The 49,852-nt window shown below is 38.1% G+C and carries 46 protein-coding genes and 3 tRNA genes; 24 read left to right on the plus strand and 25 right to left on the minus strand.

Going from position 1 to position 49,852, the window contains the following annotated elements:
• Window positions 1-355 precede the first annotated feature (355 nt).
• Complete coding sequence (locus H3R28_RS08295; RefSeq protein ID WP_198210661.1) at window positions 356-2,632, plus strand: Hint domain-containing protein; 2,277 nt, start codon at window positions 356-358, stop codon at window positions 2,630-2,632.
• 52 nt (window positions 2,633-2,684) lie between these two features.
• Here the strand turns inward: H3R28_RS08295 and H3R28_RS08300 are convergent, their stop codons facing one another.
• Entirely contained in the window at window positions 2,685-3,644 is a 960-nt protein-coding gene (locus H3R28_RS08300) for an SDR family NAD(P)-dependent oxidoreductase (protein ID WP_198194095.1), read from the minus strand.
• Window positions 3,645-3,878: 234 nt separating this feature from the next.
• Between H3R28_RS08300 and dps the strand changes: the two genes are divergently transcribed.
• Window positions 3,879-4,397 carry a DNA starvation/stationary phase protection protein Dps gene (dps, locus tag H3R28_RS08305; protein WP_155568816.1) on the plus strand — a complete coding sequence of 173 codons (519 nt, stop codon included), beginning with the start codon at window positions 3,879-3,881 and terminating at the stop codon, window positions 4,395-4,397.
• Window positions 4,398-4,484: 87 nt separating this feature from the next.
• Here dps and H3R28_RS08310 read toward each other — a convergent pair whose 3' ends face one another.
• Window positions 4,485-4,964, minus strand: coding sequence for a DUF192 domain-containing protein (locus H3R28_RS08310; protein ID WP_155568821.1), 480 nt, complete (start codon window positions 4,962-4,964; stop codon window positions 4,485-4,487).
• Between the two features lie 81 nt (window positions 4,965-5,045).
• Window positions 5,046-5,708, minus strand: a complete 663-nt coding sequence (locus tag H3R28_RS08315) for an MBL fold metallo-hydrolase (RefSeq protein ID WP_155564928.1) — start codon at window positions 5,706-5,708, stop codon at window positions 5,046-5,048.
• Between the two features lie 263 nt (window positions 5,709-5,971).
• Between H3R28_RS08315 and H3R28_RS08320 the strand changes: the two genes are divergently transcribed.
• Window positions 5,972-6,733 (plus strand): CHAP domain-containing protein, encoded by a 762-nt coding sequence (locus H3R28_RS08320; RefSeq protein ID WP_155564927.1) that lies wholly within the window; start codon window positions 5,972-5,974, stop codon window positions 6,731-6,733.
• 1 nt (window position 6,734) lies between these two features.
• Here the strand turns inward: H3R28_RS08320 and H3R28_RS08325 are convergent, their stop codons facing one another.
• Genes H3R28_RS08325 through H3R28_RS08355 form a run of 7 tightly spaced genes read right to left on the minus strand, consistent with a single transcriptional unit; the run spans window position 6,735 to window position 11,931 of the window.
• Window positions 6,735-7,193 carry a 23S rRNA (pseudouridine(1915)-N(3))-methyltransferase RlmH gene (locus tag H3R28_RS08325; protein ID WP_155566298.1) on the minus strand — a complete coding sequence of 153 codons (459 nt, stop codon included), beginning with the start codon at window positions 7,191-7,193 and terminating at the stop codon, window positions 6,735-6,737.
• Between the two features lie 7 nt (window positions 7,194-7,200).
• On the minus strand, window positions 7,201-7,629 hold the full coding sequence (gene rsfS / locus H3R28_RS08330; RefSeq protein ID WP_155568814.1) for a ribosome silencing factor: 429 nt from the start codon (window positions 7,627-7,629) through the stop codon (window positions 7,201-7,203).
• Window positions 7,630-7,670: 41 nt separating this feature from the next.
• Window positions 7,671-8,279 carry a nicotinate-nucleotide adenylyltransferase gene (locus H3R28_RS08335; protein ID WP_155571593.1) on the minus strand — a complete coding sequence of 203 codons (609 nt, stop codon included), beginning with the start codon at window positions 8,277-8,279 and terminating at the stop codon, window positions 7,671-7,673.
• Entirely contained in the window at window positions 8,276-9,544 is a 1,269-nt protein-coding gene (locus tag H3R28_RS08340) for a glutamate-5-semialdehyde dehydrogenase (RefSeq protein WP_198210660.1), read from the minus strand. The genes H3R28_RS08335 and H3R28_RS08340 overlap by 4 nt, the downstream gene beginning before the upstream one ends.
• A gap of 44 nt (window positions 9,545-9,588) precedes the next feature.
• Window positions 9,589-10,683 (minus strand): redox-regulated ATPase YchF, encoded by a 1,095-nt coding sequence (gene ychF / locus H3R28_RS08345; RefSeq protein ID WP_198210659.1) that lies wholly within the window; start codon window positions 10,681-10,683, stop codon window positions 9,589-9,591.
• A gap of 8 nt (window positions 10,684-10,691) precedes the next feature.
• Window positions 10,692-11,264: an aminoacyl-tRNA hydrolase gene (gene pth / locus H3R28_RS08350; RefSeq protein WP_110439578.1), complete on the minus strand. Its 573-nt coding sequence runs from the start codon at window positions 11,262-11,264 to the stop codon at window positions 10,692-10,694.
• A 19-nt stretch (window positions 11,265-11,283) separates the two neighbouring features.
• Entirely contained in the window at window positions 11,284-11,931 is a 648-nt protein-coding gene (locus H3R28_RS08355) for a 50S ribosomal protein L25/general stress protein Ctc (protein ID WP_255412384.1), read from the minus strand.
• 204 nt (window positions 11,932-12,135) lie between these two features.
• On the opposite strand from H3R28_RS08355, the gene H3R28_RS08360 reads away from it, so the two are divergent.
• Together H3R28_RS08360 and H3R28_RS08365 are read left to right on the plus strand one after the other, a co-directional pair.
• Window positions 12,136-14,283, plus strand: a complete 2,148-nt coding sequence (locus H3R28_RS08360) for a TonB-dependent siderophore receptor (protein ID WP_198210658.1) — start codon at window positions 12,136-12,138, stop codon at window positions 14,281-14,283.
• A 42-nt stretch (window positions 14,284-14,325) separates the two neighbouring features.
• Window positions 14,326-15,270: an alpha/beta hydrolase gene (locus H3R28_RS08365; protein ID WP_110439575.1), complete on the plus strand. Its 945-nt coding sequence runs from the start codon at window positions 14,326-14,328 to the stop codon at window positions 15,268-15,270.
• 52 nt (window positions 15,271-15,322) lie between these two features.
• Here H3R28_RS08365 and H3R28_RS08370 read toward each other — a convergent pair whose 3' ends face one another.
• The 7 genes from H3R28_RS08370 to rfaD form a co-directional block, all read right to left on the minus strand.
• Entirely contained in the window at window positions 15,323-15,937 is a 615-nt protein-coding gene (locus tag H3R28_RS08370) for a histidine phosphatase family protein (RefSeq protein WP_198210657.1), read from the minus strand.
• Between the two features lie 21 nt (window positions 15,938-15,958).
• Entirely contained in the window at window positions 15,959-16,894 is a 936-nt protein-coding gene (locus H3R28_RS08375) for a ribose-phosphate pyrophosphokinase (protein WP_110439573.1), read from the minus strand.
• A gap of 55 nt (window positions 16,895-16,949) precedes the next feature.
• Window positions 16,950-17,924 carry a hypothetical protein gene (locus H3R28_RS08380; RefSeq protein ID WP_198210656.1) on the minus strand — a complete coding sequence of 325 codons (975 nt, stop codon included), beginning with the start codon at window positions 17,922-17,924 and terminating at the stop codon, window positions 16,950-16,952.
• Between the two features lie 23 nt (window positions 17,925-17,947).
• Window positions 17,948-18,715, minus strand: coding sequence for a peptidoglycan editing factor PgeF (pgeF, locus tag H3R28_RS08385; RefSeq protein ID WP_198194074.1), 768 nt, complete (start codon window positions 18,713-18,715; stop codon window positions 17,948-17,950).
• A 63-nt stretch (window positions 18,716-18,778) separates the two neighbouring features.
• A complete protein-coding gene (locus H3R28_RS08390) occupies window positions 18,779-19,792 on the minus strand; it encodes a class I SAM-dependent methyltransferase (protein WP_198210655.1) in 1,014 nt (337 codons plus the stop codon).
• An 8-nt stretch (window positions 19,793-19,800) separates the two neighbouring features.
• Window positions 19,801-20,628, minus strand: a complete 828-nt coding sequence (gene lgt, locus H3R28_RS08395; protein WP_155564916.1) for a prolipoprotein diacylglyceryl transferase — start codon at window positions 20,626-20,628, stop codon at window positions 19,801-19,803.
• A gap of 30 nt (window positions 20,629-20,658) precedes the next feature.
• Window positions 20,659-21,642, minus strand: coding sequence for an ADP-glyceromanno-heptose 6-epimerase (gene rfaD, locus H3R28_RS08400; RefSeq protein ID WP_198210654.1), 984 nt, complete (start codon window positions 21,640-21,642; stop codon window positions 20,659-20,661).
• 118 nt (window positions 21,643-21,760) lie between these two features.
• Between rfaD and H3R28_RS08405 the strand changes: the two genes are divergently transcribed.
• The 7 genes from H3R28_RS08405 to H3R28_RS08435 all read left to right on the plus strand — a co-directional run bounded on the left by H3R28_RS08405 (window position 21,761) and on the right by H3R28_RS08435 (window position 25,916).
• Window positions 21,761-22,030, plus strand: a complete 270-nt coding sequence (locus H3R28_RS08405) for an accessory factor UbiK family protein (RefSeq protein ID WP_122122936.1) — start codon at window positions 21,761-21,763, stop codon at window positions 22,028-22,030.
• Window positions 22,031-22,099: 69 nt separating this feature from the next.
• Window positions 22,100-22,432, plus strand: a complete 333-nt coding sequence (locus H3R28_RS08410; protein ID WP_110439566.1) for a tRNA-binding protein — start codon at window positions 22,100-22,102, stop codon at window positions 22,430-22,432.
• 81 nt (window positions 22,433-22,513) lie between these two features.
• Window positions 22,514-23,410 carry an arginase family protein gene (locus H3R28_RS08415; protein ID WP_198210653.1) on the plus strand — a complete coding sequence of 299 codons (897 nt, stop codon included), beginning with the start codon at window positions 22,514-22,516 and terminating at the stop codon, window positions 23,408-23,410.
• A gap of 166 nt (window positions 23,411-23,576) precedes the next feature.
• The gene (gene proC / locus H3R28_RS08420) at window positions 23,577-24,374 is read left to right on the plus strand and encodes a pyrroline-5-carboxylate reductase (RefSeq protein WP_198210652.1); all 798 of its coding nucleotides are present in this window, start codon (window positions 23,577-23,579) and stop codon (window positions 24,372-24,374) included.
• A gap of 26 nt (window positions 24,375-24,400) precedes the next feature.
• Window positions 24,401-25,045: a TetR/AcrR family transcriptional regulator gene (locus H3R28_RS08425; RefSeq protein WP_198210651.1), complete on the plus strand. Its 645-nt coding sequence runs from the start codon at window positions 24,401-24,403 to the stop codon at window positions 25,043-25,045.
• 72 nt (window positions 25,046-25,117) lie between these two features.
• Window positions 25,118-25,192 (plus strand) — tRNA-Gln (locus H3R28_RS08430).
• 184 nt (window positions 25,193-25,376) lie between these two features.
• On the plus strand, window positions 25,377-25,916 hold the full coding sequence (locus tag H3R28_RS08435; RefSeq protein WP_370552843.1) for a M48 family metallopeptidase: 540 nt from the start codon (window positions 25,377-25,379) through the stop codon (window positions 25,914-25,916).
• 76 nt (window positions 25,917-25,992) lie between these two features.
• Here the strand turns inward: H3R28_RS08435 and H3R28_RS08440 are convergent, their stop codons facing one another.
• Window positions 25,993-26,547 carry a DUF4385 domain-containing protein gene (locus tag H3R28_RS08440; RefSeq protein WP_198210650.1) on the minus strand — a complete coding sequence of 185 codons (555 nt, stop codon included), beginning with the start codon at window positions 26,545-26,547 and terminating at the stop codon, window positions 25,993-25,995.
• Window positions 26,548-26,696: 149 nt separating this feature from the next.
• Here H3R28_RS08440 and H3R28_RS08445 point away from each other — a divergent pair, with 149 nt between their 5' ends.
• Window positions 26,697-27,596 (plus strand): D-hexose-6-phosphate mutarotase, encoded by a 900-nt coding sequence (locus tag H3R28_RS08445; protein ID WP_198210649.1) that lies wholly within the window; start codon window positions 26,697-26,699, stop codon window positions 27,594-27,596.
• A gap of 289 nt (window positions 27,597-27,885) precedes the next feature.
• Here H3R28_RS08445 and H3R28_RS08450 read toward each other — a convergent pair.
• Window positions 27,886-27,961: transfer RNA gene (locus H3R28_RS08450), tRNA-Asn, on the minus strand.
• Between the two features lie 94 nt (window positions 27,962-28,055).
• Between H3R28_RS08450 and H3R28_RS08455 the strand changes: the two genes are divergently transcribed.
• Window positions 28,056-29,099, plus strand: coding sequence for an ABC transporter substrate-binding protein (locus tag H3R28_RS08455; RefSeq protein ID WP_198210648.1), 1,044 nt, complete (start codon window positions 28,056-28,058; stop codon window positions 29,097-29,099).
• A gap of 40 nt (window positions 29,100-29,139) precedes the next feature.
• Here H3R28_RS08455 and H3R28_RS08460 read toward each other — a convergent pair whose 3' ends face one another.
• Both H3R28_RS08460 and H3R28_RS08465 read right to left on the minus strand, forming a co-directional pair.
• Window positions 29,140-30,132 (minus strand): ferritin-like domain-containing protein, encoded by a 993-nt coding sequence (locus H3R28_RS08460; protein ID WP_122122925.1) that lies wholly within the window; start codon window positions 30,130-30,132, stop codon window positions 29,140-29,142.
• 43 nt (window positions 30,133-30,175) lie between these two features.
• Window positions 30,176-30,820 (minus strand): ATP-dependent Clp protease proteolytic subunit, encoded by a 645-nt coding sequence (locus tag H3R28_RS08465; RefSeq protein WP_110439590.1) that lies wholly within the window; start codon window positions 30,818-30,820, stop codon window positions 30,176-30,178.
• 326 nt (window positions 30,821-31,146) lie between these two features.
• Between H3R28_RS08465 and H3R28_RS08470 the strand changes: the two genes are divergently transcribed.
• The 7 genes from H3R28_RS08470 to H3R28_RS08500 all read left to right on the plus strand — a co-directional run bounded on the left by H3R28_RS08470 (window position 31,147) and on the right by H3R28_RS08500 (window position 38,773).
• Entirely contained in the window at window positions 31,147-32,160 is a 1,014-nt protein-coding gene (locus tag H3R28_RS08470; protein ID WP_198210647.1) for a hypothetical protein, read from the plus strand.
• Between the two features lie 48 nt (window positions 32,161-32,208).
• Window positions 32,209-33,393, plus strand: coding sequence for an LL-diaminopimelate aminotransferase (locus tag H3R28_RS08475; RefSeq protein WP_198210646.1), 1,185 nt, complete (start codon window positions 32,209-32,211; stop codon window positions 33,391-33,393).
• 51 nt (window positions 33,394-33,444) lie between these two features.
• Window positions 33,445-34,767 (plus strand): homoserine dehydrogenase, encoded by a 1,323-nt coding sequence (locus H3R28_RS08480; protein ID WP_198210645.1) that lies wholly within the window; start codon window positions 33,445-33,447, stop codon window positions 34,765-34,767.
• 27 nt (window positions 34,768-34,794) lie between these two features.
• Complete coding sequence (glpX, locus tag H3R28_RS08485) at window positions 34,795-35,790, plus strand: class II fructose-bisphosphatase (protein ID WP_110439552.1); 996 nt, start codon at window positions 34,795-34,797, stop codon at window positions 35,788-35,790.
• Between the two features lie 15 nt (window positions 35,791-35,805).
• Window positions 35,806-37,611, plus strand: a complete 1,806-nt coding sequence (gene recJ, locus H3R28_RS08490) for a single-stranded-DNA-specific exonuclease RecJ (protein ID WP_198210644.1) — start codon at window positions 35,806-35,808, stop codon at window positions 37,609-37,611.
• A 55-nt stretch (window positions 37,612-37,666) separates the two neighbouring features.
• Window positions 37,667-37,742: transfer RNA gene (locus H3R28_RS08495), tRNA-Glu, on the plus strand.
• A 140-nt stretch (window positions 37,743-37,882) separates the two neighbouring features.
• A complete protein-coding gene (locus tag H3R28_RS08500; RefSeq protein WP_198194051.1) occupies window positions 37,883-38,773 on the plus strand; it encodes a glycosyltransferase in 891 nt (296 codons plus the stop codon).
• A gap of 103 nt (window positions 38,774-38,876) precedes the next feature.
• On the opposite strand, the gene ilvD is transcribed toward H3R28_RS08500, so the two are convergent.
• Complete coding sequence (gene ilvD / locus H3R28_RS08505) at window positions 38,877-40,712, minus strand: dihydroxy-acid dehydratase (protein ID WP_198210643.1); 1,836 nt, start codon at window positions 40,710-40,712, stop codon at window positions 38,877-38,879.
• A gap of 271 nt (window positions 40,713-40,983) precedes the next feature.
• Here ilvD and H3R28_RS08510 point away from each other — a divergent pair, with 271 nt between their 5' ends.
• Entirely contained in the window at window positions 40,984-41,520 is a 537-nt protein-coding gene (locus H3R28_RS08510; RefSeq protein ID WP_198185532.1) for a D-glycero-beta-D-manno-heptose 1,7-bisphosphate 7-phosphatase, read from the plus strand.
• Window positions 41,521-41,810: 290 nt separating this feature from the next.
• Window positions 41,811-44,117, plus strand: a complete 2,307-nt coding sequence (locus H3R28_RS08515; protein WP_232351283.1) for a nitric-oxide reductase large subunit — start codon at window positions 41,811-41,813, stop codon at window positions 44,115-44,117.
• Between the two features lie 80 nt (window positions 44,118-44,197).
• Here H3R28_RS08515 and H3R28_RS08520 read toward each other — a convergent pair whose 3' ends face one another.
• The 3 genes from H3R28_RS08520 to H3R28_RS08530 all read right to left on the minus strand — a co-directional run bounded on the left by H3R28_RS08520 (window position 44,198) and on the right by H3R28_RS08530 (window position 48,910).
• On the minus strand, window positions 44,198-45,634 hold the full coding sequence (locus H3R28_RS08520; protein WP_230882814.1) for an FAD-binding oxidoreductase: 1,437 nt from the start codon (window positions 45,632-45,634) through the stop codon (window positions 44,198-44,200).
• A 16-nt stretch (window positions 45,635-45,650) separates the two neighbouring features.
• The gene (locus tag H3R28_RS08525) at window positions 45,651-47,027 is read right to left on the minus strand and encodes an APC family permease (protein ID WP_198210642.1); all 1,377 of its coding nucleotides are present in this window, start codon (window positions 47,025-47,027) and stop codon (window positions 45,651-45,653) included.
• A 665-nt stretch (window positions 47,028-47,692) separates the two neighbouring features.
• Window positions 47,693-48,910, minus strand: coding sequence for an MFS transporter (locus H3R28_RS08530; protein ID WP_198210641.1), 1,218 nt, complete (start codon window positions 48,908-48,910; stop codon window positions 47,693-47,695).
• A gap of 92 nt (window positions 48,911-49,002) precedes the next feature.
• On the opposite strand from H3R28_RS08530, the gene H3R28_RS08535 reads away from it, so the two are divergent.
• Window positions 49,003-49,671 carry a GntR family transcriptional regulator gene (locus tag H3R28_RS08535; protein ID WP_198210640.1) on the plus strand — a complete coding sequence of 223 codons (669 nt, stop codon included), beginning with the start codon at window positions 49,003-49,005 and terminating at the stop codon, window positions 49,669-49,671.
• The last annotated feature ends 181 nt before the right edge of the window (window positions 49,672-49,852 follow it).

Below are 49,852 nucleotides of genomic sequence, written 5' to 3' on the forward strand. Positions count from 1 at the left end.
CGCCAATAACAAAAATAACAGGTTATCAAGACCTTACACCTTAAATAACCATAACCCAGCCCAATATATCCAAATCTCCGATTCCATCACTCTCAATTTTGTTAAATTATTTTTTTTAAAATTTTATTAATATTCATAAGGTTATAAGAAACTACACTTACAGAATCAAATAAATGCCAAGCCTTTTATAAAGTAACCATGTTTTTTTAAATATATATGCCTTTAATAATTATTATTTTGTTTACAAAATGTTATAAATACGTAAATATTACTTATAAAGAATTATAAATATTAAATAAACTGCAACGATATTGCAGAAATTGTTTCGAAACATTTTAGAAAGAATTAATATATAATGGCAGACAATAATAAATCCTCAAAAATAGAGGAAGAAATTATACAAGATAGAAATTATCATATTACTCGTAGAATGGTAACCATTCATAACCAGAATACCACCTTCGTCAATGCGACAATTCATGCTTATTATGACCAGGCAAGCGGCAAAACAATGTACAAAGTCACCGGTGCTGATACTTGTTTTGGCGCACCTGATGGTATTTATGAAGGACCCATCAATATATCTGGAGGTAAATTAATTGTAGAGAATGGTGCGGTTGCCACTGATTTGATAGTAATTACCAGTGATGGACAATGGCCAACCGTTGACATTCAAAATGGTGGAATACTTCAAAATTCAAATGTTTATAACGCCTGGTTAAATATTGAAGATGGTGGTTTATCTCAAAACAACACGTATACATCAATAAATATGGCAGACATATGCAAGGGTATCCAAGGCATTTCAAAAAATGATACTTTTGGTGGATATAATAACGGGCAGATTTATGATTCACATCTTATCTCTGCGAATGGTGCCTATCATTTTACACCTGACAATGGCATTGTCAGTGGCTTCAATTTACTGAATAATGCCAAAATAATAAATCCTATTATCAAAGGTGAACCAACGGTTGGTAATTTCACATTAAATGGCGGTACAGAATTTGGTAACATAGATGTAAAAAATAATTATATAAATAATATAAACCAAACGTTGGTAAGATCGAATGAAAATCCTGTTTTTATCGGTGGAGACTGGGTTGCAAGCCTGGATCCGGATACTGGTAGAACAGTTTATACAAATAATATCACGAAAATTATCGTTGAAGGCCCTATCAATCTTGTGGACATTAATTCCTTGACCATCAATAAAGGAGCTGTTGTTGAACATCTCAGGGTAACAATAAATACAAGATCAGCTGATTCCACTATTAATAATTATGGGACTCTTAAGGATTCCATATTATCAAACAGCACCATTAATAATCACGTTGGCGCAGTAACAGAAAATAACACCTTTTATTCCATTAATTACAATGGCGCAAAAGGCTCTGTTACGAAGCATGATTTTTTCTATCAATCTGCCACCGCTCCTTTTTGCGCATCAGATTCGAGCGGTCAGAACCGAGTTGTCGATTTAACCCAAGGGGGTGTTTTTGATGGATCTTATGTTGGTGTTGACAAGGGTGCCGGAACATACCAGGTGTTGGTAAACGGTGGTATAATCAACAACCAGGACAATTCCGATCCTTGTTTCTTGGAAGGCACGATGATAGCCAGCCCCAAGGGTTTAATAGCCGTTGAACATATTAAAGAGGGGGACCAGATAATCACCTATCTTGACGGTAAAGAAAAACCGTCTCCTGTTATTTGGGTAGGTCATCGTACAATCAAAGTCAAAACAACCCTTCATGACGAGAATGCCGGATATCCTGTACGTATTATCAAAAATGCGATCACTGATGGTGTTCCTTTTAAGGATATGTTGATTACAGCCGAACATTGCATGTTCTTTAAGAATCATTTCATTCCGGTCCGCATGCTGGTTAATGGATCCACCATCTTTTATGATCATTCAGTTAAAGAATATACCTATTATCACATTGAAACTGAAAAACACGCGATCATCAAAGCTGATGGCGCTCTGACTGAAAGCTATCTAGATACAGGACATCGCTCCGTATTCAATCACGACCAAAAAGTGATCAGCATTATCAATCGGGGAAAAAGCTGGAATATTGATTCAGCAGCTCCCTTGGGAACAACAAAGGAATTGGTTGAGCCTATTTTCAGTCACTTAATGGATAGGGCTAAAGATTTAGGTTATAAAATTGAACTGCCTGAAAAAAGCATCACCAATGACAGTGCATTGCGCCTGGTAACCAATACTGGAACAACTTTGACCAAACTATATCAAAAAGAAGGATATGTTGCTTTTAAGATTCCACCAGACACCGTATATGTACGTTTAGTTTCTCGTGCGAGCTGCCCAAACCGGGTTATCGGTCCTTACATTGATGACCGTCGCATACTCGGTGTTTTAATTGGAAATGTGACGCTTTTGCGTAAAAACCAAGCATTCTCCCTAACAGAGCACCTCTCCTCTCATACCTTGGATGGCTGGCATACACGGGAAAATGCCAATGCTCGCTGGACTAATGGTAATGCTGTAATAAATATTGACAATAGCAAAGCTGACAAACCGGGCATATTGATAATCCAAGTACTATCCCATGATTATTATATTAATGAAAAATCAGAGTATCAACAACAATTACATATAGCCTGATTTATTTAGAATTTAAGATTTGGACAATAATCAGTCCAGATCTTAATCGATATTAAATATACCCCTTGAACCATCTGACAAAATATTCGACACCGTTTTTTAAGTTTGTTTTGGGTAACCAGCCCGTTTTTTGTTTGATTTTGCTGATATCTGAAAGTGTCGCCTCAATATCCGTATTAGGGCGAGTTACATAATTGATCAATGCTTTCTTACCGAGAAAATTTTCCAAATATACAATAAGTTTTTCAACCCGTTCCTGACAATTATTCCCGATATTATATACGTCATAATCCTCCAAGGTAGAACAATCAAATAAACTTGTTAATGCACCCACTACATCATCAATGTAGGTAAAATCACGTGAAAGATTATCCCCTGTATATAATGTGATTGGCTGTTGATGTTCAATTGCCCTTGCAAATATATAGTATGCCATATCAGGTCTACCCCATGGACCATATACTGTAAAAAACCGTAATCCCGTTTGTTTCAGGCCATAAACATGACTGTAACTATAGGACAATAATTCGGCAGACCTTTTGGAAGCCGCGTAAACCGAACCCGGTTTATCGACGCGATCTTTTTCACTAAAAGGAATCTTTTTATTCAACCCATAGACGGAAGAAGATGAAGCGTAAAAAATGCGCTCCAGTTTTTCCAATCTACGTGCTTCCTCTAATATAACCAACTGTCCTGTAACATTGGTCTGGATATAGGCAAAAGGATTTTTCAGGGAATATCTTACCCCCGCTTGTGCGGCTAAATGAACTATATAATTAATATTTCTATATTTATTGAATAATGAGGTTACCGCCTCTTGATCAGAAATATCAACTTGATGAAAAATAAAATTTTTATATTCTTTTAATCTGTCACATCGAGCATTTTTTAAATCGATGGAATAGTAATCATTAAGATTATCCAAACCAATAACCGTTTCACCACGTTCTAACAATTTTTTTGAAATATGAAAACCGATAAATCCTGCCGCACCCGTAATCAAAAAAATCACTTTTGAGCTCTTGTCACTTAAAATTATAAAAAACGGATTATAATCAGAATTATCCCAGATCTTCAAGTCTGAAGCCCTGCTTAATTATTTTCTAAAAACTTAACTTTACCATAAATAAATATTAATTAATTATTAAATAAAATCGACAACTCATAATTAAAAATAAACTATTATTGTATCATTACTTAAAATATTTTATAATTCTTACAAATAATTATTTTAGGAGATAGTCTAATGACCAAAATAAAATACCCGCTACATCCTACTCGTAATAATTTGCATTCCAATACTAAAACCGTTGTTATCCAACTATTAAATGCCCGTCTTGCGGATGGTCTTGATATCGCACTTATTACCAAACAGGCCCACTGGAATATGAAAGGACACAATTTTATAGGCGTTCATAAAATGATGGATGATTTCCGCAGTGAACAAAACGAGCTGAATGATAAAATGGCTGAAAGAATTGCCGCCATCGGTGGAACAGCCTTGGGAACAACTCAGGAAATCGCCAAGAATTCAAGCATTGCTGAATATCCAACAGATATCATCAGTGTCGATGACCATCTGACCGCACTTTCTGAACGATTTGCAATCTATGCCAATGCCCTTCGCAAAGCTATTGATGAAGCTGATGAGGCTGGTGATGCGGATACTTCTGACTTGTTTACCGAGGTGTCCCGTGCAATGGATCAACAGCTATGGTTCCTGGAGGCACATAAACCCTATCCATCCAAGTTACACGCCAAGTAGCTTTTGTCTGAAATTTTGTTTTACATAATTTGTTTTATAATCTGCTGGTATTTCTTCCAGCAGATTTTTTTATTTTCTAAACTGTTATTATTGATTTTGTACAGATTTTTTTTCATTTGATATGGAATTATCAAAAATTGCACTATCAACCACATCCCCTACCTTGATCCCCAATTTTTCTGTTATCCCACCTTTCAACTCCAAGGTGGCGATGACCGGACCCTGGCTACTGACAGGAGCCAAACTATATGGCACCGTATTTTCAGCAATTGCTTGAATATGATGATCCGCACCAATAAAAACCATATCCAGGGAAACAAGTGTATTTTTCATCCACATCATGCTACGTTGCGGGGCTGGCCACATAAACAACATTCCGCCATTTTCAAGAATTGAAGTTCTAAACATCTCCCCTACCTCTTGCTCTTTAGGGGTTTTCGCAACTTCTATTATAAAACTATGCTTTCTTCCATCTTTAGAGGAAATTGTCAGAGGTTCTTTTGCCAATTCAGCCTGCGCTTTATTTATTACATGATCGGGATTTTCTGCAACAACCTCCCGGCTCATTCCTGTAAATAATCCTACAATTCCTACTAATACTAAACTATAGCGGAAAAAAATTTTTTTCATTTTAGACATCCTGAATTTTTAAGTTAATAATGGATTAGTCTTTTTTTCAACACCAATGGTGCTACCCATTCCATGCCCGGGTATAAAGTAAATATCATCTCCCAATGTTAATAAACGCTCTTTGATGCTTTTGATCAGCAAAGCTCCATTACCATATTCCCAATCAGAACGTCCTATCGTGCCCTTGAAAAGAGTATCTCCGGTAATTAACAAACGTGCAGAAGGTTCAAAATAAACTATATGACCTGGCGTATGACCAGGAATATGAATAACTTCAAAATTTATTCCATCAAATGTCAAACGCTCTTTATCCTTTAAAAAACGCGATGGTTTAACATCTCGAATCTCTGAAGTGGGAAAACCAAAATGGTTACAGTTTTCAACAACTTTACTTAACAAGAACAAATCCTCTTTTGATGGACCAAGAAGAGGAACCGCCCTATTATATATTTGCCCAAGTTTTTCCTGTAACAACATAGCCCCACCAACATGATCAAAATGACCATGCGTTAACAAAATAGCCTGTATATCTATATGATTGGTTTGAATTGCAGAAAGAATCGTATCAACATATGCACCCGGATCTATTGCAACTCCAATATTATTATCCTTGTTCCAGACTAATGTACAATTTTGATAGATGGGTGTAACCGGAATAATTTCTATTTTCAAACTGGACATTTCTAAAAACAAAGCGTGTTCACCCTCAATATTTATAGCTTGTTACTTCAACAATATTCATTCTTTATACAAATATAAATAAATATTCAAATAATAACCTTAACCATACGATCGTTGCTATTTTGCACCATAACAAAACACATTTGGAGAAATTTTTCTAAAAAAATAAAAAACTCCCAAATTAATATTGCCCTTGATATACAGATCAGTATAAGTAAATTTTGTTCGTCGTAAAATCCAAGCCCTAACCTACCAGGATTCCAATGGAAAAGATTCAACCAGTTATTCCCAGAAGAATTAAAATTCTACTTTTTTCCCTTGTATCTTTTTACACTGTGTCAACAAATGTCGAGGCACGCTCCCCTGTTCATCATACACATAAAAGAATCCATAAAAAAGCAAATGTTCACAAGGTTTCTGCCACTCATCATACAAGAAATTCACATTTCAGAACCCGAACCTATAAATTCAAACACAAATCTTATGGTCATGTCATCCAGTGTGTCGCTTTTGCCCGATCCGCTTCTGACATTCAGCTGAAGGGAAATGCAAGGGACTGGTGGAATAATGCGGAAGGTGTCTATAAACGTGGAAACACTCCGGAAGCAAATAGTGTTTTGAGTTTTCGTCCAACCAGAAGAATGCCCCTGGGACATGTTGCCGTCGTAAAACAAGTGGTTGATTCGCGAACAATCATAATCGACCAATCTCATTGGGCGCAAAGAGGCATCAGTCATAATACACCTGTCATAGACGTATCCGCAAACAATGACTGGTCAGCCGTTCGTGTGGCTTTAAATGGCAATAAAAATGCCTTTGGAAGTATCTATCCTACTCATGGATTTATATATCCATCCACTCAGGAAACAACCCACCCTATTATTCGTGAAAATACAAAAGGAAATATACGGACGTGGACAGCTGATGCCGCTACAGCAAAAACAACAACTGAAGTTGCATTGGCGCCAAACATTTCTGACAGTGATCTCTTTGGATCTGATGCCCCTAACCGCTCTTTAAAATAGTCTACGGACGACCCTGTCGGTGATAGGGGTGTCTCGACAAGATCATTTGAGCCCTGTAGATTTGTTCAGTTAACAAGATTCTGGCGATCATATGAGGCCAGGTTAACTTTCCCAATGAAATAACAGAATGAGAGGTCTTGATTGCAGAAGCGTGCAATCCCTCTGCCCCACCAATTAAAAATGAAATTGATTTAGATAATTCCAAGCACTTTTGCATATGCATTGCAAAATCAAAACTGTTATAACTTTTTCCACCCTCATCCAAACTAATGATCAAGGATTTTTCTGGAACTGCCTTCAAAAGATTTTGAGCGTCCTTTATCTTGGTCTCAATAGGCTGACCTTTGCTTTCATTAATTTCGATTAGTTCCAAACTGGGACGAATACGTTTGGCATAACGATTGAATAAATCCAGTTCTGCCCTATCCCGCATTTTGCCAATGGCAATAATTGAAAACATAGAAAAATTAGACTTGATCAGGTTCAGAAAATTCAGGAATTTCAACCCCCCAAATACGTTCAATATTATAATATTCTCTTGCCTCTGCTCGAAACAAATGAACTATAATATCTCCTGTATCTAATAAAACCCAATCACTGCTTTTTTCTATTGCGATCTTTCTGATTCCCTGTTCATACAAAATCTTGTCAAGATGTTCAGCCATTGCCATGATCTGGCGATCCACCATACCTGTTGCAATAACCATACGATCTGCAAATGAAGCTTTTCCCACCAAATCAATGACAACAATATTCTCCGCCTTATCTCCTTCCAAAGATTCAATAATCAAATTGACGCATTTCTGCAATTTTTCGATATCTACAATCGTTTTGTCATTGATATCATGTTGTTGTCTGTTTTGTTGTAATATTTCCGATAAATTATTTTGATTCATTAATAACCCTATTTCTATTGTTTAATATTTACATGTAACCGTTATAAACCTGATCTTCCTTGAGCCCTTAAAGCTGTGGCTGAAATTTTGTTTTCTGGAGATGGAACAAATACCCAAGCTGGCGGCTTATAACTTGCCAAAACCGAAGCTTTCTGTGAGGACAACCGATATGAGCGGGCCCATTGTGCAGCCTTTCCGTTTAAAGCCTTATAAATATAAGGAGGGCGTGGAAAAATTGCTATAGGCACGAGCCGTAAAATCTTTTGCCATCTTGACCAGAATGCCATTTGTGACAATCCATCAGCACCCATCAGCCAAACAAATTTACAATTTGGGAAGCGCTGATATAATTTTTTCAACGTATCGTAACTATACCGTGTATGTAACCGGCTTTCTATATCTGTCGCAATGATATGCCGACCATCAACGCATTTTTGTACCCCTTGAAAACGTTCCGAAAAAGAAGCCATTTCTTTTCCGGTTTTCAAAGGATTTCCCGGAGATACCATCAACCATACCTGATCCAATTGTAAAATGGTAAAAGCCCGACGAGCAAGTTGTAAATGACCACTATGAACAGGATTAAAGGATCCGCCTAATAATCCAACCTTTATATTTCTCTGATCACCCCATGTCGGTATTGATATCATACAGGTCTCACCTGTCCATTTCCAATAACTTCATAACGATAACTTGTTAATTGTTCAACTCCAACAGGTCCTCGTGCATGTAAACGACCTGTAGCAATGCCAATTTCGGCTCCAAACCCAAATTCACCTCCATCACAAAATTGCGTGGAGGCATTCCACATAACAACAGCACTCTCAACATGATCCATAAAATAACGGGCAACCTCTTTATCCTCGGTTAAAATAGCCTCGGTATGTCCACTACCATATTTTAATATATGCTGAATTGCCTGATAAATATTTTTAACTACCTTAACTGATAACACCGAATCCAGCCATTCTGTGGCAAAATCATTTTCCTTTGCCACAGCGATACGGGAATCAATTTTCACTGCCATAGTGTCTCCGACCAGACGGCATCCCAACTCAATTAAATCATCGGCTAATTTGGGTAAATATTGTCTGGCTACCGCTTGATCAATCAATAAAGTTTCAGTGGCACCACAAATCCCTGTTCGACGCATTTTTGCATTTATTAAAACAGCACGTGATTTCTCGAAATCCGCTAATCCATGTATATAGGTGTGACATAATCCAGCTGCATGAGCCAAAACAGGTATACGGGCTTCTTTCTGAATGAATTCAACAAGGGATCGTCCCCCACGAGGGATTAAAACATCAATTAATCCAACGGCCTGCAACATGTCTTTCACATGTTGACGATTATTATCCGGTGCCATGGCTATTATATCAGGATCAAGGCCGGCCTCCTGAACACCCTTTTGCATGGCCTGATGGATTAGAATTGCCGTTTGATAGCATTCGGAACCACCTCGTAATATAACACCATTACCTGATTTGATACAAATACCTGCCGCATCTGCACCAACATTCGGACGACTTTCATAAATCATGCCAATAACACCCAGAGGAACGGTAACTCGTCTAATTTCCAGTCCATTTGGTCTTGTCCAGCAAGCCTGCTCTTTTCCTAAAGGATCAGGTAACGTCGCAATCGCCTCCAAGCCATGCGCCATTGCCTCCAACCGGTTTTCATTCAATGTCATACGATCCTTAAAGGCTTCACCAACTTCTGTTTTCTCCACTTCCTCGGAATTAACAGACAGGATGGCATTCATTGAAGCACGCAGCGCTTCTGCTGCACAAAGCAAAGCTTTGTTACGCTGTTGAAGTGAGCTGTGAGCCAATGAATAAGAAGCTTTTTTAACCTTTCTAGCCAATTGTTGGATCGAGTTCGATTGAGATAAGGTAGAATTACGATTCACTCCACCTACTCCTTAATAATTTTAAACAAATAAATTATTGCAGATTATACATTAAATCTGAACAATAAAATATCTCCATCATGAACGATATAGTCTTTTCCTTCAATTCGAACTTTACCGGCCTCTTTTGCTCCAGCTTCCCCCTTATATTTAACATAATCATCATAAGCGATCGTTTCACAGGCAATAAATCCCCGTTCAAAGTCATTGTGAATAACTGCCGCCGCTTGTGGGGCCTTGGTTCCTTCTGAAATTGTCCAAGCACGGGTTTCTTTTGGACCACATGTAAAATAGGTAATCAGATTTAACAATCTGTATCCTGCAGCAATAACACGATCGAGACCACTATTTTCCAAGCCCAGACCCGATAAAAATTCTGTCTGATCCTCTTTACCCAACTGACTGACCTCTGCCTCGATATCAGCAGAAACAATAACGACTTCAGCCCCCTGTTTTCTTGCCATTTCAATAACCTGCCGAGAATACCCATTTCCAGTTGCGGCGGCTTCTTCGTTAACATTACACACATATAAAACAGGTTTGCTCGTTAGAAGCTGTAATCGGGCGATGGTCTTCTCCTCGCCAACAGGAATGACATCCCTAACCGGCTTACCATCCTGCAGGGCCTTGATCAAAGGTTCAATTAATTCAAGAGTGGCCTGAGCCTCTTTATCATTTCCTCTGGCTTTTTTCTGTAAAGCAACCGTTCTTTTTTCTAAACTTTCCAAATCTGCAATCATCAACTCTGTCTCGATAATTTCAGCATCCCGAATAGGATTCACAGACCCTTCAACATGCGTGATATCATCGTTTTCAAAACAACGCAGAACATGGATAATTGCATCAACCTCTCGGATATTCGCCAAAAACTGGTTTCCGAGCCCTTCTCCACGTGAAGCTCCCTTAACCAGACCTGCAATATCAACAAATTCCAAGCTTGTGGGAATAATTTTTTGAGAATGCGTAATTTCTGATAAAATAGTCAAACGCGGGTCGGGGACAGCAACCCGTCCAACATTGGGTTCAATGGTGCAAAATGGATAATTCGCCGATTGAGCGGCAACCGTTGCCGTTAACGCATTAAATAATGTTGATTTTCCAACATTAGGCAATCCAACAATACCGCAATTAAACCCCATATCTTTTTTTATCCTTTTAACAATAAAGCCACTTTGGATAGATAAGCGTCCATTTTTCGTTCAGTTAACAATGATGCCTTTTCCGCAACTGCATCAATAAATGGATCAAGCCATTCCCTATCCTGTTTTGAAAAATCTCCCAAGACATAACGTACAACTTGAGATCTGTCTTCTGGATGCCCTATCCCCAAACGCACACGCCAATAGTCCTGACTGCCAAGCATTTTATCCGTAGAACGCAAACCATTATGACCAGCCGCCCCTCCCCCTTTTTTAATCCGTATCTTGGCAGGGACCAAATCCATTTCATCATGAAATACAAAAAGGTTATCAAGTGGAATTTTATAAAAAGCGATACAAGGCTGAATACTTTCACCAGAAAGATTCATATAGGTCATAGGTTTTAGTAAAAGGATTTTTTCACCCTTTATAACACCTTCGGCAATTTCGCCCTTAAACCGCTTACGCCATGGAGAAAATCCATGACGTTCAGCAATTCGATCTATCGCCATAAAACCGATATTATGACGATTTGCCTGCATCCCAGGCTCGGGATTTCCAAGCCCAGCCCACAGTAACATGATCTATTCTTTCATTAAATTATTCTTCAGTAGAAACTTCGGCCGTTTTTTCTTCTGATGTTTCTTCCGAAGTTTCTTCACTTGTTTCAACTGCAACGGTTGGCGGCGCAATAGTTGCAATTACAAAATCTTCTTCATGCTGATTTGTATGCGTAACTTTATCCGCACCTTTTAAATCAGACCAACGAATATTATCGTGAATATCCAATTTGGAAAGATCGGCAATAAAGGCTTCTGGAATATGTTCAACGTCACAGTTTACTTCAACAGAATGTTGAACGATATTTACAACACCGCCACGTTTTACACCAGGGGCGATTTCTTCACCTTCAAAAGTGACCGGTATTTCAACGCGAATATGCTGACCAGCAACCATACGTTGGAAATCCACATGTAATGGTCGATCGGTTACGGGATGTAATTGCACGGCACGCATCAAGGCAACTGTTCTCTTATCATCAACCATCAATTGATACAGTTGAGAGCGCCATCCTGATTTTCCCAATTCACGCATAACAAGACGCGGATCAAGGGCAATCATGGCTGGTTCTGATTTGCCACCATATACAACAGCAGGAACCAGTCCCTCACGACGGGTTGCGCGCGCTGCCCCCTTACCAGCCTTCGCACGCATCGATACTTTTAATTCAACAAAATTTCTTGCCACGTTATAACTCCTAGTAAATAAGGCAAAACTGAAACATCAACCTCCAGGGGTGTTGATGCACTATCCTCTTTACCTAATAAACTTGAAAAGTGCAAATATCTTTCTAAATTAATTGAAGATTTTAAGTAAAATACAAATTGATTTTCTTTCTTGTTGAAAATAATAATTACAATCATTCTCAAATTATGCAAGAAAATCTGATCTATGCGATTTAATCATTTTACCGTAACATTCTCTTTATTAATCGTTTCTACAACAATTTTTGCAGACCCAATAGCCTATTCCAAGGAAGATCAAGAAAACAAGGATAATGAAAAAATAACCGTCGTTGGCAAACGCAATTACAATCCATTCGTTGAAACCAATTCTGATGTTGCTACCAAGACAAACAGTCCATTAAGAAAAGTTCCCCAATCCATTACCGTCATCACCCGCAAACAGATGGATGACCAAAATGCCAGGACCGTTTCGGATGCACTTGCATATAGTGCGGGTATTTCTGCAGGAAGTCGGCCAGGCGGACGGTTTGATAGTATCTATTTAAGAGGGTTTGGAGGATTTGGGGGAAATGCCAATTATGTCCAGTTCCTTGATGGTCTTCGTCTTTTACGTGGCATGTCATATGCCGTTCCTTCCTTTGATGAATATTTAATGCAAAGCGTTGAAGTCCTGCGCGGACCCGCCTCCGTACTTTATGGACAGGCCAGCCCAGGCGGTTTTGTAAATATGACCATGAAACAAGCCCGTCCCGTAGACTCTTATGAAGTGAGGGCAAGTGGTGCCTCCTTTAATTATGGAGACATTATGGGTGATGCTGGCGGTTCTTTAAACAAAGACAAGACACTTTCCTATAGGGTAACAGCTGTGGGACGGTATGGAGATACACAGGTTGATTTTGCCAAGGAACGCCATATCGCCATTATGCCCCAGATCAGTTGGCAAGCCACTGATGATACTTCTGTATCCATGCGTTTCTTATATCAGTATGATCCAAATAGCCTTTATGGTATCGCACTTCCCGCGTCAGGTACAGTTCTGCCAAATCGACATGGAAAGATTTCAACACATCTTAACACCAGTGAACCTGGTTTTGATCAGTATCATCGTTCTCAATATATGTTTGAATACAATCTAACCCATGATTTTACGGATTTTATTCAATTCAATCAGAAGTTCAGATACCTGCATCTTGATTCAGATTTCCGATCCATTTCTATCAAGGGACTTGCCAGTGATCAGGCAAATGTATCAAGAATGGCGACAATATCAAATGAACATTTGAACAGTTATAATATCGACAGTAACCTTCAGTTTCATGTTGATACAGGGAATGTAAAACATATACTGATTACAGGAATTGATTATATGCTTGCAGATTCCAAACGTGCCTTGGGCAATACGGCCATTCCAAGCCTTGATTTGTTCAATCCTGTTTATGGCGCACGTTTTACACCCCTAATCACTTCATACGGAACACAATCCCAGAACCAGTTGGGTGTTTACATTCAAGATCAAGCAAATTACAAAAACTGGTCGTTTATTATGGGTGGGCGATATGACTGGGTCGGCACCTCGACCAATTTCAAATATGGCGGAAAATCAGCCTCTAATTTTGATCGAGCTGTAACCTATCGCGGCGGTATCGTTTACAATTTTCAAAATGGAATTTCACCCTATTTCTCCTATTCCACCTCTTTCATGCCTACACCCGGGACAACCTTTGCAGGTAAGGCTTTTAAACCTACTAAGGGAGATCAATATGAAGTCGGGATCAAATACCAGCCTAATAACAATATCATGGTGACAGGTTCTGCATATACCATTTCACAAGAGAATGTAACCACAACCGATCCGGAACATACAACCTACAATATTCAGACAGGCAGAACACGATCCCGCGGCTTTGAATTGGAAGCTCGTGCAATATTATTGCCGGGACTGAATCTTATCGCCAGCTATGCCTACAATGATATCCAGATCCGTGCGGACACAAATAAAAACAATATCGGTAACCGCCCCTTGGGAGCTCCTGCCAATCTGGTTTCTGGATGGATAACATATGATCTGCAACAGGGTATGTTCAAGGGTGTTGGAATTGGCGGTGGCATTCGTTACAATGGTTATACATTCGGGGATAATGCCAACAGTTTTAAGGTCCCAAGCTTTGTCATTGGTGATATGCAGGTACATTATGACCTTAAAAACAGCTTTCCCACAATTAACAGCACCTTATTACAACTGAATATAACCAATGTTGCTGATAAAAAATATGTTGTTGCTTGCGCATCAAAAGTTAACTGTTTTTATGGAACACGTCGCGTTATAATGGGACAGGTAAGAGCACAATGGTAATATGCTCTTTTCATTATCAAATAATATAATGGATATAATCTTATGATACGCCTCTGGTTCTATCTGACACTAGTCTGTCTGAATTTCCTGTTATTCAGTCCGGTAAAGGCAATTAACAGTAATTCTCCCCTTGCTGGCCTTTCCACCGAACCCTTAACAATCAACGATACTATCACTTTTAACCTGCAAAATAAAAAGACATCACAAATTTATAAGATTTTTGCCTCTATTCCAAAAGAACCACCCCCAGAAGATGGTTATCCAATCATTTATATCACAGATGCCAACAGTATTTTTGACACGGTTCGGGAAACAATAAGATCCTATGAAAAGCGTCCGGATAACATCCATAAAAATCATGCTGTTCTTGTTGGAATTGGCTATCCTCCAGATCAAAATATTCTTAAATTGCGAACTTATGATTTAACACCACCGCAAAATACCTTGATCCCCATTTTATACAAAACTGGAGGGGCTGATTACTTTTATCATTTCATCCAAGATGATCTGAAACCCCTACTGGATAAACATCTTAAAATTAATCACCATAAACAAGCCATCTTCGGTCACTCTTTTGGTGGATTATTTACAATATATAATCTTATCTATCATCCAGATTCCTATCAGATTTATATAGCCGCAAGTCCTTCTTTATGGCTTGATCCAAGCATTATTGACAAGCATACCCAATCTTTTAAATCCAGTCTTGACGTTCATAAACTACATCCAACCCTATCCCTATCCGTTGGAGAGTATGAACAGAAATTTCCTGATTATTGGCAATCAATTCCTCAAGTCGCAAAAATAAAACAACAGCTTCTTAGAAAACAGCAAGTTTCTCGTATTCTGGCAGCTTGTGAAACATTTAAAAAAATAGATGATCTTTCAACAACATGCACAAAATTTGAAAATGAAGATCATCAAAGTGTAATTCCCGCGTCAATCGGACGAGCCGTTGCAATCATCTTTCGATCATTTGCACAATAAATACCCTATCCAGGAAAGAAAAAATTGTATCACCCTTTCCAGTCCAACTCTATCAGGCTTCCAGAGAAACAGGATCCAAAGACCAGGACTTACCTCCCAGAAAGGGAGGACAAGCACATAAAGGTTGTGCATTGGCCAATCTTACATTAGGTTTTAATCCCATCATATAACGCAAGGAACGGAAAACACCTCCATGCGCAATAATCAAAACATGACCATCACCAGCTTTCAGTATAGAACGGTTTACAGCGTCGCTAATCCTTTTACATAAAACATGAAAAGGCTCGGCACCTTTTGGCGTAAACTCACCTGAAATCCATTTGTCATACCATGGTCCCATAGGTTTTTGCTCCTCTTCACCAAAACACACCTCCTTGAGCCCATCATCCAATTCCAATGGTAATTGGACACCAACTTTGTCATGAATGATTGATTTCACAATATCTGCTGTACGTCTTGCCCTTCCAAGAGGTGAACTTATAATCTGAGTAATGGATAATTCTAAATTGTTCCAGTTTCTAGCCAACGCATTCCCTGCGGTTATGGCCTGTTTAATGCCGGTATTATTCAAAGGTATATCTGTTCTACCCTGAGACAGATTTAATACATTCCAATCTGTTTGCCCATGACGAAGATACCAGTAGGGCCGATGCAGTAAAGGAGACATAACGATATACCTTTCAAATAATTAATCAAATAAAGAAGAAACGGAGCTTTCATCCGCTACGGCACGAATGGCCCGACCAATCAAATTATTCAAACTAATCTGACGAATTTTACGAACGGAACGCACTGCATCCGTCATTTTAATACTGTCGGTGATGACTAACTCTCCAATAACCGAATCTTCAACACGTTGTGCGGCACTGCCGGATAAAACCCCATGAGTCACATATGCGTCAATTCCAGTTGCCCCCGCATCCATCAAAGCTTGTGCCGCATTACAAAGTGAACCGCCACTATCGATAATGTCATCGACCAATAGACAGTGACGTCCCTTAACGCGACCAATAACATTCATAACCTCGGAAACACCGGCACGCTCACGTCTCTTATCAATAATTGCCAAATCAACATCAAGTCTTTTTGCCAATTGACGTGCTCTTACAACTCCGCCAACGTCAGGAGAAACAACCATTAAATTCGATTTACCAGCATGTTTGTGTTTAATATCACGTGTGAATAGAGGTGCCGCATATAAATTATCTACAGGAATATCAAAAAAACCCTGAATCTGTCCTGCATGCAAATCGAGTGTTAAAATACGATTCGCTCCTGCTTCAACCAAAAGATTGGCAACAAGCTTCGCGCTTATGGGCGTTCTTGGACCCGATTTGCGATCTTGCCGGGCATAGCCAAAATAGGGCATAACAGCTGTAATTCGTCGTGCAGACCCTCTACGCAAGGCATCCAACATAATCAATAATTCCATAAGATTATCATTGGTTGGATAACTCGTGCTTTGTACAGCAAAGATATCTTCACCCCTTACATTTTCGTAGATTTCCACAAAAACTTCCTTGTCCGAAAAACGTTGTACGGACGCATCACATAAAGGCATTTTCAACTCTGCCGCAATCGCCTCTGCCAATGGACGGTTACTATTCCCTGCAATAATTTTCATCAACGAACTCCAACACACAGAACCAGTTAAAACGATCTATACCATAAAAAACATATTATTTATGTTGCATCTGAATATTTTTCAATTCTGGTGCATTAGAAGAAGCGGACTCTTTTGCATTATTTGCAGGCAAAGGCTGATTATCACGACCAGAATAATTAGTGATGACCTGCCTAACCCCACCAGCAGCCTCTTCTCCAACCGCAGAGCCAATATCACCCCAATAGTGATCAAGACGATGCGCAGGAACATCATTGATTTGTGAAACTTTACCCGCCTCTTTTCCCTTGCTATCGGTCACCCGCCAAATAATTTCAACATGTTGTACCGGATTACCACGTGTCCCCTGCGCACCATCTGTTACACTGACATGACAATCCACAGTATAATCTGCCTGGTCAGGTTTATATTGAATAGCATTTGCCTTGTCCGCAAACGAAATAGCAAATTGCTGAGCAATAATTTTATTTCCGTCTCCAGGAGCCCCAAAAACACCCTTGAAATAAATTTTGGCTGCCCGATGTTTTAAACTATGTGGATCAGCCGCCATCTGCCGAGCTTGTAATCCTGTCAATACCTGATTGATTATTGGCGCAGATTGTTCTGAAACATCATGAAAAATGCTTTGCTGTCCACTTATCCAATCCTTTTTTGAAACGGGCATTCCTTTTCTCACCGCTTCGACTTTTCCATTAGGGGCAATAATTGTAAAAGAAGGAATAATCATATCTTCTTCTGATCTCACCTTGGTCAATAAAATCCAGTCCCCCTTTTGAGCAGGTCGTGCAACTGCGGGAACCGTCTGTTCCAACATTGCCTTTGCCATTTCCTCGGCAAATCCCTGGGCGTTTTTATCATTTAACATTGAATTAGAAGGTGGTGGAACAATTAACCTTGACGGAGGAGGTGTCGTCAATGATGTGGTTTTGTTTTTTTCAAATGGATGTGGAACCTGGATGCAACCTATTAAAGATAAAACACCTAAAAAACTGAATCCAATCTTAAAAGACTTTAAACTTTTAAATTGCATCTTTATGATTTCCCTTACGAATATTAACGACAGGCAATTGTTGAAATTTGATGTCCAAACACCGCTTTCCGTTCCATGACACGTCTACGATTACTAAAAAAATGAGTGGTATCCATAAATGTATCCCTTCCTGTTATAGCCGCAATACCCACATGTTTACGTCTTAACCGATCAATACAATAACGACCCAAATCAAACAAATAATATCCTTCACGAACGGGGGTAAAAAAAACTCTTCCATCTGGATCCTGTCTCAAAACCTCATTACGCATGTCTTCCCGCACTTCATAATGTGTCACGGCAATACAGGGTCCTACAACAGCAATGATATCCTGTCTATCCGCACCCAAAGCCTCCATTTGATCCACGACATTTTCTAAAATTCCACATGCTGCGCCCCGCCAGCCTGCATGGGCTGCCCCAACAATATCACCAGTTTTTGTACTAAATAATACAGGGGCACAGTCAGCTGTAACAACACTAATAGCAATATCAGGATCGGTCGTCACGGCTCCATCCCCCTCAACAGGTATACAATTCGATTTTGTAATCCATAAAACTTTATTGCTGTGAATCTGTACCCCCCCCCACAAATAATTCGAGGATACCTTCATATACTCAGCAACAATTTTACGGTTCTCCATAATTAAATGAGGGTTATCACCTGATTTCAAACCACAATTTAACGAAGTATATTCTCCTTGAGAAACCCCACCTATTCTTGTAAAAAAACCATGCCGAACAATATTCGACAATAAGGAATGCTGAATGGCCAATGGTTTACAGTTCATGAAATTTATAACCCTTTTAAATTAACCTTGTTTTTGAAATATAAAAAAGTATAGTGTGTTTTCCTAAAAACCCGGTGGAGCACATAACTCAGCGTTACAAATTGCCATAACTTTAAACAAATCCCCCATTTCTGTAGGGTCAATCAAACGTTGTACAGAAGACCGAATTTCATTTCGTTGTTCTATCGGTACATGATCCAATAAGATTTTTTCCCGTATCAGTATGCCAAGCTGCTTTAAAAAAGCACCTTGTGTTTGTATCCCGTAAACAGTCACATTCTGTTTTTCTGCAATTTCTTTCAAGGAAGGAAAATCTATATGAGCAGTTAAATCAGCCTCCCCGGGCGGAACAAAAGGAGAGACTTTTTCTCGGTTTGCAATTGCCTGTAAACTGTCTCCCCAAACCTGGGAAGAATACCCATAATCAATAAATAAAGCCGCCCCCCCATAATGACAGATATGTGCTGAAACATATTGTACAATATCCTGTCCAGCTTCATTTACCTCTACAGTGTCACCAACCTTTATAGGACGCTGGAATACAGGTGAAAAAGGCAATTGGGATATGGGTTTATGAAACATATTTCCTTGGGAAACATAATTCTCATCCCATTTTTTTCCGCCCCTGTAAATAAACTGACGAATGGGTAAAGCGTCAAGAAATTCATTCGCCACCATAATCAGGGGTAAAGTCGGGATATCATAAACAGAATCAAGCCATTGAATTTCAATTTCATAATTTTTCAATGTATTTTCTTGAATTTGACGTAAACGCGACGAGGTTTCAATCAGAAAAACCTTACAATATTGGCAGATATCAGGGGCCGAACGGAATAGAACTCTTAAAATATCCATCATGAGCGTCCCCCGGCCCGGCCCGGCCTCCACGATTGCCAATTTGTCTGGTTTGGACATGGACCGAATGACCGTAATGATCCAAACCGCGATCAATTCACCAAAAATCTGTGAAATTTCAGGTGCAGTAATAAAATCAGAAAATGGATCCCTTTTTTCATAATAGGCGGCATTTGCCTTTTCCATAAATTGATCCAATCGCATTTCTGGACAATTCTTCATTTCTGCCTTTACTTTTCAGAAACTGTCAAATTTTGCAATTTCGGCAATTGATAAGACTGCCAAATGAAATATATCCCGGCAATCGCCATTGGGATACATAAAATTTGCCCCATCGTCAAACCAAAAGCAAAGTAACCCAAAAAAGCATCTGGCTCACGAAACAACTCACAAACACTTCGTGCCATGGCATACCCCAATAGAAACACACCGGAAAGAAATCCTGGCCGCTCTCGAATGGCTTTACATTGAATCAAGCAAAGCATAATAAAAAATAGCAACACACCTTCTGAAAAACATTCATATAATTCAGATGGATGTCTTGCACCTTCAACACCGGGATAAATCATACGCCAGGGTAGCCAGTCTGGAGCTTCACGACCCACTAGCTCCCCATTAATAAAATTTGCCAATCTTCCAAATCCTAGTCCCATAGGCACTACGGTTGTGACACGATCAGAAAAACCAAGAAAACTTAAACGGTTATAACGGGTGAATATTATTAAGGCGAATATAACCCCCAAAGCACCACCATGAAAGGACATTCCTCCATGCCATACCTGAATGATCTGTAATGGATGCGTTAAATAATAAGCAGGCTGATAAAAGCAAACATATCCCAAACGTCCCCCCAAAATAACGCCCAACGTCGCCCAAGTTAAAAAATCATCAACTTGTGTAACAGTTGCAACCACGGGTTCCCTTTGAACCAATCGTCTTACCAAAAACCAACCGGCAAGCAATGCTGCTATATAGGCCATAGCGTACCAACGTATCGATAAGGGGCCGATATGCAACATAACAGGATCAAAATTAGGATAATACAAGGGAGATGACATAAAACCTGTCTTTCATTAAAAAATATGACCTTATAAATAAGGGTCTGGCCGTAAAAGATAACCCTGAATATATTTTGAAATACCTTCTTCCAATGAGGTAAATGCCCGTTGATATCCGGCAACTTTCAAACGTGTCATGTCAGCTTGGGTAAAATATTGATATTGTCCCTGCAAACTCTGGGGCATATCTATAAATTCAACCTCTCTTTTACAGCCAACCGCATCACAGACGGCATATGCCAAATCAAGATAGGTTCTAGCTTGTCCGGTACCACAATTATATATTCCATTTACATCGGGATTGTTTAAAAGCCATAAAATAATTTCAATAACATCCCCAACCCAAATAAAATCACGGGCCTGGGCACCGTCTGTCAAACCATCGCGATCAGACTTGAATAAACGGGGAACACCTCCCTTCTGAATATCATCAAATTTGACCTTTACAACTGAAATCATCTTGCCCTTGTGATATTCATTTGGTCCATATACATTAAAAAATTTTAATCCGGCCCATTGCGGGGGGACAGGTTGATGATTCCTAACCTGTTCCAATACAAATCGATCAAAAACCTGTTTGGACCACCCATACAAATTCAAAGGTTTTAAATCTGCAACATGGTTGGGTTCATCTGTAAATTCCTCCAGCTGATTGGCTCCCCCATAGGTTGCGGCAGATGAAGCATAAATAAATCTTACCTGATTCAAAGCGCACCAATTCCATAATTTTTTTGACAAATTGACATTGGTTTTCCAAACCAGATCCCCATCACGGGCCGTTGTTTCACTAATTGCACCCAAATGAATGACAGCCCTTATTACTTTGCAATGCTGCACCAGAAAATCATCAATATATTCAGGAAAAATTAAATCTGTTGGCACATGATTTGCAATATTGCGCCATTTTCCCTCATCCCCCAACCAGTCAATTACAACCGTCTTCTCTTTCAAATCATAGAGTCTGGCCTGTAAACAAGAACCGATAAACCCTGTTGCACCAGTGATAATAATCATATTGTTTTCATACACATAAATTATAAATTAAAAAAAACATGCTATATTATAACTTTGATAACGTATTAGATTAACTTATACTAATTTACTAATTTTGAAATAATAATAAGGAAAAATCATGCCTAATCCAAAAAAAATATTTGACGATGCCTCTCATGCTTCTGGCAGTGTATTTTCTGTTTTCAGTGGTATCAAGGAAGAGATTGCTGCCATTGTCAAGGGACGGGTTGATGAGGTTTTGTCAACCCTTCAACTGGTCAGACGTGATGAATTTGAAATTGTTACAGAAATTGCCAGCCGTACCCGTGCCGCTCAAGAAAAGTTAGAAGAACATGTCAAAAAACTTGAGGAAAAAATCGCAGAATTAGAAAAAAAAGCAAATATTTAATCGTAAATATTTTAACAGGGGGATATTTCAAACCCCTTTTATATTGATCAATCCAGGGAAATTTTATTGATGGATTTAATAGAATGGAAAGATTTTGAAAAAATTTTAATGGTAACTGGAACTATTATAAAAATAGAAAAATTTCCTGAAGCCCGTAAACCCGCCTATAAAATATGGGTTGATTTTGGACACTATGGCAAGCTTAAAACAAGCGCTCAACTGGTTAAACTCTACCAGCCCGAGGATTTGATTCATAAACAAATTATAGGAATTATTAATTTTCCTGAAAAACAAATTGGTCCTTTTCGTTCGCAATTCTTACTAACAGGTTTTGAAACAGAAGATGGAATCGTTATTACAACCGTGGAACGTCCCGTGCCTAACGGTACAAAAATAACTTGAATTCTACCTCTCTTGTTGATCCATAATTTCTTTTTGCTCAATAATTTAATTCCATTGAATTTTCAGACAAGAAAAATAATTATGATTTATAAAACTGAACGTTGCAAAACCCTAAGACTTCTAATTCCAGAATGGCAAAGTGGAGATTATGACAGTCAACCCTCCGGCGAGATCTACCCCCTGGGAGCTCGTCTGTTAGCTTTCTTAGCTCCCCAAAATAATACATCCCCGATTGTTGAAGTTCCCATTGAACCTTATCATCAACAACAAAGAACCAGGGAAAATGGTGTTGTTTGGCAAGATGTCATTATTCATCAATTAAAAGCAACGCAAAAAATTATAGATGAACACGAACCTGATCGGATTATTACATTCGGCGGTACTTGTATTGTTAGCCAGGCGCCTTTTGCCTATCTCAATAGACATTATAACGGAAAAATAGGGTTGTTATGGATTGATTCCCATCCTGATATTTCCACTCCCAAACATTTTGATCGAGAACATGCAATGGTTTTGGGAAATTTATTGGGAAAAGGTGATCCATATCTTGCAAATGAAGTCAGATTACCTTTTAAAGCCAACCAGGTTTTAATCATTGGCATTCATAATTATAACAATGCTTATGAAAAAAAAATTGTACATGATTTAGGATTGCAAACCATTGCCAGTCCCGATCTTACCCCAGATAATCAAGCCATTTTTGCATGGATTAGAAAAAACAATTTTGAGCATCTTGCAATACATGTGGACGTTGATGTCCTTAATCCCCGATCTTTTTATTCGCAATTTTCAAATAATCCCATCTCATCACAAACCTTTAATAACGTAAAAGGAGAAATGACCATTCCCCAATTAAGCAAAATCATCCAGGATGTTTCCCTCGTAACGAATATAGTCGGAATAACTTTTGCAGAACACATGCCTTGGGATGCACTTAACTTAAAAAAAATGATGGAACAATTTTCTTTCATGAAATAAAACATTAAAGTTTATACTAATTATTTAATACTAATTTTTGTTAAATACATATGGTTTTTCTGGCAATGTACAAATATTTTTATTTGGACGTTTTTATGTTAGAATTCTTACAATCATATACAAAGAAACAATCCTATTTTATTCACTATTGATCGAGGAATTCATTATGTCATCACTTCCCTCCCTTTTAATGATTGGCTGCGGGCATATGGGGAAAGCCATGTTAAAAGGCTGGATAAAAAAAGGCTTGAATCATTCTTTCATTGTTAATCGACATGATTTCGATCTAGTTACTCCACATCAATTGGCACGTACTATTCAGGATGTTCCAAAAACGTTTCAACCAGAAGCTGTTGTACTTGCCGTCAAACCGGATCAAGCTGCCGAACTTATCCCCCATTTAAAACCATGGTGTAAAAATATACCTGTTATTTCCGTTCTTGGCGGGAAAACGCTTGCCTGGTTACAACAACAATTCGGAGATCATCAGTCTATTATCAGAGTTATGCCTAATACCCCTTCAGAATTAGGATTAGGTATGACCAGCATGATTGCCAACTCCCAAACGCAATCGAATCAAAAACAAATTGCAGAACGATTGTTTAATGCCATTGGTAAAACCGCATGGCTTGATACAGAACAGGAAATTGACATCGCCACAGCAATTGCTGGATGTGGGCCCGCCTATATATTCCTATTAGCGGAATTGTTGCAAAAGATAGGACAAGAGAAAGGATTGTCAGAAGACTTGGCACGTCTTTTAGCCAGACAAACCGTAATTGGCTCTGCCGCATTATTGAATCATTCCCGGGAAGAGGCGGAAACACTAAGAAAAAATGTTGCGACCCCTAACGGGATAACAGAACAAGCTGTTAATGTTCTAATTCAACCCAATGCATGGCCCCATATTCTTTCTAAGGCCCTGCAGGCAGCTGCAGATCGTTCCAGGGCTTTATCTTCATAAAATAACAAAAGCAATATAGGAGATTGATGATGTCTGATGAAGAAATACGCCACCGTATTTTAAAAAATTCCATGGATCTGGCAGCAGAACAAGGATGGAACGCCATGTCATTAAGTGACGCGGCACGACGCTGTAATGTTTCGCTTGATATGGCACGAAAATTATTCCCTTGCAAATCCTCCCTTTTACTTTATCTGAACCGTCTCGCCGATCAGGCTGCATTGAAACAATCCTACCAGCATCAACCCGTTCCTGAATATTTATTCGATCTTTTTATGGAACGGTTTGATACGTTCCAACAATATCGACAAGGATTGATTTCTGCAATTCATTTCTTACCCCTTAACCCTCCATTAGCATTTCTTCTACAGATAGCCATTCAAAACAGTATGAAATGGCTAGCTGAAGCAGCGGAAATCAACACAAGCGGCCTACGTGGAATTGCTTGTATAAAGGGACTGACAGCCATTTGGGCGCTAAATATGCGTATCTGGTTAAAAGATGAAAGCTCAGATTTATCCCAAACCATGGCTTCATTAGATAAAAGCTTTAAAAAAGCTGGAAAATTTGCTCGTTATTGTGTTCAAAGAACTGTAACAGATCAAAATGGAAAAAAGAAGAATCAAGTGGATACTTCCTATTATTCAGATAAAGATGGAAACCAACAATAAATTTTAAAATTTTTTTTATTTTTCCTCTTTACGAAACCTAATAACTCCTTTAAAAGATGCTTTAACAAACCTTGGGGTGTAGCCAAGCGGTAAGGCAGCGGATTTTGATTCCGCCATGCGGAGGTTCGAATCCTCCCACCCCAGCCATCTTGTATTATGATATAATTGTCCCCTTCAAAATCTGTTTTATTTTGGATTATCCTGTCAAACATTTTGATTTTTCTTATAAAATCAAAAATTAACTGTCAGCTTCATTTAACTCATAATTAGGAACAGAATTACCCTTGAAATCACTACAGATAAAATTATCAAAATAAAGGCTCATCCATCTATTTCCCATCAGCGTGTTCATGAAATTCTGGATTATCATAAGAACTGGATTTTCTCCAATCCTATATTTCAAGAATCCCATTACCAGTATATCAATCATGAAAAACATCTTTATTTAGGACGCCTTTATCCTTTAGAAATTCTTAAAATAACCAATCAGGCACAAACTATCCAGTTAATTGATCATCATATTGCAATAACAGTTCGAGAGAATTTTCCGTCAAGAATCTATAGCATGCTTCAAAACTGGTATAAATTTGAGGCTTTAGAGGTTTTTTCTGAACGTCTTTCCCTTTTAAAATCAAGAATTTGTTGGATTGATTGGCAAAATCAACCACCTTTGTTACGAATTGAAAAATTGAAAAATCAATGGGGTAGTTATAATCAAAAAAATAATGGGATCATTACCTTAAATCAACATCTAACCAAGGCAAATCCCATCGCCATTGATTATGTTATCCTCCATGAGCTGTGCTATACAGCTGAATTTAACAACAGTAAAAAAATTTACCAAATAGTTACCATGATTATGCCAAATTGAAAAATATTGGCATACCTACTTAAAACAAAATGGTTATATACTTGGAAAAGAGCAAAAAACCTTTATAATGCCTTAATTATTGACCGCTGTTTTTTGAAACTTTTTTTACAAAATTCTCTTTCAAACTTTTATATTTTAAATGTTCTCTTGCCTGTTTCCATTTCTGTTTAAAAACTGATGCCGCTTTTGCCTTAATCGGATCCTCAAAACTTTTGGGTAACTCCTGTCTACCATGAGATCCACTCAAACCCTTTTTATCTTTGGGAACAAATCCATTATATTTTTTGCCACATTTATGATTAGCGTAACGTCGGGCACGCGTATAACCCATCTGCAGAAATTTACGCGCCATATCAGCCCCAACAAAATCTTCTTGTTTCAAATACTGCAAAAATAATTGATATATCCTTTCACTGCTTTCCCTTGCCTTTTCAACAGTCGCAAATTGCCAATACGGCAATATTTCTGACTTGTATGGCTCGACCAGCAATACTCCTTGCTCTCCCTTGCCAATGCGATAATATTCAGGATGTTTGCGAAAATCTATTTTTCCAAAATTCAAGGAGTAATCAAAACTGGACGAAACGACACGATTTTTACAACATGGAATCAAATCACTTCTTTTATTCATTTATTCCACCCAAATTCTGCATCATTAAAAAACAACCATTATATGTTTTGGCTTATAGATTTATTAGGACTATAAACCTAAATTGTCTTATTTGTTTTTTTATAGCAAGTAGGTCATTTTAATCATCAATATTATTTCAATGGAAGAAAATGAAAATTGAAAAAATTCAATATGGTCCCTATGAAGCCTTACGTTTACATTTTTTAAACAGATTTCTCGATTATATTCCTAAAAGAGCTCAGATTATACGTTATGGATCTCTTAAAAAGCCGGATATTTTATGGGGAAATTCAAAGGCTACCTATCAGGATGGCAAAGCCATAAGAAGTGGCATCCCGTTATGCTGGCCCTGGTTCGGTCATCTTAAAGCCAATCCTTCAATAGTCCAAAATATGCATAGCCTAACTCATCCCGCATTATCGCATGGCTTTGCACGTTGCATTGAATGGAAAAATCATCAGCTTGATGCATCAAAATCAGGAATCATTATCATTAATAGTCTACAAACCTCACCAACATTAACCCCGGAATGGCCACATGAAACGAAATTGAAATTCATTATATGTTTTAATGAGATTTTAAGCATACAACTTCATATTGAAAACAAAAGTAACCAGGATATTGTCATAACTCAGGCTTTACATAACTATTTCCATGTCAGTGATATCCGTAATATCCATATTCATGGATTGGAAAATCTAACCTATACAGAACAAAATGCATTGGGTCAGCAGAAATCAGGCATACAAAAATTCTTTCACCATTTAACTGGTCCCGTTGATCGAATTTACAGTGAGGTTCCCTCTGAAATAACTATTATTGATCCTATATGGAAAAGAAACATTATCATCCGAGCTCCTTTCTCACATTCTGCCGTGTTATGGACACCTTGGAAAGAACAAGCCAAAACCTTAGATCAATTTCCTGCATCATTATGGAATCAAGTGATGTGCCTTGAGGTTGGAACACTATTGAATCAAATGCAAATTATTAAACCCAAGACAAAAGACATGATAGAAATGTCTATACATGTTACAGAGCACCAATAACTTTCAATGATTCAATAAATGGGTATATATTTTAAATTTATGGTCTTCATTTAACATACATATATATCCATTAATGAATAATACAAATTCATGCCCACTGCATTCAATAACCCAATGATACTATTTAATAATAATATCATTATTAATTATCGGCTAACTTTTAAACAGATTTGACAATTGACTCTGCTACAAATTATTAACATCAAGAACAATAGCCAATTTTACAAGAATGATATTTATTAGGTGATATAATTTATCAACTTATTTTTTGCACATCTTTTAAATTAGATGGCTCCCGAAGTAGGACTCGAACCTACGACCGAGCGATTAACAGTCGCTTGCTCTACCAACTGAGCTATTCGGGATCATTTGGTAGACTTTGTATACCTAATTTAAAATTAATGGTAAAGTGTTTTTTTATATAAAATCCAATTTTTTTCATTTTCTAGAATTTGCTCTATGACCCCTTTTTCAAATAAAACAAAAAAATCTTTTAATCGCCGTAATTTACTGATTGGACTAGGGGCAATAGGCTCTTTAACAGGAATGGGATTATATCATTCCATTAACAAACATGATCCCGAGATAATGCCTCAGGATATCTCACCACAAATGATTCGTATTGCATACCTAAAGAATGAAGAAAACCAGCTTCTCACCATTGCCCAGACAAAAGGTTTTCTGAAACATTACAAAATAAACCTTGATCCCATTGCCAATATTAAAAATAAAACCCAGATTTTCGATCTACTCAAGACCAATCAGTGTGATACGGCTATTTTATCCATTCTGGACTGGCTGCCACAACTTCTTAAATCCCGCTCTGAAGGTGGAAAATTAATGATTGGTTTAAATGGTGGGGATTTTCGGTTATTGGTTACACATAAACAAAAAATCCAAAGATTGATGGATTTGGCAAATCTATCCATTGGAATTCAACCTCATTCCGAAAAAGAAAAACTATTCTTTTCTATTCTTCTAAGACGTAAAGGTATAAATCCGGATTTGAATGTTAAATGGGTTGAACTGGAAAAAGATGAATTACTTCCTGCTCTTTTATCAGGTCAAATACAGGCATTAATTGGTTCTGACCCTTTTATCTGGCGAATTCTTCATCATAACAATAAAAAATTGTTCCAACTTGCCGGGAGCCAGACAGGTAGCTGGAGTCAAAGAATCAATTATGTTTTGGGAATCTCAAATCATTTTCAACAATCCAATCCACTCGCACTCAAATATCTTGCCACAGCAATTCGAAATGCCTCCGTATGGCAATCACAGCATATTCAGGAAGCCAGTCAAATCCTAACTGATGAATGGCAGAAAATGAGACCTGAAGAAATATTAAAAATGTTTTTGAATGAAAACAGAAATATGGCCATAATAAATGATAACTTATGGGAGCAGGTTGCCCAATATATCGATGAATTCAAACTTTTGGGTCAAGTCCCCAACAGCCTGAAATCGGGTCATATCGCCAAGCAGTTTTGTGTAACACTTTAATGCCTCCTTAAAATAATGAGGCATTAACCCAGACCAACGTTCAGCCAACCAATTGTTTATTAAGCAGCTTTTTAGGAAGAAGCCAAAGAGCCATTTTTGTCAAAAAGGGTGCTGTTTCTGGACGTAATAAACGACGGTCATAACCAGAAAAACGACGATCATCTTCTGAAAGACATAAGCGAAGAAAATCAGCAAGGGTCGTTTTTTCATTACCCAGCTCAGCAACTCCGTTAATCGTGAAATTATTATCTTGGAAATGCTCTTCCCCCTCTGCATCCATCGTTTTAATCAAACCGATCCGTTCGTAAACTAAAAATGCATGAACTGCGATAACTTTTAGTTCAAACAAGATACGTTTTATCCAGGGCAAATTCGCACGATGCCAAGCCAACCAGTTTGCAAATAGAAGGATATGGCGACATTCTTCCTGCATAACAGGCTCAAAGGTTTCAATCAGTTCTTTCGTGAAAAATCCAGACTTTTCTGCAATTGCAAACAAACCGAAGGCATAAAAACTATCCCAACATTCACTAAATCCTGTTACCAAATAGGCCCATTCCGGATCTTTTGGGACCGAATAAGGGGACTCTGATGCAAGGGGGATACCATAAAACCTGACCAAATCAGAAAGAACTTCCTTATGACGATTTTCCTCCCAAGCATTCCGTGCAATGGCATCAGCCCATTCTGGATCCATAATTTCTTTGACATAGGCAGCCATCCTCAAACGGGCCTTGCCCTCTGTCTGCACAGCGATATCCCAAATAGGCAACGATTTTAAACGATCAATTTCCTGATCGGTAAGCTTTGGCCAGTCCATAAAAGTTGGTCTGTAAGGATTAAAAGTCTCACGGAACATCTGACATACCATTTGCCTATGCTCTTTACTACCGATTTTAATCGAGCCTGGAATATTACTCATCCAATGGCGCACTCGATAATTCATCTCCTCAAGCTCTTTATCTGATTTTGGCTGAGGCAAGGTATGTAAATCTTCAGGTAATTGCGTATAAATTGCTTCCAAGTCAGACATTTCCAAATCGACTCCTTACTTTTAAAATCATTAATTTTTTAAATCATTTCAGTTCTGATAATTTATGGATGATACGGTTAACCAGCCCATATTTGATGGCTTCCTGAGCAGACATCCAATAATTTCTATCGGTATCTTTGGCAATTTTATCATAAGAATGCCCAGTCTCTTTTGCAAAAATTGCATTCAAACGTTCACGCATTTTTATAATTTCCCTGGCCTCGATATCAATGTCCGTTGCCGGCCCTCTGACTCCACCCATTGGCTGATGCAATAAGAAACGTGTATTGGCTAAACAGAAACGTCGTTCTTTACGTCCTGCGGCATAAATCAGGGCCCCTGCCGATGCGACCCATCCTGTACCAATCATATTAATCGGTGCATGGCTGTCCACAAAACGGATCATATCATGAATTGTATCACCACTTTCCACATGACCGCCAGGTGAATTGACATAAATATTGATCGGCTTAGACGACTCATAAGCCAGGGCCAACAAACGCCCGCTTATTTCCCTTGCAAGCTTGTCATTCACTTCACCAAAAATTAAAATTGTACGTTCTTTGAAAAGTTTATTTTCCAATTCATTATTTGCACCAGCCTCAGGAAAATTTTTATCCTCCTTTTTCTCTTCATCATCTGGATCACTGTCACTGAAATGTTTTTGTCCACCATCTGAAAGCTGCATAAGCTTCACCAATATCTTCCTTTAAATTATCTTTTCAAAAAAACAATTTTTATTTTATTTACTCTATTTTTTATACACCCTACATTGATAAATGAAAATTTTTTTTATTCACTGATCAGTTTTTTATATATGCCTGTAAAATTATCATTTTTACAACAACAACACGTATTATGATCTGCAATTTATCTTATAAATCAGGGGGAAAAGATTATTTCTCTATATTATGGAAACAAAATAGCGTATTAAGAAAAAACCTATAAACACTATAAAATTCATCAAATATGTTTTTATTTTATAAATTAAGGGTATAGAAGGGTATAGATAGAGTGTCTTCCATCCAGCAGCCAATTTTACGATATTTCTTATTTTTCAATCTCTTCTGTCTGGGGGGATGCTCCCAATCTGTGTTTATTAAAGCCCCCGTAAACGCATATCATGATATAGAAGGCGGCATTGTATCTCAACCTAGGCTGCCTGTTCCGGGAAATGATCAAAAATATCCCTATGTAGGGTTGACACCAACAGCCTCCCCTCCTCTGCCCTCCCAAGATTTACGTAATGCAATCACAGATTCTCTCTCACAGGATAGAAATGAGACACAGTGGCAAAATGTAAAAAACCCAATTATTATTCCTGATATTCCTCCATTACCTGCACAGCAGAATAACCCACCTGCAAAATCGTCCGTTCAAACCAAACCTGTCAATAATCAACCTGGTCAGAACACCAACATGCAACCTGCGGAAAATCTCGCATCCTCTGCGAATTTTGATGCGGCAGGAGAGCCACCTCAACCAAACCAGAACTCGAATATTCACAACACGATCAATCAAAAAGAAAAATCGGTTAAACCAGTCGAGACTGTCGAATCCCATAAAACCGAACCCGTGGTTATGCCAGAACTTAGGGCAAAAATTGATGAACAAAATGTTGTAATTCCCTCTATTCCCGTCAATCCTCCCCCTCCATCCCACTTCCCTGATTTTGATGTCCCACCGGACATCAACCTTCCCCCTCCATCCCATCCTTCAGGTTTATCCTTTAAGGAACCAACAGGAACGCTTATACGTTTTCCGATTGATTCCGACACGCCTTATGCCAAACAAGAAGATATAATAAATAATATTGCCTGGCAAAGAAAAGGCAGAACCGTTTTTGTTCACGGGTATGGTGACACAACCTCTCTTGATCCCGATGCACAAACTGTGGCGGTTTCACTTGCCTTGCTACGTGCAAAAACAGTTGCAAAATTATTAATCGCCCATAATGTACCAGAATCCGCTATTGTAATCCGGGCCTATGCGTTTGGACACGGTGTTCGGATTCGTATGGACAATTAGTATTTTCTTTTTTAATTTTAATTTATTCTATTCAAACGAGCCTATGTCATGACAGAAGAATTCCATCGTATTCGTCGCCTGCCACCTTATGTATTTGCTGAAGTAAATGCCGCTAAAAAGGCCGCACGAGCACGTGGAGAAGATATTATAGATCTGGGTATGGGAAATCCAGATAGCCGTCCCCCTGAACATGTTATCCAAAAATTAATTGAAACAACCTCTGCCCCCCGTGTCCACGGTTATTCCGTCAGTCGTGGAATTGCCGGTCTACGCAAAGCCCTTGCAAATTATTATCAAAGACGTTTTAATGTCACCCTTGACCCTGAACATGAAACAATCGTGACTTTGGGATCAAAGGAAGGATTGGCAAACCTGGCTTCTGCAATCACCAGTCCTGGCGATACTATTCTTGTTCCCAATCCCTCCTATCCCATTCATCAATTTGGATTTATTATCGCTGGTGCTGCAATTCGCTCAATTCCTGCAAAACCAGATGAACATATGCTGGAGGCACTGCATCGTGCTGTTAAACATTCCATTCCGAAACCCACCGCCCTTATCGTCAATTTTCCTTCAAATCCCACCGCCTATTTGGCAAATCTGGATTTTTATCGTGAGCTCGTTCAGTTTGCAAAAAAAGAATCAATCTGGATTCTCTCTGATTTGGCTTATGCTGAAATTTATTTTGGTGAGAAAATTCCACCCTCCATTTTGGAAATACCAGGAGCAAAAGATATCGCTGTCGAATTTACTTCCATGTCTAAAACCTACTCAATGGCTGGCTGGCGTATCGGTTTTGCCGCCGGTAACAGAAAACTGATTGCTGCACTAACCCGAATCAAATCGTATTTAGATTATGGGGCCTTCACACCAGTTCAAGTTGCCGCAACAGCAGCCCTGAACAATCCCCAGGATTATGTAGAAAAAATTCGGACCCTATATAAAGAAAGAAGGGATACCATAATCAAAGGGTTGCATTCAGCTGGATGGAATGTTCCTTCCCCTGAAGCCTCCATGTTTGCATGGGCCCCCATTCCTGAACAGTTTAAATCAATGGGAAGTGTTGAATTTTCCAAACTTCTTCTCAAGGAAGCCCAGGTTGCTGTCGCCCCTGGTCTTGGTTTTGGTGAATATGGTGACGATCATGTTCGAATTGGTCTGGTGGAAAATACCCAAAGATTGAGACAAGCCTGCCGTTCAATAAAACATTTCATGCAGGCTTATTCTAAATAGCCCAACTATCTTTATTTAAGAAAAAATATATATCTTGTTCGGAGAAATTTTATGGATAATCCTTCGGTTAATAAACCCTTAAACCTTGGAATCGCTGGTCTTGGAACCGTAGGAATTGGCGTGTTACGATTATTGCAAAATAATCAAAAAACTATAACGAACCGTGCTGGACGCCCGATCCGCATCCATGCCGTGAATGCCAAAAACCGCCATAAAAATCGAAATATTGATTTAACAACTTTTAAATGGCACGAAGATCCGTTAGATCTTGCAACTGATCCTGATATAGATGTTGTTGTTGAATTGATCGGCGGTGCAAATGGAACGGCTTATGAACTTGTCTGTGAAGCAATAAAAAATAAAAAAGCTGTTGTTACAGCAAATAAGGCCCTGATTGCTCTGCACGGTAACGAACTTGCCAAAATGGCTGCCAGTCAAAATGTTCCATTACTTTTTGAAGCTGCCGTTGCAGGTGGAATTCCCATTATTAAAACCATCAAAGAAGCCTTGGCGGCAGATCGCCTGATTGAAATTGGCGGAATCTTAAACGGAACCTGTAACTACATGTTGACCACCATGACAAGAACTGGACGAGGTTTTGAAGACATCCTAAAGGAAACTCAGCAACTTGGATATGCCGAAGCTGATCCATCCACCGATATTGATGGACTTGATGCCGCCCATAAACTTGCCATTCTGGCAAGCCTTGGTTTTGGGTATACTTTCAATTTCAAAGATATTTTTGTTGAAGGAATTCGAAACATCTCTCCACATGATATCCATTATGCCCAAGAATTGGGTTACACGATTAAATTGGTGGGTATGGCACAATATCATTCAGAAAACAAACTGGAATTACGTGTTCATCCCGCACTTTTGCCTCAGTCCTCTCCCTTGGCCCGTGTTAATGGCGTAATTAATGCCATCAGAACAAAAGGCGAATTTTCAGGTTATCTGATGCTTGAAGGTGCCGGAGCTGGCGAAGGCCCAACCGCCACGGCTGTTTGCGCTGATATCATCGATATCGCCAGAGGCAATACAATACCCATGTGGGGAACGGACTGGAATGAACTCCGTCCCGCAACACTTGTCCCCAACTCGGATTTTAACAAAGCCTATTATATACGTCTTATTGTTGAGGATAAACCAGGTGTTGTGGCTGATATTGCAACCATTTTCAAAGAAAACAATGTTTCCCTACGAAGCCTGTTGCAACATAAAAATCATATGACTACTGATTCTGAAAATACAGTTCCTATCGTACTTGTGACTCATAAAAACAAGGAAAGTTCTTTATTAAAGTCATTAAAAGCAATTTATGACCTTCCTGCAATTCTGGAAAAACCCATCATGATCCGCATTGAAGAGCCATAATCATTACATACAAGGAAATTTTAAATCATGAATAAGCCTCCTTTTCAATCTGGTTATACCGTCTCTGATCGAAACTTGGCGCTTGAACTTGTACGCGTGACGGAAGCTGCAGCACTTAAGTCCTTTCACTGGGTTGGACTTGGCAAGAAAAACGAAGCTGATGCAGCAGCCGTTCAAGGCATGCGACAAGCTTTTGATACTGTTGCCATTTCAGGCACCGTCGTAATCGGTGAAGGTGAAATGGATGAGGCTCCCATGCTTTATATTGGTGAAAAAGTTGGGGCTGGCGGACCCGAAATGGATATTGCTGTCGATCCATTGGAAGGAACAAATCTCGTTGCCAAGAATCTGCCCAATGCGATCACTGTCGTTGCATTGGCGGAAAAGGGGAACTTTCTTCATGCCCCTGATATCTACATGGACAAAATTGCCATTGGTCCGGGCTACCCCGAAGGTGTCATTGACATAGATAATAATGTTAAAACTAATTTAATGAACCTTGCAAAAGCGAAAAAAGTTGATGTTTCTGATTTAACTCTCAGCATTTTGGAAAGAGAGCGTCATGAGGAAATTATTGCCAAAGCCCGTGAAGCCGGCGCTCATGTCAAACTAGTGTCTGATGGCGATGTTGCCAGCATTATCTCAACCTGTCTCCCAAAAAGTAATGTTGATATTGTCATAGGATCAGGTGGTGCCCCAGAAGGCGTTCTTGCTGCTGCGGCATTACGTTGTTTTGATGGGCAAATGCAGGGCAGACTGCTTTTTGAAAATAAAGAGCAGATTGATCGTGCCAGAAAGATGAATCCCCTTGATCCGCAACGCAAACTTTCCCTTCATGACATGGCCAATGGAAATGTCTTATTTTCGGCAACAGGGGTTACAAATGGTGATATCCTTAAAGGTGTACGCTGGAAAGGAAATCATGTATGGACAAATTCAATAGTTACGAGATCAGTATCAAAAACCATTCGTTTCATTAACGCTTGCCACGACCCGCGTAACAAACCTCAAACAACTATTTAAATTCCTCAAATCTCCATGTCGGAAACCTCTTCTCTAGTCCTTAATGTCAGTCAAAGTCTTTCAGGACGCCAATGGGTATGGCGTCATTCTTCTCTGGACCAGCATTTTCTGGATCGTCAGGCACAAGCGATTGCTCAGAAAGCTTCCCTTTTCGAGGTTGTTGGTCGCATGATGGCATTAAGAGGGGTTTCCGCGGAAAATTTGCCTTTTTTTTTATCGCCAACCCTTAAAGCATTACTCCCCAATCCCTCTTGTTTAAAAGATATGGACAAAGCGGCAGCACGTATTGCCGATGCCATAATTAACCATGAGAAAATTGCCATATTTGGCGATTACGATGTAGATGGTGGCTGTGCCACAGCCCTGTTTAGCGACTTTTTTTCCATGCTGGGAAATCAAGCTATTTCATACATTCCAGATCGCTTCAAGGAAGGTTATGGTCCAAATGTGCAAGCGCTGGAACAGCTTATTCAACAAGGGGCAACCCTTATCATCTGTGTCGATTGTGGAACCGCAGCTCATTCCGTTTTTGATCAGATTAATCAGGAAAAAACAGACCTTATCGTTTTTGACCACCATAAATCAGAGAACGTTCCCAATATTTATGCAACCGTCAATCCTAATCGTTTAGACTGCACATCCAGACTAGGCAATCTTTGTGCCGGTGGAGTAAGTTTTATTGCATCCATTGCAATTACCCGAAATCTGCGGGAAAAAAATTATTTTCAAACCAACCCTGAACCTAATCTTTTTAAATTAATGGATCTCGTCGCTTTATCGACAATTTGTGACGTTATGCCTTTGACAGGCTTAAATAGAGCCTTTGTCACGCAAGGCTTGAAAATCCTAGCAAAACGTGAACGTATAGGGTTGGCTGCCTTATTGGATGTTGCTGGAATTACGCAAGTACCCAACGCCTTTAGTTGCGGATTCGCATTAGGTCCGAGAATTAATGCTGGTGGACGTATTTCCGAAGCAAGTCTTGGATTACAGCTTTTAACGAACTCTAACCCCTTTGATGCAAGATTGATTGCCGAGCGTCTGGATACCATCAATAAACAACGGCAGAATATTGAAAAAGATGTATTGGATCAGGCCACCGAACAAGCAATGGAACAATATAGACAAGGTAATGCCGTCATTATGCTTAGCAATCCAAAATGGCATTCCGGTATCGTTGGCATTGTTGCAGGCCGCATCAAGGAACAAATCAACCGTCCAATTTTAATCGGGACAGAACTACAGGATGGCACCGTCAAAGGCTCTGGCCGGTCTGTTCCTGGCCTAGATTTGGGAGCCGCTATTATCGCAGCAAAACAGGCTGATTTATTAATCCAGGGAGGAGGTCATACAATGGCAGCCGGTTATTGCTATCATAAAGACAAAGGCCAGAAATTACACGATTTTCTTAATCATTATTTAAACCAGGCCACTCATTATCCGACTGTCGCAGATTTAGAAATTGAAACCGTCATCACTCCAGCAGGAGCCTCAGTTGAACTGGCCAAACAGATTGAAAATCTGGCTCCCTTTGGAAATGGAAATGAAGAACCCCTCATTGTCCTGTCTTATGTACACATTATCCGTACGGACAGGATAGGCAAAGATGGGAATACCTTACGGTTAATCGTTCAGGGAGAAGAAAGACAATCCTTAAAAGCCCTTCTCTTCCGTGCAGATCAGAATCCGATAACTGTATTCTTAGAAGATTCTCAAAACCGGCGACCTGTTCATTTAGCAGGATGGTTACGTAACAATCAATGGAATGGAAAGGAAAATACAACTTTTTTTATAAAAGATGCAAGTTTTATAAAAAATTAATATTTTTTACTTGACCAAGAGATCACACCCATGTATTAAAACCTTCATTGCCTCTGTCCCGTTCGTCTAGAGGCCTAGGACATCGCCCTTTCACGGCGGCAACACGGGTTCGACTCCCGTACGGGACGCCAATAATTTATTGCATAAATTATTTGCATCGAATATTATTCATATCTAGTCTGAAGTTAAATAACCATTTGTTATTTTAACTTATTCTATTGTTTTATGCTATATAAAGAAATATGTATTCTTTTAAATGGCTCTCCCATAAATGAAATGTGCTGCTCTCATTGTAACTTACAATCGGCTGAATAAATTACAATTATGTTTACGCGCAACTTTTGCCCTTAAATTTGATACAATAATAGTCATTGACAATGCATCCACAGATGGTACAGAACAATGGCTATCCTCTCTAAAAGAATCCCGCCTACAAATCTTGCGCATGAAAAATAATATTGGGGGTGCGGGTGGATTTAAATACGGTGCCCAATATATTGCGTCTTTAGACATAGACTGGATTTTTTTCTTTGATGATGATGCCTATCCAGCTGAGAATTTGCTTGATAATTTTATCCAGTTCAAAAAAGACAATTATCAAATTTTTTGCTGCAGGGTATTAACCCCTGATTATAAAATATGTTCCATGAACATACCCTTTAAAAAAATACCTTCAACTTTACTGGCCACAATACATTATAAAATAAACCCAAAACAGTTTTTACCGCAATCTGATGCAATCTGTGAGGTACAAACCTTTTCGTTTGTAGGAACCATTATTCATAAAAACATTTTAAAAAAATACGCCCATATAATAATAGATGATCTGTTTATTTATTTTGACGATTTGGCTTTTTCATATTACTTGTCACAAAAAAATAATAAAATTCTGTATGTTCCAGATTTTATTTTTGTACATGATGTTATTTTACATTCCCAAATTTTTTCAAATAAGAAATTATATTATCTTGTACGTAACCTGATCATTACCCATAAAATATACAGGAACAAACCTTTTTTTACTTTGCCTTCAACTTTATGCAGAATTATGACATGTTTTCTTTTATGCATGATTCAAAAAAATAGAGTCCAATCCTTAAGATATTTGTTTAATGGCATAAAAGATGGATTTAATTATAAAGTTAAAAATATTCTTATTTAAATAAAATCCTATATTGCATTTTCAAAACACATTTTTTTACGAAATAAAACGCTTTCAATAAAATAATGAAACAATTATCCCACTAAAAGCGTAGTTATTTTAATCAATCAAATAATTTTCTATTTCTAACCGCCCCCTTGTCCGCACTGGTTGCCATCATCGCATAAGATTTCAAGGCCATACTAATTTTACGTGCTCTTGCCCTGACAGGTTTCCAGCCCTTTTGATCCTGCTCATTTCGGCGCTGTTTCAGGATATCATCCGATACCTGCAAATGAATGGAGCGATTAGGAATATCAATCTTAATTGTATCCCCGTCTTTAACCAGGCCAATTGTTCCTTTGTCGGCAGCCTCTGGAGATACATGACCAATTGATAAACCGGATGTTCCACCTGAAAAGCGTCCATCTGTCAATAACGCACAAAGTTTCCCAAGATTTTTTGATTTCAAATAACTGGTTGGATAAAGCATTTCCTGCATTCCGGGACCTCCCTTAGGTCCTTCATAACGAATAACAACAATGTCCCCAGGTTCAATTTGGTCTGATAAAATGCTTTCAACTGCGCTATCCTGGCTTTCAAAAACACGTGCCTTGCCTTCAAATACCAAAATTGATTGATCAACACCGGCTGTTTTTACAACACACCCATCTTCGGCTAAATTACCATACAAAACAGCCAGTCCACCATCTTTGGAATATGCATGTTCAATATCACGGATACAGCCGCCAACACGATCCTGATCCAACGTTTTCCAACGCTGATTTTGACTAAAGGCCTGTTGAGAAGGGATACCACCGGGAGCGGCTTTAAAAAAATCCAAAACAGATTTTTCATGTGTTGAAATAATATCCCAATGAAGAATAGCATCCTTTAAACTATCTGAATGGACCGTGATCGTGTTGAGATGCAATAAATTCGCTTTAGCCAGTTCACCCAGAATTCCGTAAACACCTCCAGCCCGATGCACATCCTCAATATGATAGAGCTGAGTATTCGGGGCCACTTTACATAATTGTGGTATTTTACGAGATAGACGGTCAATATCCTGTAATGTAAAAGGAACTTCCCCTTCTTGTGCTATGGCCAAAAGATGTAAAATCGTATTCGTTGACCCCCCCATAGCAATATCCAGGGCCATCGCGTTTTCAAAGGCCTCTTTCGTTGCAATGGAACGTGGCAATATTTTATCATTACCATCCCTATAATAAGAATTACAAAGTTCAACAATTCTTTTGCCCGCCCTTCTGAATAAAAACTGGCGATCTTTGTGCGTAGCCAACAAAGTGCCATTACCAGGAAAGGAAAAACCCAAAACCTCGGTTAGACAATTCATGGAATTGGCCGTAAACATACCAGAACAGGAACCACAGGTTGGGCAGGCGTTTCGCTCATATTCCGTTACCTGACTATCTTGAATATTATCATCACCGGCGGCAATCATCGCATCAATCAGATCCAGTTTATGATTAGCCAGATGACTTTTACCCGCTTCCATTGGACCACCGGACACAAAAACAGCAGGGATGTTCAAACGCATTGCAGCCATTAGCATCCCAGGAGTTATCTTATCACAATTCGAAATACAAACCATTGCATCTGCACAATGCGCATTCACCATATATTCAACTGAATCAGCAATAATCTCTCGACTCGGTAAGGAATATAGCATTCCATCATGCCCCATCGCAATTCCGTCATCAATCGCAATTGTGTTAAATTCTTTTGCCACGCCACCGGCATTTTCAATTTCTTTTGCAACCATCTGGCCCAAATCCTTTAAATGAACATGGCCAGGAACAAATTGGGTAAAAGAATTAACCACAGCAATAATTGGTTTATGAAAATCATCATCTTTCATTCCAGTTGCACGCCATAAAGCACGTGCACCAGCCATATTACGACCATGAGTAGAAATGTATGAACGATATTGAGGCATCCGTTAACCCTTGCATGAAAAAATTAAAATAAATTATGATTAAAATTAATTCCTATTGAATTAGTTCACTATTCTGTAAAAGCAATTTTATACATGATTTTTTTAATAAATTATTATTATATCTTACAATCAACCGCTTTCTTTATTTGAAATCATCATAAATCTTTAAACGTGATAAGAAAACTTTTAAATTGATTTCTGTTTCATAACCGGTCAAAACGAATTAATTATTTTATTTAACAATCATCAATGAAATAGAAAATATTCTCGAATGTCCCGTTTTTTATCAAAATTTATAAAACCTGCAATCTTTTTTGACCGGGATGGTGTTATCAATATCGATACGAATTATCCTTATCGTCTGGAAGATTTAATTTTGGTTGAAGGGGTTGAAGAAGCTATTTGTCAAGCCAAGAAACTCGGTTTCCTTACCGTCGTAGTAACCAATCAATCTGGGGTTGCACGCGGTTTTTTCACAGAACGGGATGTCCAGAACTTTCATCGCTATATTCAAGAAAAACTAAAAAAATATAATACCGCTATTGATGCCTTTTATTATTGTCCCTACCATCCAGAAGCCAAGATTAAAAAGTATCGACAGGATCACCCTGATCGTAAACCGCATCCAGGAATGATTGAACATGCAATTCATGATTTATTCATTGATCGTCAGCATTCTTTTTTGATTGGTGATAAATCGACTGATTTACAGGCTGCAGAAAATGCAAATATTGCAGGATATCTTTTTAAAGAGAAAAATCTTGCATCTTTTTTGAATAAAATAATTAAAAAACAATTAAAATATTAATTTAAGTTCGTTATAAATTCTTTTTTACAATTGAAAATCAATTTTCTATATATATTAACATTATTACTAATCAATTAATATCTTTTAACATTTTTTCAATTACAATCAAACTTATTCGTCATTTTTATTATTAATTCGTAAAAATTAAAAAGATGTAATTAAAATACATCTTTATTGCCTTTTCATATTAAACGTTATATAAGATGTATTTGAAATAAATCTTTTACTTAAATATTAAGAATCCTTTTATTTCAAATAAATATATTTAAAAATACTGAATCGATAAGTCTATGAAAAGTAATTATCAAGATGGTGTTATCAGTACTCTAACATCAGAAATACTTACAAAGCTTAACAGGAACCCTGTTAACAGAAAATTGAAATGGCTACTTTTAATTTCAGCCTTTCTATGTTTTTTATTTATGGGATGGGCAACATTATTCACCTATCAGCAAAGCCCACCTATTCCAGTTCAATTCATTTCATCACAAGATCAGGTTTTATTCACAGACAAAGATGTTTTTCTTGGAAAACAGGGTTTTCAAAAAGCCGATCTGATTGATTACGGTGGATTATACGGTATGGGATCCATGTTTGGACCCGATTATACTGCCAAAACACTCGTGGATCTTGCCAAAGCAACTCGAGAATATCTAGCCCAAGAAAAATTTCATCAGTCTTTTCATTTATTAACTTCAGATCAACAATTCCTTATTCAAAGGAAAATGCAAATAATGTTACATAACGTTGATCTTACACAGAAATCTTTACGTTTTCCTACTGCGTTTAGTCAGGCAATCGTCGATGTCAGAAAAAATTTATCTCAAGAATTAGTACAGGATAATTTCAAGGCCGGTTACTCGCGGGCTCATGCATTAAATCAGGCGGATGCCAAAAGCACTTCTGAATTTATTATCTATACAGCCCTCACATCCGTAGGCCATCGCCCCAACAGCACCATATCCTGGACACAAAATTGGCCTTATGAACCCATTGCAGGAAACCAACCTACCAGCCAAACCTTTACCTGGACATGGGCTGGGTTCTGTTTTGCCTTTGCAGGCTTTGGTGCCGTGATCATGATCAATCGTATCTGGCTATCTGGTGAAGATAGGGAGGCGATGGACCAGGTTATCGACGGATTTAAGAATCTGACCCCAAGCCAGAAAAAAATCGGTAAATATTTTTTATTTGTTGCCGCTATTTTCCTCGTCCAGCTTCTAATGGGTGGATTAATGGCCCATTACTATTCTGAACGGACAAGTTTTTACGGATTTGAAATAGGAAAATATTTACCTTTTAATTTTCTACGAAGTATTCATTTGCAAACCCCGATTGTATGGATTGCATTTTCCTGGATTGGTTCAGCTCTGTTTTTAGGGCCAATTATCAGTGGAAAGGAAGCAAAATATCAGAATATACTTGTTGATCTTTTATTTTATGCATCAGTGATTGTTATTGCGGGTATTGTCATTGGCAACTATCTGGGCATCATGGGTTACCTGCCTCATTTATGGTTTTGGTTCGGCAACCAGGGCAATTCCTATCTGGAATTAGGCAGAGGTTGGCAATATGCTTTTTTTGCCGCTCTTTTGTTTTGGAGTTATTTAGTATTCCGCTCCTTCTGGCCCGATAAACATCACTGGCAAAAAGCCTTTAAATCATTCCGAATTGGAAATATACGTCTTGAACATTTATTCTGGTTATCGACCCTAAATATTGCCATTTTGTACATTTTTGGCATGATACCCATGTTTGAAATAGGCAAGTCCTATACCATGGACGATTTCTGGAGATGGTGGGTTGTTCATCTTTGGGTTGAGGAATCCTTTGAATTCTTCACGGCATGTGTTACCGCCTATCTTTTGATGGGGATAGGATTGATTTCCCGTTGTTTTGCTGAGCGGACAGTTTATTTTGAACTTATCCTGATCTTTCTTGGTGGGGTCATTGGCACAGGTCACCATATGTATTGGGCCGGTGAACCATCCATTTGGATCCCCATGGGAAGCATGTTCTCATTTATCGAGGTTTTACCCCTAATTCTATTGGTTATCGAATCTATTGACGAATATAAAATCATTACAGCCCATCAGACTTTCCAGTATAAATTGGGATATATGTATATTATCGCTGCTACAGTATGGAATTTTATCGGTGCGGGTGTCTTTGGTGGAGGTGTATTGAATGCACCACTTGTTAATTATTATGAACATGGGACATTTTTAACCTTGAATCATGCCCACACCTCTCTTTTTGGAGCCTTTGGTCTTTTGGGACTGGGGATGATTTATTTCTGTTTAAGATATATTGCCGGTGAAAAATATCCATTTATAGAAAAATGGGGATATATTGCCTTATTCCTCTATAATATCACACTTGTCCTATGGACTACATTAACCTTTTTCCCTGTCGGCTGGCCCCAACTCAACGCTGTTTACGAACACGGATTAACTTACGCCAGAAGCTTAAGCTTTTATGATACCAAAACATTTTGGCAATGGTTACGTATAATCGGGGATATTGTCTTTTCGATAGGCGCTTTAATTATGTGCTGGGATTTTATCGTAAAACTCAAACCTATTTTTAAAAAATAACATTTCTATTTCTTTTATGAAAAGCTCGTCAAAATTCAATAAATAAATAAATAAATAAATAATAATGACGAGCAATTTTATCAGAAAGAAATCATTTTACCGGGTGTAATTTTATTTCCAAGTCCCAACAGCGACTTGGCTAAAGGAATTGCAACAGGTGCAAGTTGTCTCCCCATTAAAATTGAACGGTGCTCGATAGAGGCCAGCATTTCAAAATCATCATTTAATTTTAAGAAATCATCTCGTATCGCTTTGCCTATACGAACCGTTTGGGCAATCCCATGACCACTCCATCCATGAACCGCATAAATAGGCGCTTTTTCTCCTAATTTACGACAATCTACCGCCCCATTTAGGGTTAAATCAGTTGTTCCACTCCACGCTAATTCTAAATGAATATCATCACGTTGAGGAAAAATGGTCTTAATTCGTGACATTAAATAATCAACAACTTTATCAGAATTCCATCGCATTCCTGTTCCTTGCCCTCCAAATAAGATACGCTCTTTACGGACCGGGCGATAATAATCTATTTGTAGCTGCGTATCATAAACAGCCATTTGTGTCGGAAGTAATGTTTTACTCCCCCCCTCAACCGGATTGGTAACACCAACATAAGTATAAAAAGGAATGGTTGAATTAACATCTGATAATAATTGAAAGGTCGTATGGTGAACGGCTAATACCACGCCTTTTTTAGCAAGAATTTTACCCTGTGCCGTTTCAATAGATACCCCTTCTGATACAGTTTCTATTTTTAGAACTTCACTATCCTCATAAACATGCCCACCATTTTTAACAAAACCATAAATCAAACCACGCGTTAAACCTAAAGAATGAATTTGCCCTCCAATCTTATCCAAAGCACCACCATAATAAAGTTCTGAATTGATATGATCACGAATTTCATAAGGCCCTAAAATGCGAACACTATCATCACCTAAATATCGACGTGCATCTGCCCCAACCGTCAAAGCATTAATATGACCAGGATGAATCGCCGCGGTTAAATGCCCACGACGCATATCTAAATCCAAGGCATAATGTTCTGTTATTTCTTGAATAAGATCAAACGATTCAATGGATGTAAATTTCCACAAACGACAAGCTTCGTCATAATCGAAATTCTCAATAATAGATTCTGCTTCCCATCGTGCTAATCCAGGTGTCAATTGTCCGCCATTTCTTCCCGAAGCAGCTGACCCCACCTTATTTTTTTCAAGAAGGATTGTTTCAACCCCAGATTCTGACAAATGTAAAGCCGTAGAAGCCCCAAGCAATCCGCCACCAACCACTACCATATCACATTCACAATCATGTTCTAAGGCTGGAAATGTTTTCCATGGGGATAAAGTCGCCTCATAATAATTGGCGGGTCTAGCTAATACATCCTCATCTTGTACTTGTCGCGAATCAACCCAGTTCCATTCTTCCTGTTTAGGACCTTCATCCGTTTTTCTAAAGGTAACATCTTCTGTTAAAATAGGTTTTTCAAGTTTTTGTTCTGTATTCATCATTCTCATCCGACCACACTTATAATGTTGATTTAGCTACATGAATATCTGCTCCAGACGTTAAAGACAAATCATGCCTTTTAAATAAAGGCCGTTTACGAACTTTACAGTATAAAATATAGGTTATTCCTAAAGCGGTCCAAAAGCCTCCCAATAAAAGTGCGTCTTCTTTTAAATTAGTCCACATCACAATTACGGAGAACATTCCCAAAGAAGGACAGATAATATTTTTTAAAATTTGTTTAAGCGTTGAAAACTCTTTTTTATAACATACAAACCATATAAACACAGAAATGTTAACCGCACTAAAAGCGACCATCGCACCAAAACTAATTAATGAAACGGCTGTATCTAACCGAAAGAAAATAGCATTTAAAGAAAGAATTCCCACCAACAGCACACAAACGATAGGAGAGCGATAGTGAGGATGAATATATTGCAATTTTTTCCATGGAATAACCCCATCAATCCCCATAATATAAATTAAGCGTGCTGCACTGGCATGCGATGCCAGAGCCGAAGCGAAAGTATTAATCAAGATAGCTAATAAAAAGATCGATTGGAACAATTTCCCCCCCACGTACAAAACAATTTCAGGCATTGCCTCAATAGGATCTTTGAAAAGGCTATTATTCGGATAGTAAAGCTGGATAAACCATGCCGATACAAAAAAGATAATACCACCCGTTAAAACCGTAGCAATAATCGCCCGCGGTATATTTTTTCTGGCATCAAAAGTTTCATTTGCAAGCGTGGTTACAGCATCAAATCCCAAAAAAGAAAAACATAAAATAGCAGCACCACTTACCAAGGGAATGAAAGAATTGTCCCCATTCATCAAAGGTTTTAACGTCATTACGTGCGATACATCATATTTAAAGACCAAAGCATGAATAACCAAATAGATGAAATAAACCATCAAAATTAGAGGAATACCAACGAACAAGGCATTAAGATTGGCAAGAAATTTAATATTTCGACAATTAATAAACGTAACTAATGCCGTATAAAGAATGATTAACATCCACGCGGGAATATCAGGGAATAAAGCTTTGAGATAAATTCCTGAAAGTAAACTATTAATCATTGGCAATAAGAGATAATCAAGCAGGGTTCCCCACCCGACAATAAAACCACTAATTTTACCGCAAACTTGATTGGTATAACTATAAGCAGAGCCTGATTTAGGAAAAATAACAGCGAGTCGACTGTAACTAAAAGCAGTCAATATGATGGCACCCAATGCCAATAAATAAGCCATAGGAACACGACCATTCGTTACACCTGATACGATACCAAATGTGTCAAAAACAGTCATGGGAGTCATGTAAGCTATCCCGATGATAATAACTCGCCAAAGAGATAACTGAGCTTGGTGCGGTGCTAACTCATTCATATGCCTGCCTTTATTATCTAAATAAATTTTACAAACAATTTTGAGAACATTATTTATAAAATTTATAGTAACAAAACATTTTTATTAAGAAACTATTTTTTTTATTAAGAAAATATTTTTTATAAATTAATATCACATATCATTGTTATCAACAGATTTACTTTGCCTTATGCAAAGGATACTGTTAATGAGACATATTTTTGAATTAATCAACCTTTTATTTGCAAAAAAAACAGATATAGGATCAAAACCTGAATTTCGTTTATAAGAATGTTTTTTGCAAAGGAATCAAAAGTAACAGAAGATTTTATGAATAAAAATAGAACCTACTATCTAGACCCATGAAAGAAAAATGTTTTAATTTAATTTATCGGAAAGACGTATCAGTAGTATTATGAAAGCTGACTTAGTAATTCATCATTATATATAACAGAACCAAATTTTTGAAAAAAATTATCTGTCAGAAAATTATGTGTTTGCAGAATCACTATTGACACAAGCAGCTTTTAAAACAGTTAATTTATAATCCAGTGCCGTAATCTGTCCAGCGACTGAAAAAGATATAAAATTATTTAATATAAAATCTTGAAAATCCATAAATAGAAAAGCTGTTTTTCTTTATTGATTTTTAAATAAACCATTAAATTAGCCTTTTTAATATAATATTAATATTTATAATCTAATATTTTTAGCGCAAACCAATTGCCTATGGCACCAATCAGCAATAGAACACTTGTTGCGAGAAATACGAAATACATACCCATATAACCACTGACAAACCCGCCAGCCAATGGACCGATAACCTGACCAACATATTGTACGGAAATAGTATAACCCAATACAGTTCCCACTAAATGATTTGGAACTTGATGTCGAATGATTGTTATAATGCAGGGCATTAAACCACCAAGGGCCAATCCCATAAAAAAACGTAATACGATAAGTTGCCAGACTGACGTGACATAGGCTTGGGGAACAAGCAATATCCCGGCAATAATTAAGGTCCAGATAATAATCCGTGCATGACCTATTTTATCCGCTAAATGACCAAGCCATGAAGCAGACAAGATATTCCCAAAAGCGCCAGCCGACATAATCAAACCTGCAAAGAAAGTTATTCTGGATTGCTCAACAGCCAGTTGATGAACATATAAGGTTATAATTGGTTCGATAGACATATTGGCAATCATTAGTAACATACCCGTAACCAGCATTATGAAAATCAATCTTTTATTGGGAATATCGAACCAATTTCCTTTAACGGTTTTTTCATGAATAACCAACTTTGAAGGTTCTCGAATAAAACCCAATGTAACAAGAAACGTAATGAAAATTAAACATCCTGCCCCTATGAACGTAATACGGATTCCTATTAAAGATGGCAATATCCCCCCAATCAGGGGACCAATCAGATTTCCTGCCATGATACCGGATGAAAGCAGTCCAAGTGCCCAAGCAGAACGAGCCTTGGGGGTTTGGGCAGCAATCATGATTGTTGCACCTGAAGAATATCCTCCAGCAAAACCCGCAAGCAATCGTAATCCAACCAATTGCCAAATATTTGTCGCACATCCCATCAATGCCATTGTCACGGCCATACCTAGACTCGCCCTAAGAAGCATTGGTTTACGACCATAACGATCCCCCAGATATCCCCAGAATGGCGCAATCATTCCTGCTATAAAAAATGTTGCGCTATAGGCTATTCCTGACCATTGAGCTATAATTGCATGATCTTTGACTCCCAACTGCTGAACATAGATCGGTAAAAAAGGCAACATTAATGTCATTGCAAGAAAGGTTGTAAATGATCCAAATAAACAAACAAAAAGATTGCGAACCCAATATGACTCATCTTGATCTGTTTCAATTGTTGAGGACATAATAAATCCACCATAAAATTGTCTTTGATTGGTATACCAATTTGGTATACCAAAATGATCCTATCATATAATCAATAATAAGAAACAAATTTATGAACAAAACCCTTACTCAAGCTCAGCATGCTGAAATAAAATTAAGAAATCTTATTCTGAATATGGAAATAGCACCGGGTGAACGTATAACAGAACGTGATATTGTAGAGTTCATTGGGATTTCTAGAACCTCCATTCGAACCGCATTATTTAAACTTGCTAGTGAGGGACTGGTTATTCACAAAAAATCCGGTTGGATTGTATCCCCGATTAATCTAGAAGAAATTTCTCAAGTGTGCATTTATCGTAAAATACTTGAGGTTGCCGCTATTCAAGAAACAACACAAATAGTTATAGATAAAAATATTTCAAAAGTTGAAAATCTACTGAATTCAATTTCACCAACCTCAACTCATGAACAGCTTGATCAAATTGGCCATGATTTTCACATATGGATTGCAAAACTGTCAGAAAATGAATTTATTATTCAAGGCACTGAAAATGCAATGATGAGATTAAGACGAGCCCGCTGGCTTGAAAATAAATATGATCACACGGGATGGGATGAACATCGTCAAATAGTGATTGCCTTAAAAAAAGGAAAAATACAAAAAACGATATCACTTATTGAAAACCATATCTCAAGAACACGTCAAAGCTTACTAAGTACACTTCAAAAAAAACAGCTAAGTCTTAGGGCTCAAGGCGCCTTTTTAACATCTAAGTAAATATCTTTTACAAATAATAGAATTAATTCAACCTAATTTCTTTAAATATTAAAGTGAGAATATAAGAATATTTCTTAAAAAATAATTGTTCTACAGAAAATGATATTAAATAATTTTTTTTAATTTTTAATAAACAAAATATTTTTGATATAAAAACAGAAAAAATACAGAACTAAATATA

Origin of the sequence: Commensalibacter sp. M0268 (assembly GCF_016101925.1) — a bacterium.
Classification (GTDB): Bacteria; Pseudomonadota; Alphaproteobacteria; order Acetobacterales; family Acetobacteraceae; genus Commensalibacter; species Commensalibacter melissae.

Excerpts from the sequence above, each read along its gene's own strand:
- H3R28_RS08375 (WP_110439573.1), bottom strand. The coding sequence starts at position 16,894 with ATGAAAATTATTGCAGGGAATAGTAACCGTCCATTGGCAGAGGCGATT.
- H3R28_RS08405 (WP_122122936.1), top strand. The coding sequence starts at position 21,761 with ATGCCTAATCCAAAAAAAATATTTGACGATGCCTCTCATGCTTCTGGC.
- H3R28_RS08440 (WP_198210650.1), bottom strand. The coding sequence starts at position 26,547 with ATGAATAAAAGAAGTGATTTGATTCCATGTTGTAAAAATCGTGTCGTT.
- ychF (WP_198210659.1), bottom strand. The coding sequence starts at position 10,683 with ATGGGGTTTAATTGCGGTATTGTTGGATTGCCTAATGTTGGAAAATCA.
- lgt (WP_155564916.1), bottom strand. The coding sequence starts at position 20,628 with ATGTCATCTCCCTTGTATTATCCTAATTTTGATCCTGTTATGTTGCAT.
- H3R28_RS08500 (WP_198194051.1), top strand. The coding sequence starts at position 37,883 with ATGAAATGTGCTGCTCTCATTGTAACTTACAATCGGCTGAATAAATTA.
- H3R28_RS08415 (WP_198210653.1), top strand. The coding sequence starts at position 22,514 with ATGATTTATAAAACTGAACGTTGCAAAACCCTAAGACTTCTAATTCCA.
- H3R28_RS08445 (WP_198210649.1), top strand. The coding sequence starts at position 26,697 with ATGAAAATTGAAAAAATTCAATATGGTCCCTATGAAGCCTTACGTTTA.
- H3R28_RS08520 (WP_230882814.1), bottom strand. The coding sequence starts at position 45,634 with ATGATGAATACAGAACAAAAACTTGAAAAACCTATTTTAACAGAAGAT.
- glpX (WP_110439552.1), top strand. The coding sequence starts at position 34,795 with ATGAATAAGCCTCCTTTTCAATCTGGTTATACCGTCTCTGATCGAAAC.
- pth (WP_110439578.1), bottom strand. The coding sequence starts at position 11,264 with ATGTTACTGTGGGCTGGGCTTGGAAATCCCGAGCCTGGGATGCAGGCA.
- H3R28_RS08380 (WP_198210656.1), bottom strand. The coding sequence starts at position 17,924 with ATGCAATTTAAAAGTTTAAAGTCTTTTAAGATTGGATTCAGTTTTTTA.
- dps (WP_155568816.1), top strand. The coding sequence starts at position 3,879 with ATGACCAAAATAAAATACCCGCTACATCCTACTCGTAATAATTTGCAT.
- pgeF (WP_198194074.1), bottom strand. The coding sequence starts at position 18,715 with ATGAACTGTAAACCATTGGCCATTCAGCATTCCTTATTGTCGAATATT.
- H3R28_RS08310 (WP_155568821.1), bottom strand. The coding sequence starts at position 4,964 with ATGAGCCGGGAGGTTGTTGCAGAAAATCCCGATCATGTAATAAATAAA.
- ilvD (WP_198210643.1), bottom strand. The coding sequence starts at position 40,712 with ATGCCTCAATATCGTTCATACATTTCTACTCATGGTCGTAATATGGCT.
- H3R28_RS08465 (WP_110439590.1), bottom strand. The coding sequence starts at position 30,820 with ATGCAGCTTTCAGATGGTGGACAAAAACATTTCAGTGACAGTGATCCA.
- H3R28_RS08530 (WP_198210641.1), bottom strand. The coding sequence starts at position 48,910 with ATGTCCTCAACAATTGAAACAGATCAAGATGAGTCATATTGGGTTCGC.
- H3R28_RS08535 (WP_198210640.1), top strand. The coding sequence starts at position 49,003 with ATGAACAAAACCCTTACTCAAGCTCAGCATGCTGAAATAAAATTAAGA.
- H3R28_RS08315 (WP_155564928.1), bottom strand. The coding sequence starts at position 5,708 with ATGTCCAGTTTGAAAATAGAAATTATTCCGGTTACACCCATCTATCAA.
- H3R28_RS08320 (WP_155564927.1), top strand. The coding sequence starts at position 5,972 with ATGGAAAAGATTCAACCAGTTATTCCCAGAAGAATTAAAATTCTACTT.
- H3R28_RS08390 (WP_198210655.1), bottom strand. The coding sequence starts at position 19,792 with ATGAAGAATTGTCCAGAAATGCGATTGGATCAATTTATGGAAAAGGCA.
- H3R28_RS08525 (WP_198210642.1), bottom strand. The coding sequence starts at position 47,027 with ATGAATGAGTTAGCACCGCACCAAGCTCAGTTATCTCTTTGGCGAGTT.
- H3R28_RS08365 (WP_110439575.1), top strand. The coding sequence starts at position 14,326 with ATGATACGCCTCTGGTTCTATCTGACACTAGTCTGTCTGAATTTCCTG.
- H3R28_RS08410 (WP_110439566.1), top strand. The coding sequence starts at position 22,100 with ATGGATTTAATAGAATGGAAAGATTTTGAAAAAATTTTAATGGTAACT.
- rsfS (WP_155568814.1), bottom strand. The coding sequence starts at position 7,629 with ATGAATCAAAATAATTTATCGGAAATATTACAACAAAACAGACAACAA.
- H3R28_RS08370 (WP_198210657.1), bottom strand. The coding sequence starts at position 15,937 with ATGTCTCCTTTACTGCATCGGCCCTACTGGTATCTTCGTCATGGGCAA.
- H3R28_RS08455 (WP_198210648.1), top strand. The coding sequence starts at position 28,056 with ATGACCCCTTTTTCAAATAAAACAAAAAAATCTTTTAATCGCCGTAAT.
- H3R28_RS08360 (WP_198210658.1), top strand. The coding sequence starts at position 12,136 with ATGCGATTTAATCATTTTACCGTAACATTCTCTTTATTAATCGTTTCT.
- H3R28_RS08460 (WP_122122925.1), bottom strand. The coding sequence starts at position 30,132 with ATGTCTGACTTGGAAGCAATTTATACGCAATTACCTGAAGATTTACAT.
- proC (WP_198210652.1), top strand. The coding sequence starts at position 23,577 with ATGTCATCACTTCCCTCCCTTTTAATGATTGGCTGCGGGCATATGGGG.
- H3R28_RS08335 (WP_155571593.1), bottom strand. The coding sequence starts at position 8,279 with ATGATATCAATACCGACATGGGGTGATCAGAGAAATATAAAGGTTGGA.
- H3R28_RS08425 (WP_198210651.1), top strand. The coding sequence starts at position 24,401 with ATGATGTCTGATGAAGAAATACGCCACCGTATTTTAAAAAATTCCATG.
- H3R28_RS08325 (WP_155566298.1), bottom strand. The coding sequence starts at position 7,193 with ATGTTTTCAATTATTGCCATTGGCAAAATGCGGGATAGGGCAGAACTG.
- rfaD (WP_198210654.1), bottom strand. The coding sequence starts at position 21,642 with ATGATTATTATCACTGGTGCAACAGGGTTTATCGGTTCTTGTTTACAG.
- H3R28_RS08475 (WP_198210646.1), top strand. The coding sequence starts at position 32,209 with ATGACAGAAGAATTCCATCGTATTCGTCGCCTGCCACCTTATGTATTT.
- recJ (WP_198210644.1), top strand. The coding sequence starts at position 35,806 with ATGTCGGAAACCTCTTCTCTAGTCCTTAATGTCAGTCAAAGTCTTTCA.
- H3R28_RS08480 (WP_198210645.1), top strand. The coding sequence starts at position 33,445 with ATGGATAATCCTTCGGTTAATAAACCCTTAAACCTTGGAATCGCTGGT.
- H3R28_RS08510 (WP_198185532.1), top strand. The coding sequence starts at position 40,984 with ATGTCCCGTTTTTTATCAAAATTTATAAAACCTGCAATCTTTTTTGAC.
- H3R28_RS08515 (WP_232351283.1), top strand. The coding sequence starts at position 41,811 with ATGAAAAGTAATTATCAAGATGGTGTTATCAGTACTCTAACATCAGAA.
- H3R28_RS08295 (WP_198210661.1), top strand. The coding sequence starts at position 356 with ATGGCAGACAATAATAAATCCTCAAAAATAGAGGAAGAAATTATACAA.